We start from the raw sequence: 53,057 nt of genomic DNA, 5'->3' as shown, positions 1-53,057 counted from the left end.
GGCATCCCGCTGGCCATCGCCAACCTGAAGCTCATCCCGGTGAGCCTGATGCCGCTGGGCAAGCAGATTGTTCCCACCAGCACGCCGTTCATCACCGCCTACCGCCGGTAGCCATTCAGCCGGCGGCGGTCAGGCGCCGGGCCCCTCCACTCCGGGCACCAGCCCCTGCGCTTCCAGCTCCTCGGACTTCAGCGCACGCAACACACAGAACTCGTTGCCGTCAGGATCAGCCATGACCACCCAGGTCACCTCGGGCCTCTGGCCAACGTCTGCCCGGGTGGCACCCAAGGCCTCCAGCCGCTGGACTTCAGCGGCCTGATCGCCTGGCCGCAGATCCAGGTGCAGCCTGTTCTTGAGCTCTTTCCGCTCGGGAACCTTCAGGAACAGCAGGTCCGGGCTGACACCGTCGGCCGGGCTGCCAGCGGGCGGCTCCAGCACAATCTCGTCCGCCGCCTCGTACGTCCGCCGCCACCCCAAGGCTTTCTCCCAGAAATCGGCGGGCACCTTGGGGTCGGTCGAATCGATGCTGACAGCTTGGATGCGCAGGTTCATCCGTGCAGTCTTGCATCGGCCGATGCGGCCGTAAAGGGTCAGGCGAGCTCGCCCTGCAGGTTCCGGCGGGCAGCGTCGAGCCACAGCTCCCGGGCCCGCGCGCTGTGGAAGAGCGGGTCCAGTTCCAGTAATTGGCGTACGACGGCGGCGCGTCCGGCTGCGAAATCGGCGTCCCCGATGTGCGCGTAGTCTTCGCGGACGGCAGCCACGTACCTGGCGTAGGGCCCAGGTTCGCCGCCGAGGACCGAGAGGTCCGCGTCGCAGAGGAGGGCGCCGTCGTCGTCCCCTGGTTCCGGGCGGTGGTCCGACGTCAGCATGACCAGCCGCGCCACCTCCTCGACCTCGGCAGGCGGAAGCCCCGCCTCAGCCAGCCGGTCCTCTGCGAGCTGGGCGGACTGCTCCTCATCCTGGCCTGCGACCCCGCGGTACACGGCGTCGTGGAACCAGGCCGCCAGCAGCACGGTCCGCGGCGGCTCGGCGGGATCAGTGAGCATGTCCAAGGCCTCGAGCACGGCCAAGAGGTGGGTGCGGCCGTGGTACTTCCGGTGCTCCTCGCCCCACCGGTCCAGGAGGTCCAGGAAGAGGGCGTCGTGGCCGGGCATGATGCTTTCCCAGCGGTTCAGGAGCGGCACTTTCAGGGATTTGCTGCGCTGCCGGGCAGGGATGCGCAGCCCGCTGGCGATGAGCTTACGGACCAATATCCGGGCTTCCACCGGGATGGCGCCGGCGGCCACGAGGTCATCAAACCGGCGCTCCGGGACGTCGTAGTGGTCGCCGTCGAACGCCCGGTCCGGGATGCCGGCCGCGGCCGCAAAGGCGTGGAGTTCCGCCAGCGACGTGTCGGAGACCAGGTGTGAAAAGTGCGTGTCGTGGGCAGGCCACAGGGGCGGATCCAGGTAAATCGCCATGGGAAGAGTCTATTCCGGAACGCACAGGCCGCCCGGAGCCTGAACTCAGGAATCCGCCGGCAGGATGTTCTGGTTGCCCCGGAACACGTTCTGCGGATCGAAGTCCCCTTTGACCCTGGCCAGCCGCGCATAGTTCGCGTCGCCGAACGCGGCACGGATGCGGTCCTGCCCCTCGTTGCCGATGAAGTTCAGCCACACCCCGCCGGTGGCGTACGGCGCGATCCTCCCGCGGAAGTCCTTCACCCAGGTCTTGGCCCGCTGGCCCTCCTCGGGCGTGGGGGAAATCCCGTACGGGTGGCTCACCCAGGCAGCGTTGCGGTTGACCAGCGGTGTGGCCGCGCCCGCATTACCGCCGACGGCGCCGCCCCAGCGGGCGACCAGCAGCTGGGATGTGGCATCGGGGAGGTTCCGGGCCGAGTCCACAAACAGGTCCAGGGCGTCGTCAGGCAGTTCGTCATGATGGTCCGCGCTCCAGTAGTTGTAGTGGTCAGGCGGATCGTCCAGGGAGCCGTTGAACTCGGCGTACGGAGTGTCGCCCACCAGGTCTACGGCGGGCCCGAGTTCGCGGAAGGGCCGGGCGTGCTCGGAGCCCTCCTCGGTGTCGCCGGCGTAAACATAGCCGATGGCCACGACCATCTTCCCCACGAGGTGCTCGGGCACAAACGGCTCCGGCGGCGCGGTCAGGTAGAGCAGTGCCAGGCCGGCGCCGTCGGGGGCCGCGAGGGCCAGGTCCCGGAAGGCCCGCGTGACAGCTGTGGCCTCCTCGCCGGGCCACAGCCAGATCCCGGCCTGCACCACGGGCCCGAGCCGGTGTGCCTGGAACGTAAAGGACGTGGCCACGCCGAAGTTCCCGCCGCCGCCGTGCAAGGCCCAGAAGAGCTCGGGGTTTTCCGTGGCACTCGCGGTGACCCGATCGCCGTCGGCTGTTACCAGGTTCACCGAAACGAGGCTGTCGCAGGCGAACCCGAACGAGCGCTCCAGCCACCCGGATCCGCCGCCGAGGGTGAAGCCCGCGACGCCGGTGGTGGAGGCGCGTCCGCCGGTCACGGCCAGTGCGTGCTCCTGGGCGGCGTGGTCGAACTCGCCCCAGGTCACGCCTGCGCCGACCGTGACAATGCCGGATTCCGGATCCACGTCGATCGTCTTCATGGGCCGGACATCGACCACCAGGCCGCCGTCGTTCGTGGACATGCCGGCCACTGAGTGGCCGCCGGCCCGGACGGCAATGGCCAGGGAATTCTCGCGTCCGTAGCGGAGGGCCTCGGCAACCTCGGCATCATTTGAACACTGGGCAATGACGGCCGGGCGCCTGTCAATCATGGCATTGAAGACCTTGCGGGCCTGGTCAAAATCGGGGCTGTCAGGCTTGATCCACTTCATCACCGCGCTCCTCAGTGACCGCGGCCTCTCCCCTCCCCATAGCGTAGGACGCTGGGGCGGGATGTTCCACAGTCGGCCGCTGACCTGCGAATACTGTCGGCGGGGAGGGCGCCGGGGACCGTTGATATTCCACCGAGGAAGGCGGATGATCAGCAGGAACTGCCATCCGTCCGGGTCATGGGAGGTTTCGATGGAGATATCAGGCGGTGGCCCGCTACAAGGTGAACCCGAGTCCCTCTGGCTCGCCTCCGCCGGGGAGACCGGCTATCCGGCGCTGGACCGGGATATCGAGGCGGACGTGGCCGTCATCGGAGCTGGCGTCGCCGGACTGACAGCCGCGTTGGCCCTCAAACGAGCCGGGCACACTGTCGCGGTCATCGAGGCGGCACGGGTTGGAACCGGCGTCACGGGCCACACCACCGGCAAGGTCACCTCGCTCCACCGGCTTGCCTACACCGAACTCGCCCGCAACCACGGCACGGACACCGCGCGCATCTACGGCCAGGCCAACCAGGGCGCGATCGAACACATACAGCGTGTGGTGGCTGCGGAGAGCGTCGATTGCGACTTCCGCCTCGTCGCCAACCACACCTATGCCGAATCCGACGAAACCCTCGAACAAGTCCGCGCCGAAGCGGACCTCGCCGCGAGCCTCGGCCTGCCCGCGACTTTCACCGCGGAGGTGCCGCTGCCGTTCCCGGTCAAGGGCGCGGTCCGGTTCGACGGGCAGGCTCAGTTCCATGCGGTGAAGTACCTTCAGGGCCTGGCGCGTGCGGTCCACGGGGATGGCAGCTGCGTCTTCGAACAGACCCGGGCGCTGCGGGTCCACGACGGCACCCCAGGCGAAGTGGACGCCGAGGGCGGCACGGTCCGGGCCCGTGACATCATCGTCGCCACGAACGTGCCGTTCGCCGACGAGGGCAGTTTCGACGCCCGGTGCCAGGCGCATCGTTCGTACATCGTGGCCGGACGCGTGGACACTCCGCCGCTTGGTGCCACGTTCATCAGCGTCGACGAACCGATGCGTTCCATCCTGACGGTCAGCATCGAGGGCCAGACTTATGTGCTGACCGGTGGGGAAGGCCATCCCGCGTCCGAGGCCGGTGATAGCGCCGGGCGGTACCGCAGGCTGGCCGCCTTCGCCCGTGACAGGCTCGGTGTCCGTGAGGTCACCCACCGCTGGTCAACCCAGGACAATTTGCCGGCGGACGGGCTGCCCTACGTTGGACTCATGTCCGCGGACGCCAGGCACCTGTACGTCATCACCGGGCTGCGCAAGTGGGGCCTGACCAATGGAACAGCTGCCGCCCTCATCCTCACAGACATCATCAGCGGCCGGGAGAACCCCTGGGCCGCGGTGTTCAACAGCAACCGAACCACCCCGGCAGCCAATGCCGGCGGGTTGGCAGAGGAGAGCCGGGCCCCGGGCCTGCCCGGCAAGACCAGCCCGCAGCCAGGCCACGTCACGCTGACCCCCGGCGAAGGAACCGTCATCGACGTCGCCGGCGAGAGCACTGCCGTGTTCAAGGACGCCGACGGGCGCGTCCACTCCCTCTCTGCCATCTGCACGCATTTGGGCTGCACCGTCGAGTTCAACGCCGCAGAAACCACGTGGGACTGCCCCTGCCACGGTTCCCGGTTCGCCGCCGACGGCACCGTCATCCACGGACCCGCCACCGCCAACCTCCCGCCCGGACCGGAACACCTGCCGGAAAGCCTTAAATAGGCTCCGGAACCGCAAATGCGGACTATTATGGGCAAATGCCCACTATTCGCGTCTCCGAAGCAGCCCGGTTCCTCGGCGTCAGTGATGACACCATCAGGCGCTGGACGGACAACGGCACCCTCACCGCCCTAAAGGACGACGCCGGCAGGCTGGCAGTGGACGGGCTGGAACTGGCCCGGCACGCGCAGAAACTCGCCCAGCTTCCGGATGATCCGCACCGGAGCGGCAGCTCTGCGCGCAACCGGTTCGTCGGCCTGGTCACGGGCGTCACCGCGGACAAGGTGATGGCGCAGGTGGAGCTTCAGTGCGGCCCGTTCCGGGTGGTCTCGCTGATGAGCAGCGAAGCCGTCCGCGATCTAGGCCTGGAACTCGGCTCCGTGGCCACCGCCGTGGTCAAGGCCACCACCGTCATCATCGAAACGCCGCACGGCAAGGGTTCCGCATGAGGCGCGCATTCGCCGGGGTTCTCGTGGTCCTGGCGCTGGCGTTGGCGCTCGCCGGCTGTTCGCCGGCGGCTGACGGTGGGGCGGCGAAGCAGGGAACCGCGGTCGACGGCGGCGCGTCCGGCGCGGCGGGCAGCGTCACCGTTTTCGCCGCAGCCTCGCTCAAGACGGCCTTCACGGACATCGCAGGAAAGTTCGAGGCGGCCAACCCGGGCACAGACGTCACCCTCAGCTTCGCCGGCTCGGCGGACCTGGTCACGCAAATCACCCAGGGCGCGCCGGCCGACGTCTTCGCCTCCGCGGACACCCGGAACATGGACAAGCTCGAGGGCGAAAACCTGGTGGCCGGCGAACCCGGCAACTTCGCCACGAATACGCTGACCATCGTGGTCCCGCCCGGGAACCCGGCCCGCATCACCGGCTTCAGCGACCTCGCCCGGTCCGACATCAAGGTGGTGGCCTGCGCCAGCCAGGTGCCCTGCGGTGCTGCCGCCCAAGCCATCGAGCAGGAAACCGGCACCAGGCTCAGTCCCGTCAGCGAAGAGTCCTCGGTCACCGACGTCCTGGGCAAGGTCATCTCGGGGGAGGCCGACGCGGGGCTGGTCTATGTCACTGACGCCAGGAACGCGGGCACCAAGGTGGAAGAGGTCACGTTCCCCGAGGCAGCCACGGCCATCAACACCTATCCCATCGCCGCCGTGAAGGGTGCCCGGAACAAAGCTACGGCGGTCGCGTTTGTGGACTTCGTCCGGGGCCCTGAAGGCCAGGCTGCGCTGGCCGCCGCCGGCTTCGGCAAACCGTAGCTGGACCCGTGACCGCCCGCAAAGCCGCCACCTACACCGGCATTCCTGCCTGGGTCTACGCCGTGGCCGCCGCCGGGGCGCTGCTCGTGGTGCTCCCACTGGCAGCCATGGTGGCCAAGGTCAACTGGGCCAACTTCATCCCGCTGGTCACGTCCGAATCCTCGCTGACAGCCCTGGGACTGAGCCTGCGCACCTCGGCGGCGAGCACTGTCCTCTGCATCATCCTGGGGGTGCCGCTCGCCCTGGTCCTCGCCCGCGGCAGTTTCCCCGGCCAGCGTGTCCTTCGCTCGCTGGTCCTCCTGCCGCTGGTGCTGCCGCCGGTGGTGGGCGGCATTGCGCTGCTGTACACATTCGGCCGGCAGGGCCTGCTGGGCAGGACGCTGGAGGTGGCAGGCCTGCAGATCGCGTTCTCCACCACCGCCGTGGTACTGGCCCAGACCTTTGTTGCCCTGCCGTTCCTGGTGGTCAGCCTTGAGGGCGCCCTGCGCATCGCCGGGCCCAGATACGAAGCAGTGGCGGCCACCCTCGGCGCCAGCCCCAGCACCGTGCTGCGCCGGGTGACGCTCCCGCTGGTGCTGCCGGGCCTCGCGTCGGGCGCCGTCCTCTCCTTCGCGCGCAGCCTCGGCGAATTCGGCGCCACCCTCACGTTTGCGGGCAGCCTGCAGGGCGTGACCCGGACGTTGCCGCTGGAAATCTACCTGCAGCGCGAAACGGATGCGGACGCCGCCGTCGCACTTTCCCTGGTCCTGGTGGCCGTTGCCGTCGCCGTGGTGGCGCTCGCCTACCGGAGTCCCCGCGCGGGCAGGCCGGCCACCGTGGAGAGGACGACGACGGCGCCCGCCGCGAGCGGTGCAGTCCGGTGACGTTTGTGGTCCGGGCCGCCGTGGATCAGCGGGGTTTCGACTTGTCCCTCAGCGTCGGACCGGCCGAAACCGTGGCCGTGATGGGCCCCAACGGTGCGGGTAAATCCACGCTGCTCAACGTCATCGCGGGCCTCCTGCACCCGGACTCGGGCACGGCCGAACTGGACGGCAGGACGCTCTTTGATCTCACTGCCGGGCGTGGCTCATGGACCGCACCGCATCATCGCGGCACCGCCCTCCTGGCGCAGGAACCGCTGCTTTTCCCGCACCTGAGTGTGCTGGACAACGTCGCGTTCGGGCCCCGGAGCGCCGGCGCCTCGAACGCAGCAGCAAGGAAGTCCGCAGAGCATTGGCTGGCGGAGGTCGAGGCGACGGAACTGCGGGCCAGGCGTCCCGCGGAGCTGTCCGGCGGCCAGGCCCAGCGGGTGGCGGTGGCCCGGGCGCTCGCGGCTGACCCCGGACTGCTCCTCCTCGACGAGCCGATGGCAGCCCTGGACATCCATGCCGCGCCGCTGCTCCGCCGCCTGCTCAAACGCGTGCTGGCCGGCCGCCGCGCCATCATCATCACGCACGACGTCCTCGATGCCCTGATGCTCGCGGACCGCGTGGTGATCCTGGAAAACGGCCGGATCAGCGAGGACGGCCCCGCCCGCGAGGTCCTGCAGCGGCCGCGCAGCCGCTTCGCCGCCGGGCTCGCCGGGCTCAACTTCCTGGCCGGCGACATCACTGAACATGGTCTTCGGTCCGGCGGGCTGAACCTCTACGGACAGCACCACGACCTCCCCGGCCCGCTGGCCGCCGGACAGCCCGGCGTGGCTGTCTTCCCGCCGTCGGCCGTTTCCGTGTTCCTGTCCGAGGCGCACGGCAGCCCGCGCAATGCTTTCCCTGTCACCATCACGGACCTGGAGCCGCACGGCGACCAAATCCGCGTCCGTGCGGGCGAAAGCGGGCGGCTGAGCGCCGACATCACCCCGGCCGCCGCCGCCGATCTGGGGCTCGTGACGGGCACGCGGGTGTACTTCGTGATCAAGGCCGGCGCCGTGGCCATCTACCCCAGCTAACCCACCAACGCTCTCTCACTTAACGCGGGTTTTGGGCCGACGCTCTCTCACTTCCTGCGCCCCCGGCGCGGGTAGGCTGGTCAGCGTCGTCCGGACGCGGCGGCGCTATTGGGGGAGAACATGAAGAAAATTACGACGGCGGCTGCCGCACTGGCGCTGCTGGCCGGCCTGACCGGCTGCAGCCTGTTCCCGTCACCAACGCCGCTGCCGGACATCGCACCAGCCACTCCTGTGTCGGCACTGCCGCCGGAGTGCCCCTTTGTGGGCCAGAATGACCTGACGCCGGTCCGGATCCCGATCGGCACTCCGCGGGAGACGATCGGCAGCGTCCTGAACGCCTACAGCGGCTGGTTCAATGCCGGTTCCGAGCTGGTCGCCGGGTGGAGCCCCGGCAAGGCGGTCCCCGAAAACTGCGTTGAGCGGCTGGCAGCCCGGAACGCGGAGGCCTACTCGAGCACCCTGTTCACCTCGCACAGCGACGTGGCCTGGCAGGAATACTTTGGCTCCGTAAAGACGATGAACCAGCAGAACCTGGCAGCCGTCCGCGCTGCGGTGCCGGAGAGCAGCGGACGCGGGAAGTTTGAACTGCTGCAGGAGATCGATTCGAGCGCCACGGACAGCGGGACGTTCCTGAAGTTCGACGCCGTCTACCGGCCTGTCGTCGCCGGCCGGGGCAGCTGGGAGGACCTGGACAAGCCCACCCGCTGGTATGTGGAGCTGGTCCCCGCGGGGGAGTTCCTGGTGATCAACTACATCGAGACGAAACCCGCGGCAGGCTAATTCCTACATCCCCGGCAGGTCCAGGAATTCGTAGACCTGGATGCTGGCGCCGGGCATCATGAGGTGCGGGTGCCCGTCGAGGAGTGCCTGGGCGCCGGCGAGGTCCTCGGCCTGCAGGATGCCGTACCCGCCAACATGGCTGGCGCTGCTGATCTCCGCGGTGCCCGTGGCCGTGATTTCGCGGCCTTCACCCAGCGGGCTTCCCATGTCCACAATCCCGCTGCCCGCGCGGTCCGCCCACGACATCCAGGCCTTCATGCCTTCCTGCGCGGCCTCCGGCGAGCTCTCCGCCATCTGGGCCTGGGCTGACTGCGGTGCGACGTAAAGAACAGCAAACTTCTTCATGGTGAACCTCCGCTGGAGTGCGCCGGCGGAACAGTGGTCCCCGGTCACACATCGATCCTAGGTTGATCCGGCCGGCGGCGATACAGTGCAAGGGCACTACTTCGGGTCCGGATGATGCTGCCGAAAACCCGGTTCGCTGTGGGCAAAAATGCTCCCTGTCTTGCACGCATCAAAGTTGAGCGTAGTAGACTCAACTTAGCGAAAATGCTCATTCGGAAGGAGCTCTCTTTGGACGTCAAATTCACCACCAAGAGCCAGGAGGCTCTTTCGGCAGCAGCCATGAACGCCTCCACTGCGGGCAACCCGCAGGTCGAGCCGGCCCACCTGCTCAAGGCGCTCATGGATCAGCGGGAGGGTGTCGCGGTCGCGCTCCTCCGCGCCACCGGCGCTGATCCGGACACCGTCAGCGTCCAGGCGAGCAGTGCCATCAAGGCACTGCCGGCAACCTCGGGCGGCTCCACGCAACAGGCCCAGCTGTCCCGGCCCGCGCTGCAGGCCATCCAAAACGCCAAAAACGAGGCCGACCGCCTCGGTGACACCTTTGTGTCCACCGAAGTGCTGCTGCTGGGGCTCTCTGCCGGAAGTGACGCCGTCGGGCGGTTAATGCGCGACGCCGGCGCCTCCCATGAAGCGCTCCTCGCCGCCCTGCCGGGTGTCCGCGGTGACCGCAAAGTCACCAGCCCGGACCCCGAGAACACTTTCCAGTCCCTGGAGAAGTTCGGCACCGACCTCACCGCGATGGCGCGCTCGGGCAAGCTGGACCCGGTGATCGGCCGCGACATCGAGATCCGCCGCATCATCCAGGTGCTGAGCCGCCGCACCAAAAACAACCCCGTCATCATCGGCGAGCCCGGCGTGGGCAAGACGGCCGTCGTCGAAGGCCTCGCCCAGCGCATCGTGGCAGGCGACGTCCCCGAAAGCCTGCGCGGGAAGACGCTGATCGCTTTGGACCTCGCCTCCATGGTGGCGGGCGCCAAATACCGCGGCGAATTCGAGGAAAGGCTCAAGGCCGTTCTGGAGGAAATCAAAAACTCCGAGGGCCAGATCGTCACCTTCATTGACGAGATCCATACGGTGGTGGGTGCCGGGGCAACAGGAGAGTCGTCCATGGATGCCGGCAACATGCTCAAGCCCATGCTGGCCCGCGGCGAGCTGCGCCTGATCGGTGCCACCACGCTGGACGAGTACCGCGAGAACATCGAAAAGGACCCTGCCCTGGAGCGCCGGTTCCAGCAGGTTTACGTCGGCGAGCCGAGCGTGGAGGACACCATCGGCATCCTTCGCGGACTGAAGGAACGTTACGAGGCGCACCACAAGGTGACCATTGCTGACGCCGCCCTGGTAGCCGCCGCCACCTTGTCCAACCGCTACATCTCGGGCCGGCAGCTTCCGGATAAGGCCATCGACCTGGTGGATGAGGCCGCGTCCCGGCTGCGGATGGAGATCGACTCCGCCCCGGAGGAAATTGACCAGCTGCGCCGCGCCGTGGACCGATTGACCATGGAGGAGTTGGCCCTCGCGAACGAGAAGGACGCCGCCTCCGTGGAGCGCCTCGCCGCCCTACGCTCGGACAAGGCGGACAAAACCGAGGAGCTGGATGCGCTGAACGCGCGCTGGGAGGCCGAGAAGGCGGGGCTGAACCGCGTAGGCGACCTGAAGGCGAAGCTGGACGAACTCCGCTCCACCTACGACAAGGCAGCGCGTGAAGGTGACCTGGAGACGGCGTCGCGGATCCTTTACGGGGAGATCCCGGCGCTGGAACGCGAGCTGAACGCGGCCGCCGCAGCTGAAGAGGCTGTGACGGACAAGTCCGGCCAGATGGTGCCTGAGCAGGTTACCGCGGACGACATTGCCGAGGTCATTTCCGCTTGGACAGGCATTCCCGCCGGCCGCATGCTGCAGGGCGAAAGCCAGAAGCTCCTGCACATGGAGGAAGAGCTCGGCAAGCGCCTGATCGGCCAGTCCAAGGCCGTGACCGCGGTGTCCGATGCCGTGCGGCGTGCCCGGGCCGGCATCAGTGACCCCAACCGGCCCACGGGTTCGTTCCTTTTCCTCGGACCCACCGGCGTGGGCAAAACGGAACTCGCCAAGGCGCTCGCGGACTTCCTGTTCGACGACGAACGCGCCATGGTGCGGATCGACATGTCCGAGTACGGCGAGAAGCATTCGGTGGCCCGGCTTGTTGGTGCCCCTCCGGGCTATGTCGGCTACGAGGAGGGCGGCCAGCTGACTGAGGCCGTCCGCCGTCGGCCGTATTCAGTGATCCTGCTGGACGAAGTGGAGAAGGCCCACCCGGAGGTCTTCGACATCCTCCTGCAGGTACTCGACGACGGCCGTCTCACCGATGGCCAGGGCCGCACCGTGGACTTCCGCAACGCCATCCTGGTGCTGACGTCCAACCTCGGCAGCCAGTTCCTGGTGGACCAGTCGCTGGACGCCCAGGCCAAGCGGAATGCCGTGATGACCACCGTCAATGCCTCCTTCAAGCCGGAGTTCCTGAACCGGCTGGATGAGGTGGTGCTGTTTGATGCCCTGACCGTGGACGAGCTGTCCCACATCGTGGAACTGCAGGTGGCTGAGCTCGGAAAGCGGCTGCACGACCGCCGGCTCACGCTGGAAGTGTCCGACGGCGCCCGCGCCTGGCTGGCCATGTCCGGTTTTGATCCGGCATACGGCGCCCGGCCGCTCCGCCGGCTCGTACAGCGCGAGATCGGCGACCGTCTGGCGAAGGCCATCCTCGCCGGCGTCATCGCCGACGGCGACACCGTGCTGGTGGACACGGCGGCCGACCTCGATGAACTCACCATCGAGGGACTTGAGGCAGTGGCAGGGCCCGACGGCGGCGCTCCCGCCGGTACCGGCCTGGTGGTGCGGCGGAAGGAATAAAGCGGACCGTTGACGGAAAGCGCCCCCTCCGGTGGAGGGGGCGCTTTCGTGAGGTGCGGGCTTCGGCTAGACGGCCGTGTAGCCGCCGTCGATCGGAATGGTGGCGCCCGTGATGAACTTCGCCTTGTCGCTCGCCAGGAAGGTGATGAGGTCGGCAACTTCCTGCGCCTCACCGACGCGTCCGGCCGGGTGCAGGTTTGCATACTGCTCGAGGGTCTGTTCGTCGATGAGCGGGGTACGGATGACGCCCGGGGCCACCGCGTTCACACGGATGCCCTCCTTCGCGTACATCGTCCCGGCGGCGCGGGTCATGTTCACAACGCCGCCCTTCGAAGCCGAGTAAGCGATGTTGTTCGAGACGGCCACGAGGCCGAACATCGACGCGAGGTTAACCACCACGCCGCCGTTGCCCTGTTTGAGGAGCTGCTCGATGGCGTACTTGTTGGTGTAGAACACGCCTGAGTAGTCGATGCCGTTGGTGCGCTCCCAGTTTTCCACGGTCGAGGTGACAACGTCGCCCTCGCCGCCGACACCCGCCGAGGCGACGGCAATGTCGAGGCTGCCGAATTCCTCGACCGTCTTGGCGACGGCGGCCTCAACGCTTTCGGCCTTCGAGACATCGCCCTGGACGAACTTCGCGCCGATCTCGTCGGCCACTTCCTGCGACTTGGGGTTGTAGTCGAAGATCATGACCTTCGCGCCTTCGGCAAGGAAGGTCTTTGCGGTCGCGAGGCCGAGCCCCGATCCGCCGCCGGTGATGAATGCGACCTTGTTCTCGAGTTGCATGAGTCAGTCCAATCTCTAAGCGATTTCGCGGGCACGGTTGTGTCGATGTTCCGCGGTGCGCATCTATATGCGTATGCATCTATTCTGCCACTAATGGTTGAAAAGTCAACTTTCGCCGCCCTGGTGGCGCAGCAGGGCACGATGCTTGCCAGGGATGTTTAGGGCAGACTGGTGGCGTGAGCGGAATCCCGTGGGTGCTGCATGTCGATCTCGACCAATTCATCGCCGCGGTCGAAGTGCTCCGGCGGCCGGAGCTTGCGGGCAAACCGGTCATTGTCGGCGGCCGGGGCGACCCGACGGAACGGGCTGTGGTGTCGACCGCCTCCTATGAAGCCAGGGCGTTCGGCGTGGGTTCCGGAATGCCCTTGCGCATTGCGGTCCGGAAAGTGCCTGACGCCGTGGTCCTGCCCGTTGATCACGAGGCTTATCTCGCGGCCTCTGAAACGGTGATGGCTACCCTGCGCGCGCAGCCGGGCGCCACCGTGCAGGTGCTCGGCTGGGACGAAGCCTTTATCGGCACCGAGACAGAAAATCCGGAAGCCTATGCACGGCAGGTGCAGGCCGCTGTCCTGGAGCAAACACGGCTGCACTGCAGCGTGGGCATCGGCGACACCCTGGTCCGGGCCAAGGTCGCCACCGGCTTCGGCAAGCCGGCCGGCGTCTTCCGGCTCACTGCCGGGAACTGGCTGGAGGTCATGGGCCACCGCCCCACCAAGGACCTGTGGGGCGTCGGAACCAAAGTGTCGGGCCGGCTGGCCAAACTCGGCATCAGCACCGTCGCCCAGCTCGCTGCGGCAGACCCCCAGGACCTGGTCCCGGAATTTGGGCCCAGGATGGGTCCCTGGTACGCGGAATTGGGACGCGGGGATGGCGCCAGCGTCGTCGACGACACCCCGTGGGTGGCCCGCGGGCATAGCCGGGAAACCACCTTTCAGCAGGACCTGACCGAGCCCGCCCAGGTGGACGACGCCGTCAGGGACCTGACAGCGCGTGTCCTGGAGGATGTTGTGGCCGAAGGCCGGCCCGTGGTCGGGCTGACTCTCAAGATCCGGTACGCGCCATTCTCCACGACAACCCACGCCAGGAAGATCCCAGAGACCTTCGACCGGAACGAAATCCTCGCGCGGGCCCTGGACCTCGCAACCGCAATCGAACCGGACCGCCCTATCCGGCTCCTGGGGCTGCGGGCGGAAATGGCAATGCCCGACGATGCCCGAAAGGGACACACTCCCACGCGCGGAGGCTGGTAACGGCGTCGCCTGCCTTGAAGCAACGCCGGAGACGCGATCAGGCAGCGGGCGATCTGTCGGTCGGTCGCAAGTATTCAAAAATCACGGTGGTATTCGTCCCCGCCACTTCCGGCCTGAGGCTGAGGTTGGCTGCCACCAGGTCACGGAGCGCGGCCGAATCAGTCACAGCGACGTGAATGAGAAAATCCCGGTCTCCCGTGACGAAGAAGATGCTCTCGACGGCGGGCAGCCCGGCCAGATATTTTTCGAACTCCGTGAGGTTGGACCGCGCATGGGCATGCAGCCGGATGGCGATCAGGGCCTGCAGTCCCCGCCCTACTGCCGCCGGATCCACATCCGCGTGGAAGCCGCGGATGATGCCCCGCTCCTGAAGGGAGCGGATCCGGCCGTGGCAGGTGGAGGGGGCGATGCCCGCAGCAGCGGCGATGGCATTGTTCGGCATCCGCGCGTCGGCCTGCAGCATCTGGATGATGAGGTGGTCCGTTTCGTCCAGAACCGGGTGCCGACCGTTCTTCGGTTCCGGCGACAAACGTCCGATCTTTTCTGAATGAATTGGCATAATCACAGCTTTGCCCAGAATGATTGCCGAATCAATTGAGGTTCGTTTTTACATTCTTCAGACTGAAGCCAATGCCATGTGGCATGCGTCATGGTTGAGGGAGAGTGGAATGTATTCACGCGCACAGTCGCCGCGCACCGCCGTCGTTGTCGGTGCTGGAATGGTTGGCCTGGCTACGGCCTGGCATCTGCAGGAACGCGGCATCGAGGTGACAGTCCTCGAGCGCTCCGCCGTTGCCGCCGGCGCCTCGTGGGGCAACGCCGGCTGGCTCACGCCAGGCATGGCCATGCCGCTGGCTGATCCGACCCTGTGGTCCTACGCCCCGAAGGCACTGCTTGATGCTACTGCGCCGCTGCATATCCCGGCGCGGCTGGATCCGAAGCTGTGGGCGTTCCTGGCACGCTTCGGCCTGCACGCCACTGCCAGGGCCTGGGGCAAGGCCATGGCTGCGCTGACGCCGATCGACCGGATGGCCCTGGACGCCTTCGATGAGCTGACTTCCGGCGGCGTGGACGCGTGGACGCGGAAGGGACCCTTTGTCATCGGATTCGAGCGGGAAAAGGAAAGCCGGCCGTTCATCCACGAGATCCGGCAGGTGGAGAAGGCCGGGCAGAAGGTGCCGCTCACGCGCCTGGACAATCCGCAGCTCAAGGTGCCGCAGCTCTCCGCCGGCGTTTCAACGGTCTACGAAATGGAGGAGCAGCGCTTCATCGAACCCGGGCCGTTTGTTCAGGCCCTGGCCGATGCGGTGCAGGCCCGCGGCGGAAAAATCCTGACCGGCATGGAAGTGCGCTCATTGCGTCACGGCCCGCAGGGGATCTCCGTGGAGAGCTATGGGCAGGAGCCCGTTGACGCCGACGTCGTGGTGCTGGCCACCGGAGCCTGGCTGCCGGCGCTGGCCAAGCCGCTCGGCGTGAAGAGCCGGATCCAGGCCGGCCGCGGCTATTCCTTCAGTGTCGCCACGGACGATCCCGCCGAGTTCCCCATCTACTTCCCGGCCCGCCGGGTGGCGTGCACGCCATACCAGGGCCGGCTTCGGATTGCCGGCACCATGGAGTTCCGCGGTCCGGACGAGCCATTGCAGACGGGACGCATTGACGCCATCCTCGCCTCGGTGCGGCCGCTGTTCACCAACATGGATCTGGAGAACCTCGAGGACATTTGGGTGGGGGCCCGTCCGGTGACGCCTGACGGGCTGCCGGTGGTCGGCGCGACCCGTTCCCCCGGGGTCTACGTCGCCGGCGGGCACGGCATGTGGGGTGTTGTGCTTGGACCGGCCACCGGCAAACTGCTGGCCGAGCAGATCGCCACCGGGCACATTCCGGACGAGATCCGCGCCTTCGACCCCCTGCGGTGACCGGGAGCCGGCACACGCCCCGGCCTGATCAGGCCGGGGCGGTCGGCAGTACCAGCAGGTAGCCGGTTGGCAGATCGCTGCTCCAGCGTCGCGGCTCGCGGGCCACGAACTGCGTTGCCAACTGCTCGGGGGTAAGCAGGCTGTTCGGCGCGGGTGACGGTCCCCACTGCCCGCTGCCGTAAGGGTAGAGCGGATCCTGGACGCGGATGCCGGTGACCGTGAACTCGGGGAATTGGGCGGGATCGCCGAGCGACTCAAACCCGCTCATCACCCACGCGTGGCGGCCGCTCCACATGACCAGCCCAACCGGCCGGTCCGTGTCCGCGATGGCGCGCGCCGCGGTCCGCAGCGCGTCCCCATAGTCGGCGATGCTGACCACCTTGTATGGGCCCATCCCGACCTCGGTCAGCACCTGCGCCCAGCCGAACGGGTTGGCACCATTGAACGAGTTGGACGACCGTGCCCGGGCCATCTCCCACAGCTCGCCCTGGTGAGCGCTAGCGGTCCACGTGCCGCCGCCGGTGTCATCGATGAGGTTGTGCGCCATCTGGATGCTCGCCGCAACACACCAGTCGAAGGTGTACTGCGGCACGAAGTCCCCCTCCTGGTAGAGGTTGAGGGCGAACGCCTGAGGCGCCGGCGCTGGCGTGGGAACCGACGCGGGGCCGGGGGCTGGTGCGGGGAGCGTGGTCTGCTGCGGGGCCGCGGCGGTCCCATCCGCGGCTGACGGCACCGAGGAGATGGCGGAGGTAGGCTGACCGGTCGCGACGGCGTCGAGACGGATCGCGGGCGCGCAGGCACCGAGGAGAATCGCCAGGGCAACGAGCCAGGCCGGAAAACGGGCGCGGGCACCGATCATGATCCAGTCTAGCGCGGCGCCAAATACCTCAGAAGGCGTAGCGGATGCGGCAGTAGGGCGCGATCTCCGCAATAAGCGCGGTCAGCTGCCGCACATAACGGGCCTTGGTTCCCGAGCGGTAACGGACGTTGGTGAAGCCGTTGGAGGAGACCTTCGATTCCTGGAGGTCCGGACGCCACAGTACATTTTCGGCCTGCGGATGCCACCCCAGGTTGACCTCGTGGAGCCGCTCGTTGTGGGTCAGGAAGATGACTTCTGCCGCGAGTTGGGCCTTTGCGGCGGCGGTCAGGGTGGCATCGAGTTGGCGCAGCAGCTCCTCCCAATCCTTGAGCCAGGTGCCCGTGATGATGACAGGGGAGAAGTTCACGTGTACCTCGTACCCGGCATCGACGAAGTCGTTGATCGCCGCCATGCGTCCAGCCACCGGCGAGGTCCGGACGTCAATCGATTTCGCCAGGTCCGCGGGCATCAGCGAAAAGCGGATCCTGGTGTGACCGCCGTGGTCCCAGCCGAGCATGGCCTGGTTCACGTACTTGGTGGCAAAGGACAGTTTGGCGGTTGGCAGGTCCCGGAAGAGCGTGACGAGATCCTCCACGTTGTCACTGATCAGCGCGTCGACGGAGCAGTCGCTGTTTTCGCCGATGTCGTAGATCCACAGTGCAGGATCGCACTGGTTGGGCTCGAGCTTTATGCCCTGGCGCGTGGCATGCCGCTCGAGGGCCGCGGCAATCTGGTCGATGTTCGCGAACACCGTAACCGGGTTGCTGTACCCCTTGTGCCGGGGCACGTAGCAGTAGGCGCAGGCCATGGCGCAGCCGTTCGCGGTGGAGGGCGCAATGAAGTCCGCGGACCGGCCGTTCGGCTGGATGGTCAGCGCCTTCTTGACGCCAAGCACCAGCGCCTCGGTCTTGATCCGGGACCAGCGGGGCACGTTCGTCTCATCACCGTGCACCTCCGGGATGTTCCAGTGATTATCGACAAGCACGACGTCGGCATCCGGCCAGCGCTCGATGATCTCCTTGCCCCTGGGAAGCTCTAGAGCGGCTGGCTGTGCGTAGATGCGCCGGATCTGCAGCAGCCGGTTGAATTCCATGATCCCATTCTGCTGCCAAGTGCCATCCCGGGCGTTACGACGCCGGTCGGTTGTGCGCCGCAGGCGCTCCAGTGCGGATGATCCACCACCCCAGGACGGCCATGGCCAAGCCGATGGGGATCCCGTAGGGCGGCAGCCCGGCGTTGTAGCCTAGGAGGCCTGCGACAACGAACAGCAGGCCGATCCACGCCGGGAACATGTGTGAACGCCAGCCGGCGATGCCAAAGACGATCCAGCCCGCGGCGAAAAGCACGTAGCTGGACAGCCCGCCCACCGCCAGCATTCCCGAGCCGCCGGCCAGGATGGCACCGGGCGCGACGTCGGCGATCCAGGGGCCGGCAAAGCCGTCAAACCACATGTTGCCCGCCATGTCCAGGGTGCCCACCAGTGCGAAACAGAATGCAACTGCCCCCAGTCCCCCCGCCCGGCCGCCGAGCCTGAAGTAGACGGCCACCAGGGCCAGGACAAGCCCGATGAACACCACCCAGTACAGGGCGTTGGCTGCTATGAAAGGCGTCTGCCGCATCATGTCGATCCGTTCGCGGCTCCGGTCGGCGGCGAGCAGGCGGGCCACGTCAACAGCGGCGAAAACGACGCCGGACACCACTGCGATAGGTCCGGCAGCTTTAGCGAGTGGTGATGTCATTGCTCCCTCCTCAGGGAGAAGCGCCCGACGGCGGTGGCAGGGCGGGGTGCCTTGCGCCAGGCCCTGCGGTCCAGCGTCATGGTGGCCAGAACCGCGAGAACGACCACCGCGAAGTAGATCAGCTCCGCGCGTCCGGCGTCGGCGGCGGCAAAGCCGACGGAACCCACCGTGAAAGTGCCTTGGCTGTTGTGGAACAGGTACGTCAACAGGACGCTGCCGCCTGTGCGGTTGAAGAGCCACACGTAGAGGAACGTGATGGCGAACGTCGTCGGCAAGCCGATCAGGCTCAGCCCGCCAAAGAGGACCAGCGGCACGTGCCAGAGGGCAACCAGGACGCCGAGGATGGCTGCGGACAGCAGCGGAGGACGGGCAGCCTGCAGCAGCGGGAGCGCGTAGCCGCGGAAACCGGGCTCCTCGCCCAACGGCCCGTCCAGCGGGTTGACCAGCCGGACGGCGAAGACGGTCAGCAGCCCGCTCCATGTCAGCTGCCCGAGGCCCGGGGCAGAGGCCCCGAGCGCCATCGTGATGAGCCCCGTGATCAGGACAAAGGCGGCCGGGAACAGCAGTGCAACGGCGTACCAGACCCACCCGACGCGCCAGCGGAGGAGCCGCCGTCCCCAGGTGCGGAAACCGGCGCGGCCTTCGGCGAGAGCGATGACGATAATGGCCGCAGCAAGCGGGCCGACGGGCAAAAATTCCATGCGGGGAATCAGCCCTGACGCGTATGCGGGCCACGATGCCCAGGAAATTGCGTAGGTCAGGACAAAGAAGGCCGGAAGCCTGTGTTTTTTTAGCCAGCCTGATGAACTGCGCATGACGGCTCCGAACGGACACTGCAGAGTGCTCCAATTGTCCGCCCCCTGCCCGCGTACGCGCTAGTGCCGGCACCCCTCCGTGGTGCTCCCTTGGAGGCTCAGGGGAGCACGCTGGCGTTGATGACGTTCCCGCCGTCGGCCGTCACGTAGCAGTCCACCCTGCGGTCACCGGAATCCCAGCTGGTGCCGCTGGGATAAGCGCGCTGGAAGTTCAGCGTGTAGGCGTCGGCTGCCGGCGCCAGCTTGACCGCCCGGCAGGCTTCCAAGGCCTTGGCGGCGAGGGCTTCCCGGCCCGGGTAGGAATCTTTGGCCGGGTAGCGGAACACGGCCACCAACTGGGCGGAGTGGCCGGTATCGCAGGCCACCACCGTTGACCGGAGGGCCGCGGGGTCAAAATCCTTATAGCAGTCCCCCAAGCGGTAGTCGGGCGGCGTCACACCCTCCCGCGGCAACGCGAGCGGGGTCGGCAGGGGTGTGGGGGAGATCTCCACGACAACGGAACCGGGGTCGCCGGGCGGGGCGGCTGGTTCGGAACCCAGCCGGTCGGCGAGCCACACCAGGGCCACCACAACTCCAATCAGAACCAATGCGAACACAGCCTTCAGCAGGATGGACGCGGCCCGACGGTGCTTCTGCGGGGAAGGTTCTGCCGGAGCCGGCTGGGCCGCCACCTGCGCCAAACCGGCTGCGGGCGGGGCAGCAGGTTTGGGTGGGATGGGACGTTGTTCCTGGTTGTCCATCCGGATACCCTCCTGGATTTCACCTCGTCGGGGTGCCGTTCCGTGCACCCCGGACCGGCAGCTCTTGAAGAGACTCTATCCAACAAAAATGCCGGGAACCCGCGGTTCGTCGCGGAAAGGGTACCGGATAGGGCGCTCCGACGCACAGGCTGGCAAGCACCTGCCGCCGAAAGCATGTAATCTAGGTGTACGACAAATTGACCAAACATTCCGGGGCCTCACCGATAGCCAAGGTGACCACCTCCGGTCCGAGTACAAAAGGGGGTCACGCCATGGGGCGCGGCCGTCAAAAGGCAAAAGCTACCAAGCAGGCTCGGGACATTAAGTACTACTCCCCGAACACTGATTATTCGGCCCTTCAGCGTGAGCTCAAGGGTCGTGAAGGTCTTGCCACGAGCCATTTCGCGAATGACCCGGTTGAACCGGACTATTCGGCTTACGTGGATAAGTACGCGGAAGATTTGGAAGAAGACGACGACGAGGTGCACACCCGTCGGATCGGCTAGCTGTCGCAGCAGGTTTGCCGCAGGCGGCCTGCCCCGTGACGCCGCAGTACAACCGGACGACCCATCTGTTCGCTAGTACAGCGCTTCTTTTTCAGCACCTTGGTTCCACTCGGACCCCTCGGGTGTTGGCCTCAGTTATCAGGCCCGTTGCCTGTACCGGAATCCGGTGCAGGTGGCGGGCTTTTTGGTGTTGACTGGTGTCTGGATGCGATGTGCCGCCCGCGAAAGGACCCCCAATGCCAGAGAATGCTCCCTCACCGCGCTACCGTCACGGCGAACCGTGCTGGGCTGACGTCCAGACCCGGGACGTCGAAGCGGCCAAGGCGTTCTATGCCGCGGTGTTCGGCTGGACGTTCACGGACCTGCCCACGCCCGACGGCCGCAGCTACGCCCAGGCCTTCGTGGGGGAGGACCTGGTGGCAACCGTTGCGCCGCAGAATCCGCACCAGGAATCACTGGGTACGGCCGCCCAGTGGAACATCTACTTCGCGGCCGAGGACGCCGGCGCGCTGGCCGAGGAAGTTCCGCATGCCGGCGGTGCCGTGCAGTTCGGCCCCGAGGAGATCGGGGACACCGGGGTCATGGTGTTTGTGGATCCGCCCGGCGGCGGGACCACCGGCGTGTGGCAGCCCGGAACGCACACCGGCACCGGCCGGTACAACGAACCGGGCGCCCTCTCCTGGACGGAACTGCTGACGCCCGAGCCGCAGGCCGCCGTCGGATTTTTCCAGCAGCTGTTCGGCCACGAGGTGACCGAGTACCCGCAGGACGACGGCGGGACCTACACAACGCTGATGGTGAACGGAGCAGAGGTGGCCGGGATTGTCGCGGCCGAGGCGCCTGCGCGGTGGCAGATCTACTTCGGGGTCGCTGACGTGGCGGACGCTGTCCGGAAGGCTGTGGCAGCCGGTGCCGAGGTGCTGGTCGCACCCGAGGCTGACGACGACGAGACACCCGGCGCCACGGCAACCCTCAAGGATCCGCAAGGCGGCGAGTTCAGCCTGCTGGAGGTTTAAGACCAAGCCTTCAAAAGCAATCGACTGCTCCGTAAACGCCGTTTTGATGACTCAAAACGGCCGTTACGGAGCAATCGATGAGACGCGATGGGGTCTAGGCGTAGCCGTTGACCAAACGGACGGCGCCGCCGTCCACTCCCTTGGCGCCCTGGACGTAGTCCGGGCCGGACTTGAGGATCGAATCTGAATCCTCGGTGACGGTGCCCATGACCCAGGACGGCAGGCCGCGGTCGTTGAGGCGCGCCACCGCGGCATCGGCAGCTTCGGCGGACACGATGGCCACCATGCCCACACCGAGGTTCAGGGTGCGCTCCAGGTCGGCCAGCGGGACGTTGCCGAGCTCGGAGACCAGCTTGAAGATGGCCGGCAGTTCCCAGGTGGCGCGGTCAACGGTGGCCACGAGGCCCTGCGGCAGGACCCGGGCCAGGTTGGCGGCCAGGCCGCCGCCGGTGACGTGGCTGAAGCCGTGTACAGCGTTGGCCGAGTTGACCGGGAAGGCGCGGGCCAGGTCCAGGCAGTCGGCGGCATAGACGCGGGTGGGTTCCAGCAGTTCCTCGCCCAGCGTGCGGCCGAGTTCGGAGACCTGTCGGTCCAGGGCCCAGCCGGCGTGGTTGATGACGCGGCGGACCAGGGAGTAGCCGTTGGAGTGCAGGCCCGAGGAAGCCATGCCGATCACGACGTCGCCGGCGCGGACACGTTCCGGGCCGAGGAGTTCGGAGGCTTCGACAACGCCGGTGGCGGCACCTGCGACGTCGTATTCCTGCTCACCCAGCAGGCCGGGGTGCTCGGCGGTTTCGCCGCCCACCAGGGCAGTGCCGGCCACGGAACAGGCGGCCGCGATGCCGCGGACGATGTCCGCGATGCGCTCCGGGACAACCTTGCCGCAGGCAATGTAGTCGGTCATGAAGAGCGGCTCGGCACCCACCACCACGATGTCGTCCACCACCATGCCCACCAGGTCAAAGCCGATGGTGTCGTGGATGTCCATGGCCTGGGCGATGGCAACCTTGGTGCCCACACCGTCGGTGGACGTGGCCAGCAGCGGGCGCTTGTAGGTCAGCAGCTTCGAGACGTCGTATAGTCCGGCGAAGCCGCCCACACCGCCAAGGACGGAGGAATTGTGGGTGGCCTTCACGGCACCCTTCATCAGCTCAACGGCGCGGTCGCCGGCCTCAACGTCAACACCGGCAGCGGCGTACGTGATGCCTGCGGCGTTCCCGGAGGTGCTGCCGGCGGCGGGGGATGCGGAAGTCATACGGACTCTTTCTTGTCGGCGCCGGGGGTGATGGCTTCGTGGTGGATCTCAGGCACAAGGTCAGCTTCGGTGAGCAGATTCTCGAACTCCGCGTCCGGTCCCGGGTCGCAGCCCGTGGCTCCGGCCTTCTCCGCCGGATCCTCGCGGTCGTCGACGGCGGGCGTGGACAGGGCGGCCGTGGCGCCGGGCAGGGCAGAGGCCGACGGCGTGAGGCCGCCGAGGTCGGTCCGCTCCAGCAGGTTCTTGCCCAGTTTGTCCGAGCTGGGGAGCTCGATGGGGTACTTGCCGGTGAAGCAGGCGGTGCAGAGGCGTTCGCGGGGCTGCCGGGTGGCGTCGATCATGCCGTCTTCGGAAATGTAGGCGAGCGAATCGGCGCCGATGGCCTGGGAGATTTCCTCGATGGTGGCGCCGTTGGCGATCAGTTCCGCCCGGGAGGCGAAGTCGATGCCGTAGAAGCACGGCCACTTGACCGGCGGCGAGGAAATTTTGATGTGGACGGACGCGGCGCCGGCTTCCCGGAGCATACGGACGATGGCGCGCTGGGTGTTTCCGCGGACGATCGAATCGTCCACCACCACAACGCGCTTGCCGCGGATCACGGATTCAAGGGCGTTCAGCTTAAGCCGGATACCCAGCTGGCGGAGCGTCTGTGAGGGCTGGATGAACGTCCGGCCCACGTAGGAGTTCTTGACGAAGCCGTGCGCGAACGGAATGCCCGATTCCTCGGCATAGCCCACGGCGGCAGGGGTGCCGGACTCCGGCACGGGGATGACGATGTCCGCTTCCTGGGTATTTTCGCGGGCCAGCTGGCGGCCCATTTCCACGCGGGACTCGTACACGGAGCGGCCGGAGATCGAGGCGTCCGGGCGCGCAAGGTAGACGTATTCGAAAACGCAACCCGCCGGCGTCGGCTCCGCGAAACGCTTGGAACGCACGCCGTCCTCGTCGATGGCGATGAATTCGCCGGGTTCGATTTCACGAATGAAGCTGGCGCCCACGGTGGCCAGGGCGGACTGTTCGGAGGCGACAACCCAGCCGCGCTCCAGCCGGCCGAGGACCAGCGGGCGGATGCCGTAGGTGTCTCGTGCTGCGTAGAGGGTGCCTTCGTCCATAAAGACGAAGCAGAAGCCGCCCTTGATCTTGGGCAGGAGCTCGGTGGCAGTCTGTTCGAGGGTCTTGCCCTCTTCGCCTTCCAGAAGCGCGGTCACCAGGGCGGTGTCCGAGGTGTTGCCTTGCTTCATTTCGCCGCTGAGCTGGCCGCCGTTGCGTTCCTGGATCATGGCATTGAGCTCGGCCGTGTTGGTCAGGTTGCCGTTGTGCGCGAGGGCCACGGTGCCGGTGCTGGTGGCGCCAAGGGTGGGCTGGGCGTTGGCCCAGTGGCTGGCTCCGGTGGTGGAGTAGCGGCAGTGTCCCACCGCCAGGTGCCCGGTCAGGGTGTTCAGCGTGGTCTCATCGAACACCTGGGAAACGAGGCCCATGTCCTTGTAGACGTTGATCCGCTTACCGTCACTGGTGGCTATGCCAGCCGACTCCTGACCGCGGTGCTGCAATGCATACAGCCCGTAATAGGTTAGTTTTGCTACTTCTTCACCTGGTGCCCAGACCCCGAAAACGCCACAAGCGTCCTGAGGGCCTTTTTCGCCAGGGAGAAGATCATGAGAAAGTTTTCCATCGCCGCGTGCCACTGGTCGATTATCTCACGAGATGGGGTAAGACTTGGCCGCGCCAGCTTTTGTGACTCCCTGCCCCGAACCTACTGGCCGGTACCGTCGTCGGGCTCGGAATCGGGGACGGCCTCAACGACGGCGCGTTCCTGGCGCTTGACGCTCCGCCGGTCCAGGACGAGGGCAGCCACCGCGCCCAGGATGGCGCCGCCGGCGCCGAACATGACCAGGAAAAAACCGAACACCGCCCCGCGGTCGAAGCTTTCGTCACCGGGGAGGGCGTACGCCACGACGGCGGCGACGGCGACGCCCACGAGTGCGCCGAGGATGAGGAACGGCACATATTTGGGTGCCCGGCGGACGGTGACCTCGCGGCGCTCGGCAGGTGTTTCTTCGGAAGACATGCCTTCTAGCCTACTCATTCCCCCGAATGCCCCAGTTCCCCCCGATGCTCCATCACGTCTGGTTGCTAAAAAAGCGCGGCCGGATGGGGACCAGGAGTGATAGGGCAACCGGGAGGACTTTGTCTTGTGGGAATACTTGCCCCGCCTTGATGGGGCCTTGAGCGTCACTGGCCACACTCGAAGCAGGAGCTTCAACGGAGAGCTTCGAGGAACGCGCGGCTTGCCTGAGGACGGTGCAGGGTTATGGAAAAAGCTGAACCCGATAGCGGGCTGCGGGGCAGGCTGACGGGCTCGTGGCGGCTTCTGAAGCAGGGCCACCGCCCCCGGAGCACTGTTCATTACCTGAGCCATGCCTGGCAGCTTCGGTCCCTTTCCCGGTCCTTGGCCAACGCACTGGGTGAGTCGTGGGAGGCATCGAGCTGGCCGGGGGACCGGCTGGCGGTGGGCGCTGAACTTTCTGAAAAAGTGGAAAAACTCACCCTGCTCCTTAACCGGGAAACCGAAATCCACGGCCGCCTGACGGCACTCCTGAAGTAGCCGTTCCCTCCTGACCTGATCCATGCCAGACTTACCACCATCGAGTGGCTGGGGGTTACCGAGTCAGGAGATGCCGTGCATTGGTATACAGGTTGGGCTTACCTCTTAGCTGGGCTAATGACAATAGACGCGCTCCTGCTGGCCTTATGGGCGATCGACTCTGACTGGCCCAATAACTGGCGCAAGAAGCCCTGACTTCAGCGCCTGACCTCGCTCAGCGCAGGTCCAGCCGCATCAGCACCCGCGGGAATCCGTTGAGCACCGAATCGGTGTCGGCCGCCTTGACAAAGCCTGCCCGCTCGAAGAGGCTGCGCGTGCCCACGTAGGCCATGGTGAGGTCCACTTTCCTGCCCTGGTTGTCCACCGGGTAGCCCTCGACGGCAGGGGCGCCGTAGCTGCGGGCCAGGTCAACGGCACCCCCCAGCAGATGGTGCGAGATGCCGTTGCCCCGAAAACCGGGCCGGACCCTGATGCACCAGATTGACCACACAGCCAGGTCGTCCACATGCGGAATCCTGCGGTTGCGGGCAAAGCTGGTATCGGCGCGCGGGTGGACGGCTGCCCACCCCACGACGTCGTCGCCGTCGTACGCAAGCACCCCTGGCGGCGGATCCTGCCGCACCAGTTCCCGCATCAAGTCCCCGCGGGCCGTTCCGCGCAGTTCCAAATTTTGCTTGGACGGGATCCGGTAGCTGAGGCACCAGCACACGGTGGCATCCGGCCGCTTGGGCCCCACCACTGTCCGCACATCGTCAAAAAGCGTGGCGGGGCGAACCTCGATCGCCATGGTTGCCTCCGATCCGCGGCTGCCTGTAACCGGCCGGGCTAGACCCCGAGCGTCTCCCGAAGGGCCGCGACGTGCCCCTGTGCCTTGACCTGGTACTGGGCCAGCGCAACGTTGCCTTGGGGGTCCACCACTACGGTGGACCGGACGAGGCCTTCGACGATCTCGCCGTTCACCAGCTTTTCACCCCAGGCGCCATAGGCGAGGGCCACGGCGTGGTCCTCGTCGGACAGGAGCGGGAAGGTCAGGCTGAAGTCGCCGGTGAAGGCGGCCAGCTTCCCGGGGGCATCCGGGGAGATGCCCAGCACTTCGTAGCCGGAACCCTGAAGGGAGGCGAGGCTATCGCGGAAATCGCAGGCCTCGGTGGTGCAGCCCGGTGTTGCCGCGGCCGGGTAGAAGTACACAACGACGTTCTTGCCGCGGTAGTCGGACAGTGAGATTGCCTTGCCGGCGGCGTCCTGGAGGGTGAATTCCGGGGCCTGCGTACCTGGCTGAAGCTTGATGGTCAGTTGGTTGCTCATGGCGTTCCTTCGGGAGACTCTGGCGGCTAAAAGGCAAAACCAGTGAAGCGGGCTTTCCGCTCTACAGACAACTCGGGCGTCATGTGGAGTATTCCGCAGGTCATGCATTTTCCATTGACTTCGGCGGCGGCAAGGATACGGTTAAAGATACTCAGAAATGGTCTCTGCAGTACGTCGCCGCCCGCACTTAGCCACCCTTGACGGTGTGGTTCCTGCCCCAATTCGCCCGCGAACCATTCCTAGGCTGTGTCCTAATGACCGCAAATTTCATCAGAGCCCTGGCTGTTAAGTCCCTGGACATCCCGGACAAGAAGCGCTGCCCGGACAAGGCCGAGTTCGATCTTGTCACCGTGGACGATTACTCGGTGGCCCGGCTGATCCTTGCGCCCGGCTGGCGTTGGTCCGAGTTCGCCAAGCCCACAGAGCTGACGGACTTCTGTGAACACAACCATCTGGGCTACTGCGTCTCCGGTTCGCTGGAGATTCAAACGTCCGACGGCGTGAGGTCCACTATCAGGGCCCATGACACGTACGCGCTGCCTCCCGGGCACGACGAATGGGTCATCGGCTCCGAGCCGTTCGTCGCCATCGAGTTCCTGGGGGCGGCGTCCTTCGGCCGGCCGCGCAGCCGGGGCATGCACGCGCTGATTTGAGCCTGCGCGGGTTGAAACGGGCTCCGGCCTCAGACGGCCGCGGCGGCTTCCGCACCCACGACGTGCTCCAGCGAGTCCACCACGTCCGCCGGCGGTTGGCTGGCGTCGACGCGGCGGAAGTACTGGTACTCAGGCAGGGCGCGGTACGCGTCGCGGAGGGCGGCCAGGTCAGCGAGGGTCTCGGTATCAGTGCCGCGCGCCGTGATGCGGTGGCGGGCCGACGCCGGCTCGATGTCCAGGTGCACCACGGCGTCCGGTGCCGGCAGCCGGGACAGCAGCCAGGGCAGCACCCGGCCTCGCGGCAGACCCTTCGCGGTGCGCAGCGCGAGCTGGCAGTACAGGTGGCGGTCCATCACCACCAGCCCGTCGAAGCGGCTGGCCCGTACGTGGGACACGAGCACGTTGGCGACGCGGATTGTTGTCTCGACGGCGTCCGCAAGGCGGAGCGGCCACCGCAGGCCCAGCCGTTCGCCCAGCACGGACATGCTGCGCCTGCCGGCGTGGTTGTTGAGCAGCAGGGCTTTCTTGCCGTCGGCGCGGGTCTTGGACACCAGGGCGCGGGCGGCCGTGGACTTCCCCGAACCGTCAATCCCAGTCAGGACAATAAGCAAGTGGCCTCCTTCCGCCACCGGTTTAAACGGCAGGGGGGCCTGGATCGTGCCGTAGCGAGGCGCACCTCACATCGTCAAGGGCGCGGTTCGAGGGCCAGCTTCAGTCCGAAACCGACCAGGACAGTGCCCGTGATCCGGTCAATGATCCCGACGCTGCGCCGGTCCTTCAGCCATCTTGAGGCGAAGCCGGTGCCGGCGATCAGGGCGGACAGCCACACCAGGCCCAGGACGCAATGCACCCCGGCGAGCAGGACGCCCATCAGCAGCGGGGACGTCCCGGGCGGGCTGAACTGGGGGATGGTGGCGATGTAGAAAACGCCCACCTTGGGTTGAGGAGGTTGGTGCCGGTGCCGGTGAGCCAGCCCCGGAGGAACTGGTGGCCGGAGGGCGGGGGGAGCCCGACGGCGGCCGGACCCTCCGCCGAGCCCGGTCCTCTGCTGCGGCTCTTCCAGAGCAGGGAGGCGCCCAGCCAGACCATGTAGGCTGCCCCGGCCATCGTCAGGATCCGGTAGGCGAGTTCCGAGGCGGCCAGGAGCGCGGATACGCCTACTGCCGCGGCGATTCCCCATGCCATCAGTCCTGTGGTGATCCCCAGGGCGGTGGCGAAGGCGAACGGGCCGGACCGGGCAATGGCGGACCGGAGCACCAGGGCGGTATCGACACCCGGGACCAGCGTCAGCAGGCCGGCGGACGACGGCGGCCGGGCGGCCGCCGTCGGGCGTTCAGATGGGAGCCTAGCGGCAGAAGTTGGACAGCGCCGTGTTGGCTGCCTGGTTGTTAGCCTGCATCTCCGCGATCTTTGCCGTGTCCGGGTTCTCCTTGGAAGCCTCATCGGCATACTCGATCAGGGACCCAAGCGCAGGCTTGAGGTCGTCGGACGCGACAGCCTCAATGGGCCGGATCTGGTTGGCGAGGCGCACAAGGCCGGTCTTGGTCTGGCCGCCGCCGTTCGACGGGTTGGACAGGACAACCTGGACGCGCTCGCAGGTTTGGGTGGTGGAGAGTTTGGTGGGCGCAGTGCACGCGGAGGCGGAAAGCACGAGGCCGGCGGCGATCAGGGCGGTGGCGAGTTTCTTCATGGGTCCCTCAGTAGGCGGTTGAGGTTTCGATTGTAAGCAGAGTGCACGCTCCGGTGCCCTTCGGGGTGCTCCGGAGGGCGGAGTGTGACCGGGCAGGGAGGGGGCTTCGGGCTCTGGCGGGACCCACCGCAGGTTGCTTAAACTGGCAGGACAACCGTGCGGGCCTGCCGCATGTTGGCCTGTGCGGATCAGCCGAATCAAGGAAAACAAAATGGCCCGCACAACCCGGAATTCAGGAAAAGTACAGCGCCGTACCGCCATGGTGTTCTTCGCGGTGATGGGGTTGCTGGCCCCTGTCGGCCCTGCGACAGCTACCCCTCCGGAAGACTCAGTCATTGTGCTCGACGGCGCCACGTCGGCCGAAGGGATCGCGGCCGGCGAGGGCACCACTTTCTACGCAGGCGACCTGCAGCTCGGCGACATCTACCGCGGTGACATCCGCAGCGGCAAGGCGGAACTGTTCATTGATGTCTCCCAATTTGATATGACCCAACGGGCAGCCGTCGGCATGAAAGCCGACGTCCGCAATGACCTGCTGTTTGTGGCAGGCGGCACCACCGGCAAGGCCTACGTATATGACACTGCGTCCGGCGAACCCGTCAAGGACTACACCCTGGCCCCCGGCTTCATCAACGATGTCACGCTCACCGGCGAGGGTGCCTGGTTCACCAACTCGGCAGCCGCCGAGCTCTACTTCGTTCCCGTAGGCTCGCACGGCAAACTGGGCAAGGTCCGGACGCTGAAGCTGACGGGTCCGGCCGCCGAACTGGCCGGCTCCTTCAACCTCAACGGCATCGCTGCCGCGGATGACGGCCGGGTGCTGATCGTTGGTCACTCCGGCTTCGGAAAGCTTTACACCGTTGACCCGGAGTCCGGGGAAACCGCTGTCATTGCCGGCGTGGACGTGCCCAACGTTGACGGCATCCTGGTCCGGGGCCACCAGCTCTGGGCAGTGCAGAACTTCTCGAACCAGATCAGCCGCTTCAGGCTCGCCGACGATCTGGCCTCCGGTGAAATCAGGAAGGTCATCACCAGCCTCGACTTCAAAGTCCCCACCACCGTGGCCTTCTTCGGCAACACCCGGTTCGGGAGCACGCTGGCCGCTGTAAACGCCAAGTTCAACGACACCATGGCCACGCAGTACGAGGTGGTGCTGGTACCGGCCTGGGACTAGCGGCCGCGGCTTGGTACCGGCCTGGGGCTAGCGGTCGCCCAGGCTGCCACCGAGGGGTGGCAGGGTGCCGTCGGCACGCCTGACGCCCCTTCGGTCGGCCCGGCTGTGGGCCTCGCCCTCTGCCGATCCGTCGGACTCGCCCATGAGATCCACCAGGCCGCCGGTCTGGTCGAACGGGTGTGCGAACCGGTTGTACTCCTGGGGCAGGTTGCCCGTCCGGCTTTCAGCGGTGCCCTGCGTTGCTCCGGGGACCGCCTTCCGCCACTCGCCGGTGGCGTGGCCCTCGTGTTCAATAAACTTCTTGAATTTCTTGAGGTCGTGGTCCGCCTGGCGGCCCACCACGTGGAGCAGTTCGCCAACCCTTTCCAGCATTCCCTCGGGCAGGTATTCGAGGGTGAGGGCAACCTCGGTCCTGTTCCCGCCGGCGTCGGAGAATTCAACGGCGCCGGCGTTCGTGGCACCTCCGGTGGAAGCCCACGCCAACCTGCGGTCCGGCACCCGCTCAAGGATGGTTGCCTCCCACTCGCGGCGGACGCCGGCGATGCGTGCCACCCATTTCAGCCGGTTATCGCTGAGCTGGGTCACGCTCTCCACACCGTCCATGAAGTGCGGGAAGTCCTCGAACTGCGTCCACTGGTTGTAGGCCGTGCTTACGGGCACGTCCACCACAATCCGTTTCTCCACTTTGTTGCTCATGGTGTTACTCCTCGTCGGGGTCGAGGCCTTCCGCTGGTTCCTGCGAGTGCACCCGGATGTCAGCTGAATCGGCTGCCTCGGCGCCCGCGGCTTCGTCGCCTTCGGCCGGGGCCTCGCTGTGGATCCGCTGCGCTGCTGCTGGTTTGTCCTTCATGGCAGATGCTCCCTGAGTGCATGGTGGATGGCGCCGTCCTCATCATTCAGCGCCTCCGGCTGCGGGGTGTCAATAACCCCGGAACGGGCTATGGCTGTGGCCGGGGTTTTGTGCTGGACTGGTGGGGCACGTGCCCCATCCAAACTCTTTGGCCAGCCGGCCCGCCGGCTGTTGGGAAGGAACAATCGCATGGCATCGTTTAGGATCGGATACTTTGTGGGGAGCCTGGCAACAGGGTCCATCAACCGCACGCTTGCCCGGGCGCTCGTCAAACTGGCGCCGGAAGAGCTGGAATTCACCGAGATCCCCATCAAGGACCTGCCGCTCTACAGCTACGATTACGACGCCGATTTCCCGCCGGAAGGACGTGCCCTCAAGGAAGCCATTGAGGCCTCCGACGGCATCCTCTTTGTGTCCCCCGAATACAACCGTTCCATCCCCGGGGCCCTCAAGAATGCCATCGACTGGGCATCGCGGCCCTGGGGCACCAACTCTTTTGCACGCAAGCCCACCGGCATCATCGGCGCCTCGCCGGGCAGCATCGGCACGGCCGTGATGCAGTCCTCCATGCGCAGCGTGCTGAGCTTCCTGGATGCGCCCCAACTCAACGCCCCTGAGGTCTACATCCAGTTCAAGCCCGAGGTCTTCGGGGAAGACGGCGGGATCCGGGATGAATCAACGGCCAAGTTCCTGCGGCACTACATGGAGGAATACAGCGCGTTCGTCCAGCGCGTGCTGGCCGCCAATGCGCCGGGCCACATCGGCGATCAGGAACCGGACCCGGACAAGCTTTCACGGTAAGTCACCCGTCCCATTCCGCAGTTCAGTCCAGGGGCAGGGTTACCGTGACAGTGGTGCCCTGCCCCGGTGTCGAAGCGACCTGAACGGTGCCGCCGGCCTCGTGAACTGCCACGGACATCAGCCGCAGCCCGTACCCGTGGTGTCGCCCGCTGAGGGCCAGCTGGCTGTCAAAGCCCGCGCCGTCGTCGGACACGACCAGGCGCACGCCGTGACCCACGGCGGCGAGTTGGACAGTGAGTTCGGAGGCCTCTGAGTACTTGAGCGCGTTGCTCAGCGCTTCGCGGGCTGACTGGTACAGGAGGGACGCGCAGTCCGCCGGGATCTCAATCCCCCAGTGCGGAGTATCCCAGCGGACTGCTGTCCCCTGCTGGCGGAGAGGGCCGGTGAGCCGGTCAATGCAACCGGCCAGCCCCAAGCTGTAGAAATCGATCGGGTGGTGATCGGTGATCACTCCTTCGACCGCGACTACCTCGTCAAGAGCTAATTCGTTCGCCATTGAACTCTCCTGCTTCCCCGCATTTTTGTGTTGATAAGTCCAGAGTGAACCGCCAACTGCATGGGTTGCGAAGGGTTGGCTCAAGATCTGATCAAATTTTTCGAAATCCATTGTGGCGCGGCTTTTTGCGGCGGGGGTTCTGTCTGACGCGTCTGCTTGATACCGTAATTTCCCCACATCCAGGAGGAGCTATGAGCATCAACTCACCCGAATCCCTGCCCGACGATGAGCCGCAGGAGGACGCCGCGGCTGGAGCCGTCAACAAGAAGGACGACGGCGGGGTCCCGACAGGGGCGGACGGTGTCGGCCTGGGATTCACGCACGAGGCCAACACCTTCGAACCCGAGGAGGACACTGAGGCCGAGTAGCGGCGGCTCACTGCCTCTTTTCGTTACCCTCGCAACGTTTCAGCGCCAAAGCAACGGACGGGCGGTCTTTTCGCGCCCTGCGCCCGGACAATTTAAGGACCAAATTCGGCCGAGGAGGGTGTGATGGGCGGTCCGTCCGCGAGAGGCGCTGCAATTCCAACAGTCGTTCTGATGGCTCTGCTGTTGGCGGGCTGCGGCCCGCAGGCGGGGCCGCCGGCGACGTCCGGCAGCCCCGGCTCCACGGCCACATCCGCGACGGCGGCCCCAACAATGGCTGAGACGGCGTCCGGCTCCCCGAGTGCCACAGCCAGCGCACCGGCGTCGGCCGCCTGGACGAGCTTTACCACGGCGGACGGCCAGCTGATCTTCGACCTGCCCGCGGCGTGGAGCGTCAGGGACCCTGCCGGGGAACTGCCGGAAGGCGGCGGCGCCTTCGCGGAGGTAACCAACCAGGCCGGCAAGCCGCTGGCCACCCTGCGGACCAACATGGCCACCGGCTCCACGTGCATGGAGCGCTTCCCGTATCAGGTGCTGGAGTCACAGGACCTGCCGGCACTCACGCAAAACGGCACAGCGCCCCGGTACATCTTCGAGACCCGCGGGAACAACGCGACGCCCGGCCCGGCGGACACCCCGGCGGCGGCCTACGGCATCCAGACCAGTCCGCTGCCCACCGGTGACTCGGCCTGCGCCATCTTCCACTTCTTCACCTGGCCACCCACCGCTGCGATGTTCGGGGCGTTCTACAGCCCGGAGAACAACGTGACGCCGGGCGCCGAGTCCTTGCCTTACCTGGAACAGGCGAAGAAGTACGCCCAGACGGACGAGTACCGGGACATCAAGCGGATGATCACGTCACTGCGGCCGGCCGGGTAGGGCCGGCGGGCTAAGGCAGGCGGCTCAGGACCAGTCGAAGAAGCCCTTGCCGGTCTTGCGGCCCAGCTCGCCGCGGGCCACCTTGTCCTTGAGGATCTGCGGCGGGGCGAACCGCTCCCCGAGCGTGGACTGCAGGTATTCGGCGATGCCCAGCCGCACGTCCAGGCCCACGATGTCCGTGGTCCTCAGCGGCCCGGTGGGGTGCTTGTAGCCCAGGACCATGGCGGCGTCGATGTCCTCCGCGGACGCCACACCCTCCTCCACCATGCGCATCGCCTCGAGCGCGATGGCCACGCCAAGCCGTGAGGAGGCAAAGCCAGGCGCGTCGTTCACGACGACGGCGGTCTTGCCGAGTGCCTCGACCCAGCCTTTTGCCGCCGCGGCCACGGCCGGGGAGGTTTGCTCGCCGAGCACCACTTCAATGAGCGTGGACGCGGGAACCGGGTTGAAGAAGTGCAGGCCGAGGAAGTTCTGCGGCCGCTTCAGCTCCCGGGCCAAACCGTTCACGGACAGGGACGATGTGTTGGACGCCAGGAACGCGTCCTCGGCCAGTCGCGCTTCGATGCCCCGGAGCGCCGTGACTTTCAGGTCCCAGTCCTCGGGGACGGCCTCGACAACCAGCTGGCGGTCCTTGAAGTCGTCGTAGTCCACCGTGACGGCGAGCCGGGACACCATCTCATCCAGGTTCACGTCGGTGGCTCCGCGTTCGATGCTTTTGGCGGCAGCGGATTCCACGCGTTCCCGGGCGGCTTCGGCGGACTCTTCGTCACGCTCCACCACCAGGACGTTGGCTCCGTTGAGCAGGAAGGCGTGGGCGATGCCCGCGCCCATGCGGCCCCCGCCGAGGACGCCGACGGTGGAGGGGAGGTTCGGGTTGGTCATGGCTTCTTTGCCTTTTCGTCGTCGGCTTTTTTGGCTGTTTTCTTGTCCAGGAACGCCTGCATGCGGTCGAACTTGGCCTGGGATTCGAAAAGGATTCCCTGCGCCAGCTGGTCAATCAGCGGATGGGCCTCCGCGGGGGCATGGAACACGGACTTCGTAATGCGCACGGCCAGCGGGTCCTGGCGGCCGATCCTGTCCGCGAGGTTGTGTGCGGCGTCCATCAGTTCCGGTGCCTCGTGAATTTCCGTGATGAGGTTCGCCGCCAGGGCGTCCTCCGCCCGGAGAATCAGGCCGGCCAGCAGGATCTGCTTGGCCAGCGGTTCGCCCACGAGTTCCTTCAGCCGCCAGCTTGCACCTGCGGCAGCAAGAATGCCCAGCCCGGTCTCGGGGTTGCCGATCCGCACGCTGGGCGTTCCGATCCGGAAGTCCGCGGCGTAGGCGAGCTCGGCGCCGCCGCCCAGGCAGTAGCCGTCGAGTGCGGCAATGACCGGCATCGGCAGCTTGGCGATCCGCACGAAGATGGTGGAGTTGATGCCCTGCAGCGCGTCGTCGCGGCGGCGCTCGCGGAGCTGGGCAATGTCCGCCCCGGAGGCGAAGACGCCGTCCACGCCGGCGATGATCAGGACTTTGGGGTTCTGCTCCAGCGCGGCGCAGACCACGTGCAGCTCGTCCACCATTTGCTGGTCGATGGCGTTCCGGACTTCCGGCCGGTTAAGGAGGACCACCACGCGATCTTCGCGCTCCTCCACCAGGAGCGTGCTGAAGTGTTCGTTCGCGAGGTCCGGGGCGGCCACTAGACGCGCTCCAGCAGCATCGCGGTGCCCTGCCCCACGCCGATGCACATTGTGGCGAGGCCGATTTTGGCGTCCTCACGTTCCATCCGCCCCAGCAGGGTGATGGCGATCCGTGATCCGCTGGAACCGAGCGGATGCCCCAGGCTGATGGCGCCGCCGTCGTTATTCACGATCTCCGGATCCAGGCCCAACCTGCGCATGCACGCCAGGGATTGCGTGGCGAAGGCTTCATTCAGTTCGACGGCGCCGAGGTCACCGACGCTGAGGCCGCTCCGCTTGAGCACCTTCTGGGTGGCGGGGACGGGGCCGATGCCCATTATCTCCGGCTCGCAGCCGGCCGAGGCGCCGTCAACGATGCGGGCACGGGGAGCCAGGCCCAGCCGTTTGATGGCGGACTCGGACGCCACGATGATGGCGGAGGCGCCGTCGTTCAGCGTGGAGGAGTTGCCGGCCGTGACCACCGAACCGCCCGAAACAACGGGGCGCAGGCCGGCGAGGACGTCCAGGGTGGTGCCGGCGCGGGGGCCCTCATCGGTGTCCACCACGGTTTCGGACTTCCGGGTTTTGACAGTCACGGGGACGATCTCGTCAGTGAAACGTCCGGCCGCGATGGCCGCGAGGGAACGTTCATGGGACCGGACTGCAAAGGCATCGGCGTCCTCGCGGGAGATGCCGTCCACCCGGGCCAGTTCCTCGGCCGTCTCCGGCATGGAGTACGTCATCTTGCCGTCCCTGGACAGCTCGCCCTTATGGAACTTCGGGTTGGCGAACCGCCAGCCGATGGAGGTATCGAAGATCTGGCCGGGCTTGGCGAAGGCCGTGGCGGGCTTTTCCTGGACCCACGGTGCGCGGCTCATGGATTCCACGCCGCCGGCGATCACAATGTCAGCGGCGCCGGACTTGACCATGTGGCTGGCCATGATGATGGCGCTGAGTCCGGAGGCGCAGAGCCGGTTCACGGTGATGCCGGGGATATGCAGGGGAAGTCCTGCCAACAGGGTGGCCATCCGGGCCACGTTGCGGTTTTCCTCGCCGGCACCGTTGGCGTTGCCGAGGATGACTTCCTCAATGCTGTCCGGATCGAGCCCGGCGCGGGAGACTGCCTCGCGGACCACCAGCGCGGCCAGGTCATCGGGACGGACCGCCGAGAGTGCTCCGCCGTAACGGCCTACAGGCGTCCGGACGCCACCAACAAGAAATGCCTCAACCATCAGAACAAGTCCTTTTCGCCAGTGAAATGGGCCGGGCTGGATTTAGTGACCGACCGTTCGTTCTATAAAGATTGTATGCCCTGCCGGGATGACAGCTGTTTAGCGGGCCGCGTGTAGGCCGTCGAACGCCATGGTGATGACATCGTCCGCCAGTCTTTCGGGGGATAGGGATCCACCCGGTTTGTACCATTCCACGATCGAGTTGATGGTGCCGAACAACAGGCGCGTCACAGTGCGCGGGTCGATGTCCTGCCGCAGCGAGCCTTCGTCGCGGGCCGCGGAGATGAGCTCCGCCACCTCGTGGTCAAAGGCGCGGCGGCGTTCCAGCGCATTGCGTTCAATTTCGGTGTTGCCGCGCAGGCGCAGCAGCAGCGTGACAAACGGCAGCCGCTCCACCAGTACGGCCACGGTCTGCCGCAGCACAAATTCCAGCCGGGCGTCAGCCGCGCCGGATTTGGCCTGCGGCTGTTCCAGGATGGCCTCAAGACCGCCGAGCGCATGGTCCAGCGCCAGCTTGAGAAGGTCGCCCTTGGACGGCACATGATGATAAATGGCCGACTTGGAGATGCCCAGGTTCTCGGCCAGGATGCCCATGGAAGTGGCGTCGTAGCCGTGCCGGTTGAAGACGTCGACGGCGATGAGCAGCACGGACTGCTGGTCATAACCGGGACGGCCGCGCTTCGTGGCGGCCGTGCTGGCGGTATCAGTGATGCTGGGCATGGTGCCTAGTTTCTCATGAACGGTGATTCTCCTGACCGGTCGGTCAGGCGGCGTGGGTCAGGCGGCGCGGCCGGTAGGCTGCGCCGCCCGGGGTCCCTACTGCTTCGGACGCAGGTCGTAGATGCGGCGCAGCTTGCCGTTTGACCGCTCCAGCGAGCCCGGGTTTACCACGTCCACGGTGCACGAAGAACCCACGTGGATCTTGATTTGCTCCTGCAGGGTGCGGGCCGCCGTCGTGCTCTGCTCAGGAGTGACGGTTTCGCGGCGTTCAATCCGGACCGTCAGCCGGTCCATCCGCTGGCCCTCGGGGCGGGTGAGTTCCAGCTGGAAGTGGGGGCTCAGTTCGGGGATCCGCAGCGCGATTTCCTCGATCTGGGACGGGAAAACGTTCACGCCGCGCAGGATGATCATGTCGTCGCTGCGGCCGGTGATGCGTCCCATCCGGCGGTGCGCGGGCCGGGCAGTGCCGGGGAGCAGCCGCGTGAGGTCCTTGGTGCGGTAACGGATGACCGGCAGGGCTTCCTTGGTAAGGGAGGTGAAGACGAGCTCGCCGTGTTCGCCGTCGCGCAGGACGTTCTCCTTGCCCACCTCGGGCTTGAAGGGATCGATGATTTCCGGACGGAAATGGTCCTCCCAGATGTGGCAGCCGTCCTGCGTCTCCACCGCTTCGCCGGCGACGCCCGGGCCCATCACCTCGGACAGGCCGTAGATGTCGCAGGCCTTGATGTTCATGGTGACTTCGAGTTCGTGCCGCATCTCCTCGGTCCAGGGTTCGGCGCCCAGGACGGCGAACTTCAGGGAAGTGGAGGCGGGATCAATGCCCATGTGCGCCATGGCGTCGGCGATGGTCAGGAGATAGGTGGGTGTGGCCAGAATGGCGTCCGGCTTAAAGTCCTGGATGAGCTGGATCTGGCGTTCGGTCTGCCCGCCGGAGATGGGGATGACCGTGCAGCCCAGCGCCTCGGCGCCGGCGTGCGCGCCCATGCCGCCGGTGAACAGGCCGTAACCGTACGCGTTGTGTACCTTCATACCGGGGCGGATGCCGGACGCGCGGAAGCTGCGGGCCACCAGTTTGGCCCAGTCGGCGAGGTCCTGTTTGGTGTATCCCACGACGGTTGGCCGGCCCGTCGTGCCGGAGCTGGCGTGCACGCGGGCTACTTCGGACTGCGGCACGGCGAACATGCCGAACGGGTATTCCTCGCGCAGGTCGTCCTTGGTGGTGAACGGGAAGTTGCCCAGGTCGCTGAGTTCGCGCAGGTCGTTGGGGTGGATGCCGGCGTCGTCGAACTTGCGCTTGTACAGCGGGACACGGTCGTAGGCGTAGGCAACGGTGTGCTGCAGGCGGCTCAGCTGGAGTGCTTCGAGCTCGTCGCGGGAGATGGTCTCTTCGTAGTCCAGGACGGCGTCGCTGCCCGCTGCGGTTGCCTGGGGGGTGGGGGATTCGGGGGCATGGAGGGTCATGGTTTCCTACTTCTTGGGGATGGTTCGGCTGCGGCCGCGGAACTCGGCTATGAGTTCGCCGGGCTGGCCGGGACCCTGCGGGGAGTCGGGCCGGGAGTCAGGCTGCGCGGGGTCGGCGGCGAAAATCTGGATGTCATACAGTCCGCTGCGGCCTGCACTGGAGCGGCGGTCCGCGACGGCGGTGACCACCTGGCCGCGGTAGGCCGGCTTGAGGAAGTTGATGTCCACGCCGGCGGCCACGGTGATGCTGTCCGCGTCGCCGGGGCCCGGGTTGACCGGGTTGCAGGCCAGGGCGAAAGCGGTATCGGCGAAGGCGAAGATCATTCCGCCGTGGGCCATGCCGAAGCCGTTGAGCATTTCCTGCCGGAGGGTCATGCGGATGGTGGCGTGGCCGTCGGTGAGGGCGAGGACTTCGATGCCCATCCATTCGGAGGCGTAGTCATTTTCCAGGATGGGGTGGGTTGCCCCGGAGAGAGCTGCTTCAGTCATGCGTCATTGCCTCCAGCTTTATTTACCGAATGTTCATTAGGTAATCCCAAAAGGGGTGCCGGTGTCAAGGGTGCGGCGGACCCGCTAGTGTTTCCGCTTCATCAGCAGGTTGGTGATGCGGAGGGTGCAGAGCCGCTGGCCTGCCTCGTTGGTAATCAGCACTTCGTGGGTGGTCAGCGTGCCGCCGAGGTGGATGGGGGTGGCCGTGATGGTGATCAGGCCTTCACGGGCGGAGCGGTGGTGGGTTGCGGACACGTCCACGCCCACCGCGGTCTTGCCCAGCGTGCTGGCGTGGATGACGGCAGCCCAGGAGCCTACGGCCTCACCGACGGCCAAGGAGGCGCCACCGTGGAGCAGCCCGAACGACTGCCGGTTTCCCTCCACGGGCATCGTGGCCACAACCCGCTCCACGGATTCCTCCACGATCTTCACGCCCATCTTCTCGTCGAGCTCGCCCAAAGTGATTTTCCAGAGTTCAGGCTCCGCGAGCTCCGGGGCCAGGTGGGGACTGTTCTGGGCTGGGGCGTTCATGGGCTCTCCTTGGTTGGGGCATTGATCTTTCAGTGTGCAGCACAGATCATTCATGTACTGTAGTTATATTACCGAACGGACGGTCAGTAATGATCTGGCCGGTTACCGTTTGTCCCCCTTTTGGAAGGACCCGTCAACGATGACCACCACCGCAACTGCTGAAGCCCCCGCGAATACCGTCGAGACAGTTCCCAGTTTTGTGCGGGACTCATGGTGGACGCCCGACGCCGATTCGGCCGCTTCCGCTGTCCCCGTGCGGGATGCCAGCACCGGCGAAGTGCTGGCCAGGGTGAGCGCGGACGGCCTGGACCTGGCCGCCGTCGTGGATTACGGCCGCACCACCGGCCAAACGGAACTGGGCAAGCTGACTTTCCACCAGCGTGCCCTCAAGCTCAAGGAACTGGCCCAGTACCTGAACGCCCGTCGTGAGCACTTCTACACGTTCTCGGCGCAGTCCGGTGCCACCAAGATCGATTCGATGATCGACATCGACGGCGGCATCGGCGTGCTGTTCACGTTCGGCTCCAAGGGCCGGCGCGAACTGCCCAACTCGCAGGTGGTGGTGGACGGGCCCATGGAGGTGCTGTCCAAGGACGGCTCATTTGCGGGCGAGCACATCTACACCCGCATTCCCGGCGTGGCCGTGCAGATCAACGCGTTCAACTTCCCGGTCTGGGGCATGCTGGAGAAGCTCGCCCCCGCCTTCATCGCCGGCGTGCCCACCATCGTCAAGCCCGCCACCCCCACCGGCTACGTGGCCGCGGCCGTGGTGAAGGCGATCATCGAATCCAACATCCTGCCCGCTGGCTCGCTGCAGCTCATTTCCGGCTCGGTCCGGGGCCTGTTGGATGTGCTGGACTACCGCGACCTGGTGGCCTTTACCGGTTCCGCCTCCACCGCCCTAGCTTTGAAGTCGCACCCCAACGTGGTGGAGGGCGGGGTCCGGTTCACCTCGGAGACGGACTCCCTGAACGCCGCCATCCTGGGACCGGATGCGGTGGAGGGCACGCCGGAGTTCGACGCCTTCGTTAAGTCCGTGGTCACCGAGATGACCGTCAAGGCGGGCCAGAAGTGCACGTCCATCCGCCGCGCCATCGTCCCGCAAGAGCTGGTTTCTGCGGTGACTGCCGCCGTTGGAAAGCGCATCCAGGAGCGCGTTGTCCTCGGTGACCCGCGCGCCGAGGGCGTCACCATGGGTGCCCTCGCGTCCCTGGAGCAGCTCGCCGACGTCCGCGCCGCCGTCCAGTCCATGCTCGACGCCGGCGGTGAGCTTACGTACGGAACCCTTGATTCGCCGTCGGTCACCTCCGCGGACGGGACCACCGGCGTGGTGGAAGGCGGCGCGTTTATGTCACCGGTGCTGCTGGGCTGGGACGACGCCGAGGCCGAGGCGCTGCATTCGCTGGAGGCTTTCGGCCCGGTTGCCTCCGTGGTGGGGTACAAGGACCTGCCCGACGCCGTCCGCCTCGCCGCCCGGGGTGGCGGCTCCCTGGTGGCCACGGTCTGCACGAACGATCCGTCCGTGGCGCAGGAACTCGTCACCGGCATCGCCGCCCACCACGGCCGTGTCCTGATGCTCAACCGAGAGGACGCCCGCAGCTCCACCGGCCACGGCTCCCCGGTCCCGCACCTGGTCCACGGCGGCCCCGGCCGGGCCGGCGGCGGCGAGGAACTGGGTGGCATTCGCTCGGTCATGCACCACATGCAGCGCACAGCCATCCAGGGCTCACCCAACATGCTCACCGCGGTCACCGGGGTGTGGCACACCGGCGCGGACCGCAATTTCACCCTCGACACCGAGGGCCAGCACCCGTTCCGGAAGCCGCTGGCCACGCTGCACATCGGCGATGCCATCCGCTCCGGCCTGCGCGAGGTCTCCCTGGAGGAGATCACCAAATTCGCCAACTCCACCGGCGATACCTTCTACGCCCACACCAACCAGGAAGCGGCCGAAGCGAATCCGTTCTTCCCGGGCATTGTGGCCCACGGCTACCTGCTGCTGGCATGGGGCGCGGGGCTGTTCGTGGAGCCGGCGCCGGGACCGGTCCTGGCCAACTACGGGCTCGAGAACCTCAGGTTCATTACGCCCGTGGCCGCCGGCGATTCCATCCGGGTGACCCTGACGGCCAAGAAGATCACCCCGCGCGAAACCGACGAGTACGGCGAGGTGGCCTGGGATGCGGTGCTGACCAACCAGAACGACGAGATCGTGGCCACCTACGATGTTCTCACCCTCGTGGAAAAGGGCTGAACAAAAAAGCCCGCGTCACTTGCCTCCATCCCTGATCGGCCCATATACTGAACGAACGGTCGGTAAATAATTGAGCGCCTTTGAAAGGCCTTTTGCTAGAGGAGCAACCATGGCAGTGCAGAATCTGCAGTCAGTGACCGCTGAACTGTCCCCGGAAGAACTGGATGCCGCTGCCCGGCGCGATGCCGAGGGCCAGGCAAACTTTGACCGCGTGATGGCCGACGACTCCCGGATCGAACCGAAGGACTGGATGCCGGCCGCGTACCGCAAGACCCTCCTGCGCCAGATCTCCCAGCACGCGCATTCGGAGATCATCGGAATGCAGCCGGAAGCCAACTGGATTTCCCGCGCCCCGAGCCTCAAGCGGAAGGCCATCCTGATGGCCAAGGTCCAGGACGAGGCCGGCCATGGGCTGTACCTCTACTCAGCCGCGGAGACGCTGGGCCAGTCCCGCGACGAGATGATGGACGCGCTGATCGCCGGCAAGGCCCGCTACTCGTCCATCTTTAACTACCCGGCACGGACCTGGGCGGACATGGGTGCCATCGGCTGGATGGTGGACGGCGCCGCCATCTGCAACCAGGTCCCGCTGTGCCGCGCCTCCTACGGGCCCTACGGCCGCGCCATGGTCCGGGTCTGCAAGGAAGAATCCTTCCACCAGCGGCAGGGTTTCGAAATCCTGCTGGAACTCTCGCACGGCACGCCCGAGCAGAAGCAGATGGCCCAGGACGCCGTGAACCGCTGGTACGCCCCGGCCCTGATGATGTTCGGCCCGCCGGATGACGATTCGCCCAACTCCAAGCAGTCCATGGCCTGGAACATCAAGCGCTTCAGCAATGACGAGCTCCGCAACCGCTTCGTCGGCATGATGATGGAGCAGGTCAAAGTCCTGGAACTCACCCTGCCGGACAAGGACATCCGCTTCAACGAGGAAACGAAGAAGTGGGAGCATGGACCGCTCGACTGGGACGAGTTCCACGAGGTCCTGGCCGGCCGCGGGCCCTGCAACTCCCAGCGGCTTGAGCGCCGCAGGGAGGCGCACGACGACGGCGCCTGGGTCCGTGAGGCAGCGGCCGCCTACGCGGCGAAACAGCAGGCAAAACAGTCAATGAAGACGAAGGAATACGCAGCATGACCCCCCACGGCAACCCGGAAGTCCCGGCCTCCTCGGCCACCGAAATCAACCGCAGCGCGGAAAAAGTCAGCCCCGCCGTCGAGCCGGTCGAAACCCGCAACGCCTGGGGCCTATGGGAGGTCTTCGTCCGGTCGAGCCGCGGCCTGAGCCACGTCCACGCAGGCTCCCTGCACGCGCCGGACGCCGCCATGGCCCTGCGGAACGCCCGCGACCTCTACACCCGCCGCAACGAGGGTGTGTCCATCTGGGTGGTTCCCGCAGATGCGATTGCCGCCAGCGATCCGGACTCCAAGGGCTCGTTCTTCGAGTCCCCGCAGGGCAAGGACTACCGGCACGCCACGTACTACACCAAGAGTGAAGGGGTGAAGCACCTGTGAGCACCCCCGCAACGAACACCGAAGCAAGCGAGACGCACGGCCACGGTGACATCTCCACCGGTGTGGCCGGCGGCGACAGCAACGCCAGCGCCACCCGGATCACCCCCGGCAATGCCCTCCGCCCGGAGGACATCGCCCTGGAAGTCCGCACCGGCCTGGCCAAGCCGAGCGGGGACGTGGCCGAGTACGCGCTTCGCCTCGGCGACGACGCCCTGATCCTGGCCCAGCGCCTGGGCCACTGGATCTCCCGCGCCCCCGAGCTGGAGGAAGATGTGGCCCTGGGCAACATCGCCCTGGACCAGCTGGGCCATGCCCGCAGCTTCCTGACCTACGCCGGCGGTGCTCTGGGAGAAAACGGCACGCCCCAGTCAGAGGACGATCTCGCCTACTTCCGCCGGGAGCACGAGTTCCGCTCCGCCCACCTCTTTGAGCAGCCCAACGGCGACTTCGCGGCCACCATCGCGCGCCAGTTCGTGGTGAGCTACTACCAGTTCGAGCTTTACCGCCGGCTCACCGGGTCCACGGATGCCACCCTGGCCGCCATCGCCGCCAAGGCCGTCAAGGAAGTGGATTACCACCGGGATCACAGCGCCCAGTGGGTCCTCCGCCTGGCGGGCGGCACGGACGAGTCGCGGAAAAGGATGATCCACGGCCTGAAGCTGATGTGGCCCTACGTCGGTGAACTCTTCGAGGATGACGCCCTGGTGACCCGCCTCGCAGAGGCAGGCGCCGCCGTCGTGCCTTCCTCCATCCGGGAGGACTTTGACCGGCTCACCGGTGAAGTCTTTGCCGAAGCGGAGCTGGAGGTGCCGGACGTTCCGTCGGCCCCCGGCGGGGGCAGGCAGGGCAAGCATTCCGAGCACCTGGGCTACATCCTCGCGGAGATGCAGGTGCTGGCCCGCGAGCATCCCGGAGCGAACTGGTGACTGCCGTGATCACCGAAGAGGTCACCGCGCAGCAGAAGGCCTGGGACATCGCCGCCACGGTGTGCGATCCCGAAATTCCAGTGCTCACCATCGCGGACCTGGGCATCCTCCGGGACGTCGAGGTGGGGGAGGATGACCAGCAGGTCCGCGTCACCATTACCCCGACGTACTCGGGCTGCCCGGCCATGGACGCCATCCGCGACGACCTGAAAACCGCGTTCGCCAAGGAAGGCTACGCCGGCGTCCACGTGGACCTGGTGCTCGCCCCGGCCTGGACCACCGACTGGATGACCGAGGCCGGCAAGGCCAAGCTGCAGGAGTACGGCATCGCGCCGCCGTCGGGCATGTCGAATGCCGCCCGGCACGCGGGCCCCATCCGCCTGACCATGGCCGTGAAATGCCCCCAGTGCTCCAGCCTGAACACCAAGGAACTGACCCGCTTCGGTTCCACCTCCTGCAAGGCGCTCTACGTCTGCCAGGACTGCAAGGAACCGTTCGACTACTTCAAAGTCCTGTAAGGAAACCCCATGCCTGTTGTCCGCCAGACCGCCGCCGAATCGGCGCAGGCCACCGGCCGCCGTCGTCCGTCCTTCCACACGCTCGCCGTCAAGGAGGTGCGCCGGCTCACCGAGGACGCCATTGAAGTCTCCTTCCATGTTCCGGCCGAACTCGCCGGCCAGTTCGACTACCTGCCCGGCCAGTACGTGGCCCTCCGCACCAAGCTGCCGGACGAGACCGGTGAGCTGCATGAAGTGCGCCGCAGCTACTCCATCTGCGCCGAGCCGCGCAGCTTCGCGGACGGCAGCAGCGAGATCCGCGTTGCCGTGAAGAAGGACCTTGGCGGGCTGTTCTCCACCTGGGCCAACGCCGAGCTGAAGGCGGGGGACACCCTGGACGTCATGAGCCCCATGGGCGCGTTTGTGTCCAAGCACGGCCGGGACGGCAAGGCTGTGGAGCAGAACCGGATGAACTCCATGAACCATCCGGAGGAACTGGCCGGGGAAATCGCTTCGACCGGCGAGGCCAGCTTCGTGGCCATCGCCGCGGGCTCCGGCATTACGCCGGTAATCGCCATCGCCCGCACGCTGTTGGCAGCCAACCCGGCGAGCAGGTTCGACCTGATCTACGCCAACAAGGCCGCCATGGACGTGATGTTCCTGGAAGAGCTCGCGGACCTGAAGGACAAATACCCGCAGCGCCTCGCCATCCACCACGTGCTGTCCCGCGAACAGCGGATCGCGCCGCTGCTCAGCGGCCGGATCGACGCCGAAAAGCTCCGGCAGCTGCTGGGCACCGCCATCCACGCCGACGATGTGGACGAGTGGTTCCTGTGCGGGCCGTTCGAACTGGTGCAGCTGTGCCGGGACACCCTGGCCGAGCGGGGTGTCAGCCCGGACAACGTCCGGTTTGAGCTGTTTTCCTCGGGCAAACCGGACCGTCCGGAAGGCCACGCAGGCCGGCCGGTGCTGGTGGACGAGTCCAAGGAAACGTACAAGATCACGTTCAAGCTGGACGGCCTGCAGGGCGAGGTGGCCAGCCCCACGCACGCCCGTGAATCCATCCTCAACGCCGCACTGCGGGTCCGCCCCGACGTGCCGTTCGCGTGCGCCGGGGGAGTCTGCGGCACCTGCCGTGCCAAGGTGGTCACCGGCAGCGTGACCATGGACGAGAACTACGCCCTGGAGCAGGATGAACTGGATAAAGGCTACGTCCTGACCTGCCAGAGCCACCCCACCAGCAAGGAAGTCATGGTCGACTTCGACGTCTAAGCATTACCAATTTTAGGAGCCCCATGATCTCCCTTTCCATCGCCAACAACATCGCCGAAGTGGTCCTGGACGCGCCGCACAAGCTGAACTCGCTCGACGAGCAGGCGCTCGCAGAGTTGTCCCGGGCGTACGACGACGCCGCTGCCGCCGCCGCACGCGGTAAGGTGCGGGCGCTGCTGCTCAGGGGAGAGGGCCGCGCCTTCTGCGCGGGCCGCGACATCCAGAACGTGACGCCGGAAAGCGACGACGCCGAGGCGTACCTGGCGGGTCTGGTGCAGCCACTGCTGAAGAAGATGAGTGCGTTCCCGGCGCCGACGTTCGCCGCGGCTCAGGGCGCCTGTCTCGGCGTGGGGCTGGGCCTGCTGCTGGCCACCGACGTGGTCTACGTGGCGGAAAATGCGAAGTTTGGCTCGCCCTTTGCAAAGCTCGGGGCCACGCTGGATTCGGGCGGGCACTGGTACTTCACGGAGCGGCTGGGCATGCACCGGACGCTGGACCTGATCTACACAGCCGAGCTGATGTCCGGTGCCGAGGCCGTGGCGCAGGGGATGTTCAGCCGCGCCATGCCCGCTGATGAACTACTGCCGAGCACGCGGGAAATTGTCACGCGAGTCGCCGCCGGTGCCACGGGTGCGTTCACCGCGAGCAAGGAGCTCGTGGCGCACATCCGCGACCAGCGGCTGGGCCTCTGGGACGCCCTGGCCGAAGAGAACGCCGAGCAGGCGCGGCTGTGCAAGAGCGAGGACTACGCCGAAGGTTTCAGGGCCTTCCAGGAAAAACGGTCACCGGTGTTCAACGGAACCCTCGCGCGCTAGCGGCCACTGGCGCGGCTTCATGCCTGGGGGCGCTTTACGCTGGCGCTTCGTTCGGGAACCGCGCCGCTAAAAAATTTAGCTGTGGTCCAGGCCACATCGATGTACTATCTAGGGTAACTGAACGTTCGATCAGTAAATCTCGCGACACCTATACGTGGCAGCATCGCTGCCCCCAGCCATGGAGTTCCAATGACAGCAACTTCACACGTCGATTCAGAGTCGGGTCCCAGCAGCAAGCACGAGGAACGAAAAGTCCTCGCCGGAACCCTCGTGGGCACCACCATTGAGTGGTACGACTTCTTCATCTTTGCCCAGCTGACAGGGACGCTGCTGTCCCCGCTGTTCCTGGCCCCGCTGAACGACTCCAACCCGGGACTGGCGCAGATCCTGTCCTTCGCATTGATTGGCATCAGCTTCCTCTTCCGGCCGCTCGGCGCCATCGTCGCCGGCCACTTGGGTGACCGCCTCGGCCGCAAGGCCATGCTGGTGTTCACGCTCATCATGATGGGTGCCGCCACGGCACTGATCGGCATGCTGCCCACCTACGCCCAGATCGGTTTCTGGGCTCCGGTCCTGCTGATCCTGCTGCGCATTATCCAAGGCTTCTCCGCCGGGGGTGAATGGGGCGGCGCGGCCCTGATGGCCGTGGAGCACGCGCCCAGGAGCAAGCGCGGCATCTTCGGTGCGTACCCGCAGATTGGCGTGCCGGTAGGCATGATCCTCGCCACGGGCCTGCTCTTTGTGCTCAACTCGAACATGTCCAAGGAGGACTTCGCCTCCTGGGGCTGGCGGGTGCCGTTCCTGCTGTCCATCGTGCTGATCGTTGTCGGCTACCTGATCCGCCGGGCCGTCGCCGAGAGCCCGGTCTTCAAGGAGATGGCCGCTCGCAAGGAAGAAAGCAAGGCGCCGCTCGGTGAGTTGATCCGGAACCACAAGCTGCCCGTCCTGTACTCCACCCTGATCTTCATCGGCAACAATGCTGCCGGGTACCTGCTGATTGCCTTCTTCATCTCCTACGCCACCAGGACGCTGAAGATGGCGGTCCCGGAAATCCTGCTCGCCACCACGCTCGCTTCCTTCGGCTGGCTGATCTTCACCCTCGTCGGCGGCTGGCTCTCTGACAAGATCGGCAGGGTCAAGACCTTCCTGATCGGCTACGCAATCGTCTTTGTGTGGATGATCCCGATGTTCGCCCTGATCGACACCAAAAACATCACCCTCTACGGCGTGGCCCTGTTTGTCCTGACCATCGGGCTGGGCCTCTCCTACGGCCCCATGTCGGCCATGTACGCCGAAATGTTCCCCGCCAACGTGCGCTACTCCGGGATCTCCATCGGGTACGCGTTCGGCGCCATCCTCGGCGGGGCCTTCGCGGCAACCATTGCCGAGTCCCTGCTGCAGAGCACCAAATGGACCGGATCCATTGGCATCTACATCATGATCCTTTGTGTCATTTCGTCCATTGGCGTCCTGCTCGCCAAGGAGACAAAAGGCCGTCCGCTGGGCGTGAGCCACCACTGATTCCTTGCGGCCAGCAGGGTTTGGCGCCACTTGGTACCTACCCCTGCTGGCCGGCTCAAGGTTCAGTCAAGATTCCGGCAGGCCGGCCTGTGCCAGCCTTGGTGCAGGCCCGCGGCCGGTAGATTGGTTGCGGCTTCGATACCCCCCAACGAAGCCCGTGGAAGCCCCCGCGCTCGAGTTCATCTCGCGTGGGGGCTTCCAGTCAATGAGCGTCCGACGGCCCCAGGGGATACGCCCCAGGGGATACGGCGGCGTGAGAAACCGCGGCATGGGATAGTTTCGGTCCATGAACCTTATCCGGTGGCGGGAGGGGCTGTGGGCACTGCTGGTGCTCGTCGCGGCGGCGCTCATGGCATGCGGACTGGCCGACGTCTTCTCTTTCCTCATCGAACCCCCCACCTATCCGGTGGGGCACCGGCTGGTGCTGCTCGGGTCCCTCGCCTTCGCCGGTGCGGCTGTGTGGTCCTGGCTGCGGCAGGGACCGCGATGGGTGTCGGTGTTGACGGGACTGCCCGCGGTGGTGGTTGGCGGGCTTGCCCTGCAGTTCGAGGATGGCGGCTGGGGTGTTCTGACCGGGTATTTCCTTATTCCTGCGGCGCTGATCGCCATGCTTGTCGAGCTGCTGAACCCCTACGACGCCGGCCAACGGCTTTAACAGAGCGGCCCCGTTCCCGCACTGGCAGTGCGGGAGCGGGGCCATGCGCGCAGACAGAGCCGCGTGGATTGTCAGCGCTAAACGTTGCCGCCCAGCGGAGGAATCGTTCGGGGCTCGTGCTTCTCGCGCCGCTCGGCCGCGCTGCGGAGCTCACCTTCAGCAGTTTCGTCGGACTCACCCTCGAGGTCCACCAGGCCGTTGGTCTGGTCGAACGGCTGCCCGGGCGAGCGATCTGTGCCGACGGCGGCGGAGCCCGACATGACTCCAGTGCCTGTCTCGACGCCGGCCGCCGCCGTCGTGCTGGCGACTGAATCGGCCGGCACATGCTGTATCGGGGTGGGCTCGACCGTAACCGGTTGAACCGGAGGGATCACCGTGACGTCGTGGGTCTCGGCTGTGTCCTTGTCCTTGCCCGCGTTCATCGCCGCGGCGGCGCCGGCGACAGCTGCGACGCCCAACCCTGCCGCCATCTTGCCGGAGATGCCGGCCTTGCCCGAGTCTCCGCGTGAGGCTCCGGCATCCTCGACGCCGGGGGTGCCTACGGCAGCGCCCTCATTGACTGACTGACGCCAGGCGCCGCTGGCGTAGCCTGCATCCTCAATGAATTCCTTGAAGCGCTGCAGGTCAGCTTCCGCCTGGCGGTCAACGACGTGCAGCTTGTCGCCGATCTTTTCGACGATGCCCTCAGGGTCGTATTCGAGTGTGAGCCGCAGCGAGGTCTGTCCGCCTCCCACGTCTTCGAACTCCACTGCACCGGCGTTGGTGGCACCTTCGGTGGCGGCCCAGGCAACCTTCCTGTCGGGGATCTGTTCCAGGACCTTTGCGGTCCACTGCCTGCGGACTCCGGCGATTTCCGCTACCCATTCCAGCCGGTCATCGCTGGTCTGTTTCACGCTTTTTACCCCACCCATGAAGTGGGGGAATTCTTCAAACTGCGTCCACTGGTTGTAAGCGGTGCTCACCGGCACGTTTACCAGAATGCGCTTTTCCACCTTCGTGCTCATCACATCTCCTTCGAGAGTAGAACCGGAACCGATGAAGGACGTAATCAATTCATCAGTATGCTTAGCATATCGTCCGGGTCCATCCCGCAGTCAACCCTGAAGGCGCGGCCCGGGCTCAGGCCCGATTCCGCAAAGCCGCCTCCGCGACGGTCACGCCAGCGGGCCGGGATCGAAGTCCTCATCGACTCCGGCGCTACAACAGGTGTGGGGAAAGCTTGTGCCGGAAGGATTCGTGCCTGGCAGGCCTGCTGCCCGTTTGGTCCGCGCGAATCCTGCGGCTATCAGAAGATCACGTAAAGCTTGCGCAACGTCTCGTGAAGCTCTCAGTTGCCACTCCAGCCCCTGGGGATGAAGATGGTGTCGCCGGGACCAACGAACCGGGATTCCCCGTCGTCGGGGGTAATTGTCATAGAGCCCGTGAGGACGTGCACGAACTCATGAGTTTCGAGGACCCAGCGAGAGGGCCCTTCCGTGCATTCCCAGATGCCGGATTCGGCGCCATCCTCGTTCTTCCACAAGTAGTGCCCGCGCGTGTTCATCTGCTTTCCGGTTGCTTCGGGACACGGACCCCAATCATCAAGTTCCGTTACATTCTTCGCATCGCGAATAAGAGTTGCTGAGATGGAGGCTGTCTTTTGTGTCATTGGTCTGCCTTTCAAGAGGGCTATGGATCGGTTACGCCGATAGGGGCGTTGGTTTCAATGCTGATTGACAACCGGCAGGCGTGAATATTTCCTCTGAGCTGGAGTTTGGTTGGCGCTCAGACTTCGTAGTAGCGGAAGGAGTGCGATTCCGCGCCTTGAGGATTGGGTCCGTATACGGTGACCATGCGCGCATAGACGGGAGCCCGGTATCGCCCTATTTGTCCGGGATTCACGCGCGCTGAATCGCCCGGCTTGAGAATGACGGTCTCCCCTCCGCTCTCAATGTGGAGCTCGCCTTCCAGCACGTAGTTCGTTTCGCTGTGGGGGTGGAAATCCTCCCACGCGCAGGCCTCCAGCTCCCACTCCGAGAGTATGAAGTCGTCCCAAGGGCCTACTGGATGAGCATTTATGAACCTGCAACGCAGGCCATGCCACTGATCCTTCATGGGGGCCATGGACTGCGCCGGCCAGAAATCTATCGCGTCCGTCGTCGTCATTGACGGGGGCTGAGGGCTGGTTGTGACCATTGTCTTTCACCGTTTCTTCTGCGGGGGAAGTCTGCATTACGACATGCTCTGATGAAGCCAGTGACAACGCATCATCGTGATGCAGGTCACTGTGGTGTAAATACTTTTACATGGACAGATGTTCAAGTCAATCGTTCCAGAAGGGGACGTTGAATCTTTTTTCTGTCTTCAAGCCATAGTGTTAAGGAGGTGTCCCTACCAGGCCGAAACGGGACACAGGAGAGTGAGCCATGAGAGTATCCGCGGAAGATCGAAAAGAACAGCTGATTTCAGCGACAGTGAAACTGATGCGTCGTGAGGGTGTTCAGTCCGTGACCATTCGGGCAATAGCCAAGGAAGCGAATGCCCCGTTGGCGACGGCTCATTATTGTTTCAGCAATAAAGAAGAGCTGATGGAGGCGGCGGCTGAGGCTTGGTTTAAGAACTTGAGTCGCTTCTCCAGCGGCGTCCCGGTCCATTTGGGACTTCGTAAGGCTGTGGAGCAAGTCGCTGAAGGCTACTGGCGCGCACTGGAGGAAGAGCCGGAAAGCATACTTTCTGAGATCGAACTCATTCTATGGGCGACACGCAATGCCGGCGTAAGTCCGTTGGCCGCAAAAATCTATCCCGCTTATGAAGTGGAGCTGGGAAATTTATTCTCTTCCGCTGCACAAAGCACCGGTGACCAGTGCCGTCTGGAATTCGGCGCATTGGTGAGGATCTTTCTGATGATTTACGACGGAGCGGCCATTCAGTACATGACCGACCCGAAGGCCATCGACCACCGCACCCAGTTTTTCATGATGATTGACGCCCTTCTGCTAAAGGCCGGCGTATGAGTGCGGACTATCCGCGCCATCAGCGCCCTGTCACACCAGGAGACTGGCGAGTCCAAGCCATTTGGAGCGGCGGCTAGGCCAGCTCCCCGTCCAGTCCATCCGGCGGCCTTGGCCCTGCGGACGGTTGAAGAGTTCCTGGTGATGGCCTTTCTCAGCGTGGTGTAACGCCCGATATGTTGGTGCCGGGGCCTCCCGCGGTGGGAAACGGAAGGCCCCGGAGTCTGCTGCGCTCAGTCGGTCTGTCACTGGAGGACGATCAATTGCCAGGGTCATGAGGACATCGTGGCAAACATCATGGCCATGGCGGCGGCCCCGAGAGCTTCCAGCCCATGTCCTGCACGGTTGGAACGTCGCGAAGCGTCGTGGCGAGTGGTTTTCCTCGTGCCGGTAAGGACTACCAGAAGAATGAAAACCGCCGCTGCGGCGCCGAATATCGCTGTCAGCAGGATTGCCAGGCCCGGTGAGTGGTCAAAGGTTGCCGCGGCCGTGCTTGGGGTTGCCGCGGCCATGGAGTGATGGGCGTTCGGCATTGACATCGCGGGTGACGGCGCGTGGCCGCCAGTGACCTGACCCATCATGGCAATCATGACTGCAGCGCCGCCCATGCTCACGCTGTGGTAAACGCATTTCAGGCGGCCTTGGCTGCCTGCACAGAGGATTTTGAATTCGGGCCGGGCGACGGCCTGGATGACGAACCAGAGGGCTGCGCCCGTGAGCACGGCGATTTGGGCGAGCATGGTGGAAGGTGCGAAGTTCCAGAGCATGGCGGCCATCAGGATGTTCATGAGGGCGTGGAGGGTGTTGTTGACCCGGTCGGTGAGCTGGTGTGGTTTGGCGGCCTGCAGGAGGTGGTAGCTGCCACTGAGCAGCAGGATTATTGTGAGGGTCCAGGTAATTGCGGGGATATTGAACACGCGGATCACACTCTCGCTACAGGTTCGGGGTTAGGTGCAGGCGGTCCCCGGTGCTTTTTGTTACAGCACCGGGGACCGCCCGTTTGAGGATGTTCGTTTCCAGCTTCAGTTCATGTCCGTGGTTCTTGGTTTTCCTGAAGCTGGGCCCGGATTATTTATCGGTGGC

Annotated in this window: 60 protein-coding genes and 1 pseudogene (1 of these 61 running past the window's edge); 28 read left to right on the top strand and 33 right to left on the bottom strand. The window is 65.9% G+C overall.

Going from position 1 to position 53,057, the window contains the following annotated elements:
• Positions 1 to 111, top strand: partial view of a YccF domain-containing protein gene (locus tag IAQ70_RS19160; protein ID WP_190991202.1) — the 3' portion only. 294 nt of this gene lie to the left of the window's left edge; 111 of the gene's 405 nt are visible here — the last part of the coding sequence; the start codon falls outside the window, past its left edge; the stop codon is at positions 109 to 111.
• An 18-nt stretch (positions 112 to 129) separates the two neighbouring features.
• Here IAQ70_RS19160 and IAQ70_RS19155 read toward each other — a convergent pair whose 3' ends face one another.
• From IAQ70_RS19155 to IAQ70_RS19145, 3 genes are read right to left on the bottom strand one after another with little or no spacing between them, the layout of a single operon-like run.
• On the bottom strand, positions 130 to 552 hold the full coding sequence (locus IAQ70_RS19155; RefSeq protein WP_190991200.1) for a VOC family protein: 423 nt from the start codon (positions 550 to 552) through the stop codon (positions 130 to 132).
• Between the two features lie 38 nt (positions 553 to 590).
• Entirely contained in the window at positions 591 to 1,460 is an 870-nt protein-coding gene (locus IAQ70_RS19150) for a DUF4031 domain-containing protein (protein WP_190991198.1), read from the bottom strand.
• Between the two features lie 45 nt (positions 1,461 to 1,505).
• The gene (locus IAQ70_RS19145; protein ID WP_190991196.1) at positions 1,506 to 2,840 is read right to left on the bottom strand and encodes an FAD-binding oxidoreductase; all 1,335 of its coding nucleotides are present in this window, start codon (positions 2,838 to 2,840) and stop codon (positions 1,506 to 1,508) included.
• Between the two features lie 190 nt (positions 2,841 to 3,030).
• Between IAQ70_RS19145 and IAQ70_RS19140 the strand changes: the two genes are divergently transcribed.
• The 6 genes from IAQ70_RS19140 (at position 3,031) to IAQ70_RS19115 (ending at position 8,516) form a co-directional block, all read left to right on the top strand.
• Positions 3,031 to 4,566 carry an FAD-dependent oxidoreductase gene (locus tag IAQ70_RS19140; protein ID WP_190991194.1) on the top strand — a complete coding sequence of 512 codons (1,536 nt, stop codon included), beginning with the start codon at positions 3,031 to 3,033 and terminating at the stop codon, positions 4,564 to 4,566.
• Positions 4,567 to 4,601: 35 nt separating this feature from the next.
• Entirely contained in the window at positions 4,602 to 5,012 is a 411-nt protein-coding gene (locus IAQ70_RS19135; protein ID WP_190991192.1) for a TOBE domain-containing protein, read from the top strand.
• On the top strand, positions 5,009 to 5,812 hold the full coding sequence (gene modA / locus IAQ70_RS19130) for a molybdate ABC transporter substrate-binding protein (RefSeq protein WP_190991190.1): 804 nt from the start codon (positions 5,009 to 5,011) through the stop codon (positions 5,810 to 5,812). The genes IAQ70_RS19135 and modA overlap by 4 nt, the downstream gene beginning before the upstream one ends.
• Positions 5,813 to 5,820: 8 nt before the next feature.
• Positions 5,821 to 6,675 carry an ABC transporter permease gene (locus IAQ70_RS19125; RefSeq protein ID WP_190991187.1) on the top strand — a complete coding sequence of 285 codons (855 nt, stop codon included), beginning with the start codon at positions 5,821 to 5,823 and terminating at the stop codon, positions 6,673 to 6,675.
• Positions 6,672 to 7,736: a sulfate/molybdate ABC transporter ATP-binding protein gene (locus IAQ70_RS19120; protein ID WP_190991185.1), complete on the top strand. Its 1,065-nt coding sequence runs from the start codon at positions 6,672 to 6,674 to the stop codon at positions 7,734 to 7,736. The genes IAQ70_RS19125 and IAQ70_RS19120 overlap by 4 nt, the downstream gene beginning before the upstream one ends.
• A gap of 120 nt (positions 7,737 to 7,856) precedes the next feature.
• A complete protein-coding gene (locus IAQ70_RS19115; RefSeq protein ID WP_190991183.1) occupies positions 7,857 to 8,516 on the top strand; it encodes a hypothetical protein in 660 nt (219 codons plus the stop codon).
• Positions 8,517 to 8,519: 3 nt separating this feature from the next.
• On the opposite strand, the gene IAQ70_RS19110 is transcribed toward IAQ70_RS19115, so the two are convergent.
• A complete protein-coding gene (locus IAQ70_RS19110) occupies positions 8,520 to 8,909 on the bottom strand; it encodes a hypothetical protein (RefSeq protein WP_190991181.1) in 390 nt (129 codons plus the stop codon).
• A gap of 180 nt (positions 8,910 to 9,089) precedes the next feature.
• On the opposite strand from IAQ70_RS19110, the gene clpB reads away from it, so the two are divergent.
• Positions 9,090 to 11,747 carry an ATP-dependent chaperone ClpB gene (gene clpB / locus IAQ70_RS19105; protein WP_190991180.1) on the top strand — a complete coding sequence of 886 codons (2,658 nt, stop codon included), beginning with the start codon at positions 9,090 to 9,092 and terminating at the stop codon, positions 11,745 to 11,747.
• A 66-nt stretch (positions 11,748 to 11,813) separates the two neighbouring features.
• Here the strand turns inward: clpB and IAQ70_RS19100 are convergent, their stop codons facing one another.
• Entirely contained in the window at positions 11,814 to 12,533 is a 720-nt protein-coding gene (locus tag IAQ70_RS19100; protein WP_190991178.1) for an SDR family NAD(P)-dependent oxidoreductase, read from the bottom strand.
• A gap of 176 nt (positions 12,534 to 12,709) precedes the next feature.
• On the opposite strand from IAQ70_RS19100, the gene IAQ70_RS19095 reads away from it, so the two are divergent.
• Positions 12,710 to 13,783, top strand: a complete 1,074-nt coding sequence (locus IAQ70_RS19095; protein ID WP_456154049.1) for a DNA polymerase IV — start codon at positions 12,710 to 12,712, stop codon at positions 13,781 to 13,783.
• A gap of 37 nt (positions 13,784 to 13,820) precedes the next feature.
• On the opposite strand, the gene IAQ70_RS19090 is transcribed toward IAQ70_RS19095, so the two are convergent.
• On the bottom strand, positions 13,821 to 14,342 hold the full coding sequence (locus IAQ70_RS19090; RefSeq protein WP_190991176.1) for an Lrp/AsnC family transcriptional regulator: 522 nt from the start codon (positions 14,340 to 14,342) through the stop codon (positions 13,821 to 13,823).
• A 109-nt stretch (positions 14,343 to 14,451) separates the two neighbouring features.
• Between IAQ70_RS19090 and IAQ70_RS19085 the strand changes: the two genes are divergently transcribed.
• Positions 14,452 to 15,699, top strand: coding sequence for an NAD(P)/FAD-dependent oxidoreductase (locus IAQ70_RS19085; RefSeq protein WP_190991174.1), 1,248 nt, complete (start codon positions 14,452 to 14,454; stop codon positions 15,697 to 15,699).
• 28 nt (positions 15,700 to 15,727) lie between these two features.
• Here the strand turns inward: IAQ70_RS19085 and IAQ70_RS22900 are convergent, their stop codons facing one another.
• The 5 genes from IAQ70_RS22900 to IAQ70_RS19060 all read right to left on the bottom strand — a co-directional run bounded on the left by IAQ70_RS22900 (position 15,728) and on the right by IAQ70_RS19060 (position 19,852).
• Positions 15,728 to 16,291 carry a hypothetical protein gene (locus tag IAQ70_RS22900; protein WP_317983711.1) on the bottom strand — a complete coding sequence of 188 codons (564 nt, stop codon included), beginning with the start codon at positions 16,289 to 16,291 and terminating at the stop codon, positions 15,728 to 15,730.
• 295 nt (positions 16,292 to 16,586) lie between these two features.
• Positions 16,587 to 17,651: a spore photoproduct lyase family protein gene (locus tag IAQ70_RS19075; protein ID WP_190991172.1), complete on the bottom strand. Its 1,065-nt coding sequence runs from the start codon at positions 17,649 to 17,651 to the stop codon at positions 16,587 to 16,589.
• 34 nt (positions 17,652 to 17,685) lie between these two features.
• Positions 17,686 to 18,297 (bottom strand): hypothetical protein, encoded by a 612-nt coding sequence (locus IAQ70_RS19070; RefSeq protein WP_190991169.1) that lies wholly within the window; start codon positions 18,295 to 18,297, stop codon positions 17,686 to 17,688.
• Positions 18,294 to 18,998 carry a CPBP family intramembrane glutamic endopeptidase gene (locus IAQ70_RS19065; protein ID WP_190991168.1) on the bottom strand — a complete coding sequence of 235 codons (705 nt, stop codon included), beginning with the start codon at positions 18,996 to 18,998 and terminating at the stop codon, positions 18,294 to 18,296. The genes IAQ70_RS19070 and IAQ70_RS19065 overlap by 4 nt, the downstream gene beginning before the upstream one ends.
• A gap of 212 nt (positions 18,999 to 19,210) precedes the next feature.
• Positions 19,211 to 19,852, bottom strand: coding sequence for a septum formation family protein (locus tag IAQ70_RS19060; protein ID WP_190991166.1), 642 nt, complete (start codon positions 19,850 to 19,852; stop codon positions 19,211 to 19,213).
• Positions 19,853 to 20,124: 272 nt separating this feature from the next.
• Between IAQ70_RS19060 and IAQ70_RS19055 the strand changes: the two genes are divergently transcribed.
• Complete coding sequence (locus tag IAQ70_RS19055; protein ID WP_190991276.1) at positions 20,125 to 20,358, top strand: DUF3073 domain-containing protein; 234 nt, start codon at positions 20,125 to 20,127, stop codon at positions 20,356 to 20,358.
• 236 nt (positions 20,359 to 20,594) lie between these two features.
• Entirely contained in the window at positions 20,595 to 21,374 is a 780-nt protein-coding gene (locus IAQ70_RS19050) for a VOC family protein (protein WP_190991164.1), read from the top strand.
• Positions 21,375 to 21,468: 94 nt separating this feature from the next.
• Here IAQ70_RS19050 and purM read toward each other — a convergent pair whose 3' ends face one another.
• The 3 genes from purM to IAQ70_RS19035 form a co-directional block, all read right to left on the bottom strand.
• Positions 21,469 to 22,629 carry a phosphoribosylformylglycinamidine cyclo-ligase gene (gene purM / locus IAQ70_RS19045; RefSeq protein ID WP_190991161.1) on the bottom strand — a complete coding sequence of 387 codons (1,161 nt, stop codon included), beginning with the start codon at positions 22,627 to 22,629 and terminating at the stop codon, positions 21,469 to 21,471.
• Positions 22,626 to 24,314: an amidophosphoribosyltransferase gene (purF, locus tag IAQ70_RS19040; RefSeq protein ID WP_190991159.1), complete on the bottom strand. Its 1,689-nt coding sequence runs from the start codon at positions 24,312 to 24,314 to the stop codon at positions 22,626 to 22,628. Before purF ends, purM begins: the two co-directional genes overlap by 4 nt.
• 68 nt (positions 24,315 to 24,382) lie before the next feature.
• Positions 24,383 to 24,697 (bottom strand): hypothetical protein, encoded by a 315-nt coding sequence (locus IAQ70_RS19035; protein ID WP_190991157.1) that lies wholly within the window; start codon positions 24,695 to 24,697, stop codon positions 24,383 to 24,385.
• A 243-nt stretch (positions 24,698 to 24,940) separates the two neighbouring features.
• Between IAQ70_RS19035 and IAQ70_RS19030 the strand changes: the two genes are divergently transcribed.
• Positions 24,941 to 25,234: a hypothetical protein gene (locus IAQ70_RS19030; RefSeq protein WP_190991155.1), complete on the top strand. Its 294-nt coding sequence runs from the start codon at positions 24,941 to 24,943 to the stop codon at positions 25,232 to 25,234.
• A 214-nt stretch (positions 25,235 to 25,448) separates the two neighbouring features.
• On the opposite strand, the gene IAQ70_RS19025 is transcribed toward IAQ70_RS19030, so the two are convergent.
• Both IAQ70_RS19025 and bcp read right to left on the bottom strand, forming a co-directional pair.
• Positions 25,449 to 26,021, bottom strand: coding sequence for a GNAT family N-acetyltransferase (locus tag IAQ70_RS19025; RefSeq protein ID WP_190991153.1), 573 nt, complete (start codon positions 26,019 to 26,021; stop codon positions 25,449 to 25,451).
• Between the two features lie 38 nt (positions 26,022 to 26,059).
• The gene (gene bcp / locus IAQ70_RS19020; protein WP_190991151.1) at positions 26,060 to 26,539 is read right to left on the bottom strand and encodes a thioredoxin-dependent thiol peroxidase; all 480 of its coding nucleotides are present in this window, start codon (positions 26,537 to 26,539) and stop codon (positions 26,060 to 26,062) included.
• A gap of 254 nt (positions 26,540 to 26,793) precedes the next feature.
• Between bcp and IAQ70_RS19015 the strand changes: the two genes are divergently transcribed.
• Complete coding sequence (locus tag IAQ70_RS19015; RefSeq protein ID WP_190991148.1) at positions 26,794 to 27,192, top strand: cupin domain-containing protein; 399 nt, start codon at positions 26,794 to 26,796, stop codon at positions 27,190 to 27,192.
• 29 nt (positions 27,193 to 27,221) lie between these two features.
• Here the strand turns inward: IAQ70_RS19015 and IAQ70_RS19010 are convergent, their stop codons facing one another.
• The 3 genes and pseudogenes from IAQ70_RS19010 to IAQ70_RS19000 form a co-directional block, all read right to left on the bottom strand.
• A complete protein-coding gene (locus IAQ70_RS19010) occupies positions 27,222 to 27,803 on the bottom strand; it encodes an AAA family ATPase (protein ID WP_190991147.1) in 582 nt (193 codons plus the stop codon).
• A gap of 74 nt (positions 27,804 to 27,877) precedes the next feature.
• Positions 27,878 to 28,635, bottom strand: a pseudogene (locus IAQ70_RS19005) (LysE family translocator).
• A complete protein-coding gene (locus IAQ70_RS19000; protein WP_190991145.1) occupies positions 28,538 to 28,882 on the bottom strand; it encodes a hypothetical protein in 345 nt (114 codons plus the stop codon). Before IAQ70_RS19000 ends, IAQ70_RS19005 begins: the two are co-directional and overlap by 98 nt.
• A 211-nt stretch (positions 28,883 to 29,093) precedes the next feature.
• On the opposite strand from IAQ70_RS19000, the gene IAQ70_RS18995 reads away from it, so the two are divergent.
• A complete protein-coding gene (locus IAQ70_RS18995; RefSeq protein WP_223860369.1) occupies positions 29,094 to 30,056 on the top strand; it encodes an SMP-30/gluconolactonase/LRE family protein in 963 nt (320 codons plus the stop codon).
• A gap of 27 nt (positions 30,057 to 30,083) precedes the next feature.
• Here IAQ70_RS18995 and IAQ70_RS18990 read toward each other — a convergent pair whose 3' ends face one another.
• Together IAQ70_RS18990 and IAQ70_RS18985 are read right to left on the bottom strand one after the other, a co-directional pair.
• On the bottom strand, positions 30,084 to 30,752 hold the full coding sequence (locus IAQ70_RS18990; protein ID WP_190991143.1) for an SRPBCC family protein: 669 nt from the start codon (positions 30,750 to 30,752) through the stop codon (positions 30,084 to 30,086).
• Positions 30,753 to 30,756: 4 nt separating this feature from the next.
• Positions 30,757 to 30,906 carry a hypothetical protein gene (locus IAQ70_RS18985; RefSeq protein ID WP_190991141.1) on the bottom strand — a complete coding sequence of 50 codons (150 nt, stop codon included), beginning with the start codon at positions 30,904 to 30,906 and terminating at the stop codon, positions 30,757 to 30,759.
• A 189-nt stretch (positions 30,907 to 31,095) separates the two neighbouring features.
• Here IAQ70_RS18985 and IAQ70_RS18980 point away from each other — a divergent pair, with 189 nt between their 5' ends.
• Entirely contained in the window at positions 31,096 to 31,707 is a 612-nt protein-coding gene (locus tag IAQ70_RS18980) for an NADPH-dependent FMN reductase (RefSeq protein ID WP_190991140.1), read from the top strand.
• Positions 31,708 to 31,729: 22 nt separating this feature from the next.
• Here the strand turns inward: IAQ70_RS18980 and IAQ70_RS18975 are convergent, their stop codons facing one another.
• Complete coding sequence (locus IAQ70_RS18975) at positions 31,730 to 32,203, bottom strand: sensor histidine kinase (RefSeq protein ID WP_190991138.1); 474 nt, start codon at positions 32,201 to 32,203, stop codon at positions 31,730 to 31,732.
• A 191-nt stretch (positions 32,204 to 32,394) separates the two neighbouring features.
• Here IAQ70_RS18975 and IAQ70_RS18970 point away from each other — a divergent pair, with 191 nt between their 5' ends.
• A complete protein-coding gene (locus IAQ70_RS18970) occupies positions 32,395 to 32,571 on the top strand; it encodes a hypothetical protein (protein WP_190991136.1) in 177 nt (58 codons plus the stop codon).
• A gap of 171 nt (positions 32,572 to 32,742) precedes the next feature.
• A complete protein-coding gene (locus tag IAQ70_RS18965) occupies positions 32,743 to 33,447 on the top strand; it encodes a hypothetical protein (protein ID WP_223860367.1) in 705 nt (234 codons plus the stop codon).
• A gap of 24 nt (positions 33,448 to 33,471) precedes the next feature.
• Here IAQ70_RS18965 and IAQ70_RS18960 read toward each other — a convergent pair whose 3' ends face one another.
• The 7 genes from IAQ70_RS18960 to IAQ70_RS18930 form a co-directional block, all read right to left on the bottom strand.
• Positions 33,472 to 34,329 (bottom strand): 3-hydroxyacyl-CoA dehydrogenase family protein, encoded by an 858-nt coding sequence (locus IAQ70_RS18960; protein ID WP_190991132.1) that lies wholly within the window; start codon positions 34,327 to 34,329, stop codon positions 33,472 to 33,474.
• Positions 34,326 to 35,123 carry an enoyl-CoA hydratase/isomerase family protein gene (locus IAQ70_RS18955; RefSeq protein WP_190991130.1) on the bottom strand — a complete coding sequence of 266 codons (798 nt, stop codon included), beginning with the start codon at positions 35,121 to 35,123 and terminating at the stop codon, positions 34,326 to 34,328. Before IAQ70_RS18955 ends, IAQ70_RS18960 begins: the two co-directional genes overlap by 4 nt.
• Positions 35,123 to 36,334 carry a thiolase family protein gene (locus IAQ70_RS18950; RefSeq protein ID WP_190991128.1) on the bottom strand — a complete coding sequence of 404 codons (1,212 nt, stop codon included), beginning with the start codon at positions 36,332 to 36,334 and terminating at the stop codon, positions 35,123 to 35,125. The genes IAQ70_RS18955 and IAQ70_RS18950 overlap by 1 nt, the downstream gene beginning before the upstream one ends.
• Positions 36,335 to 36,433: 99 nt before the next feature.
• Positions 36,434 to 37,054 (bottom strand): TetR/AcrR family transcriptional regulator, encoded by a 621-nt coding sequence (locus IAQ70_RS18945; RefSeq protein ID WP_190991126.1) that lies wholly within the window; start codon positions 37,052 to 37,054, stop codon positions 36,434 to 36,436.
• A 96-nt stretch (positions 37,055 to 37,150) separates the two neighbouring features.
• A complete protein-coding gene (paaK, locus tag IAQ70_RS18940) occupies positions 37,151 to 38,515 on the bottom strand; it encodes a phenylacetate--CoA ligase PaaK (RefSeq protein ID WP_190991124.1) in 1,365 nt (454 codons plus the stop codon).
• A 6-nt stretch (positions 38,516 to 38,521) separates the two neighbouring features.
• Entirely contained in the window at positions 38,522 to 39,004 is a 483-nt protein-coding gene (locus IAQ70_RS18935) for a hotdog fold thioesterase (RefSeq protein WP_190991123.1), read from the bottom strand.
• An 84-nt stretch (positions 39,005 to 39,088) separates the two neighbouring features.
• Positions 39,089 to 39,535: a PaaI family thioesterase gene (locus tag IAQ70_RS18930; RefSeq protein WP_190991120.1), complete on the bottom strand. Its 447-nt coding sequence runs from the start codon at positions 39,533 to 39,535 to the stop codon at positions 39,089 to 39,091.
• Between the two features lie 139 nt (positions 39,536 to 39,674).
• On the opposite strand from IAQ70_RS18930, the gene paaZ reads away from it, so the two are divergent.
• From paaZ to IAQ70_RS18885, 9 genes are all read left to right on the top strand, one after another.
• Entirely contained in the window at positions 39,675 to 41,786 is a 2,112-nt protein-coding gene (gene paaZ / locus IAQ70_RS18925) for a phenylacetic acid degradation bifunctional protein PaaZ (protein ID WP_190991118.1), read from the top strand.
• Between the two features lie 109 nt (positions 41,787 to 41,895).
• Entirely contained in the window at positions 41,896 to 42,921 is a 1,026-nt protein-coding gene (paaA, locus tag IAQ70_RS18920) for a 1,2-phenylacetyl-CoA epoxidase subunit PaaA (RefSeq protein WP_190991116.1), read from the top strand.
• Positions 42,918 to 43,298 (top strand): 1,2-phenylacetyl-CoA epoxidase subunit PaaB, encoded by a 381-nt coding sequence (gene paaB / locus IAQ70_RS18915; protein ID WP_190991114.1) that lies wholly within the window; start codon positions 42,918 to 42,920, stop codon positions 43,296 to 43,298. The genes paaA and paaB overlap by 4 nt, the downstream gene beginning before the upstream one ends.
• Positions 43,295 to 44,224: a 1,2-phenylacetyl-CoA epoxidase subunit PaaC gene (gene paaC, locus IAQ70_RS18910; RefSeq protein ID WP_190991112.1), complete on the top strand. Its 930-nt coding sequence runs from the start codon at positions 43,295 to 43,297 to the stop codon at positions 44,222 to 44,224. Before paaB ends, paaC begins: the two co-directional genes overlap by 4 nt.
• Positions 44,221 to 44,742 carry a 1,2-phenylacetyl-CoA epoxidase subunit PaaD gene (gene paaD / locus IAQ70_RS18905; protein ID WP_190991110.1) on the top strand — a complete coding sequence of 174 codons (522 nt, stop codon included), beginning with the start codon at positions 44,221 to 44,223 and terminating at the stop codon, positions 44,740 to 44,742. Before paaC ends, paaD begins: the two co-directional genes overlap by 4 nt.
• A gap of 9 nt (positions 44,743 to 44,751) precedes the next feature.
• Positions 44,752 to 45,993, top strand: coding sequence for a 1,2-phenylacetyl-CoA epoxidase subunit PaaE (gene paaE, locus IAQ70_RS18900; protein WP_190991108.1), 1,242 nt, complete (start codon positions 44,752 to 44,754; stop codon positions 45,991 to 45,993).
• 23 nt (positions 45,994 to 46,016) lie between these two features.
• Positions 46,017 to 46,808 carry an enoyl-CoA hydratase/isomerase family protein gene (locus IAQ70_RS18895; protein ID WP_190991107.1) on the top strand — a complete coding sequence of 264 codons (792 nt, stop codon included), beginning with the start codon at positions 46,017 to 46,019 and terminating at the stop codon, positions 46,806 to 46,808.
• Positions 46,809 to 46,997: 189 nt separating this feature from the next.
• Positions 46,998 to 48,329, top strand: coding sequence for an MFS transporter (locus IAQ70_RS18890; RefSeq protein WP_190991105.1), 1,332 nt, complete (start codon positions 46,998 to 47,000; stop codon positions 48,327 to 48,329).
• A 286-nt stretch (positions 48,330 to 48,615) separates the two neighbouring features.
• Positions 48,616 to 48,984: a hypothetical protein gene (locus tag IAQ70_RS18885; protein ID WP_190991103.1), complete on the top strand. Its 369-nt coding sequence runs from the start codon at positions 48,616 to 48,618 to the stop codon at positions 48,982 to 48,984.
• A 77-nt stretch (positions 48,985 to 49,061) separates the two neighbouring features.
• On the opposite strand, the gene IAQ70_RS18880 is transcribed toward IAQ70_RS18885, so the two are convergent.
• From IAQ70_RS18880 to IAQ70_RS18870, 3 genes are all read right to left on the bottom strand, one after another.
• A complete protein-coding gene (locus IAQ70_RS18880; RefSeq protein WP_190991101.1) occupies positions 49,062 to 49,988 on the bottom strand; it encodes an SRPBCC family protein in 927 nt (308 codons plus the stop codon).
• A gap of 323 nt (positions 49,989 to 50,311) precedes the next feature.
• A complete protein-coding gene (locus IAQ70_RS18875) occupies positions 50,312 to 50,632 on the bottom strand; it encodes a cupin domain-containing protein (RefSeq protein ID WP_190991099.1) in 321 nt (106 codons plus the stop codon).
• Between the two features lie 116 nt (positions 50,633 to 50,748).
• Positions 50,749 to 51,078 (bottom strand): cupin domain-containing protein, encoded by a 330-nt coding sequence (locus IAQ70_RS18870; RefSeq protein WP_223860373.1) that lies wholly within the window; start codon positions 51,076 to 51,078, stop codon positions 50,749 to 50,751.
• A gap of 311 nt (positions 51,079 to 51,389) precedes the next feature.
• Between IAQ70_RS18870 and IAQ70_RS18865 the strand changes: the two genes are divergently transcribed.
• Entirely contained in the window at positions 51,390 to 51,977 is a 588-nt protein-coding gene (locus tag IAQ70_RS18865) for a TetR/AcrR family transcriptional regulator (protein ID WP_190991097.1), read from the top strand.
• A gap of 269 nt (positions 51,978 to 52,246) precedes the next feature.
• Here the strand turns inward: IAQ70_RS18865 and IAQ70_RS18860 are convergent, their stop codons facing one another.
• On the bottom strand, positions 52,247 to 52,891 hold the full coding sequence (locus IAQ70_RS18860) for a DUF5134 domain-containing protein (RefSeq protein WP_190991095.1): 645 nt from the start codon (positions 52,889 to 52,891) through the stop codon (positions 52,247 to 52,249).
• Positions 52,892 to 53,057 lie beyond the last annotated feature (166 nt).

Source organism: Pseudarthrobacter sulfonivorans, from assembly GCF_014712225.1.
Taxonomy (GTDB): Bacteria; Actinomycetota; Actinomycetes; order Actinomycetales; family Micrococcaceae; genus Arthrobacter; species Arthrobacter sulfonivorans.
The sequence above is the reverse complement of the archived record's forward strand: the minus strand, read 5'-3'. Positions and strand labels throughout refer to the sequence as shown.

What these genes read in the sequence shown, in the direction of transcription:
- IAQ70_RS19155 (WP_190991200.1), bottom strand. Translation starts at nt 552, where the DNA reads ATGAACCTGCGCATCCAAGCTGTCAGCATCGATTCGACCGACCCCAAG.
- IAQ70_RS19150 (WP_190991198.1), bottom strand. Translation starts at nt 1,460, where the DNA reads ATGGCGATTTACCTGGATCCGCCCCTGTGGCCTGCCCACGACACGCAC.
- IAQ70_RS19145 (WP_190991196.1), bottom strand. Translation starts at nt 2,840, where the DNA reads ATGAAGTGGATCAAGCCTGACAGCCCCGATTTTGACCAGGCCCGCAAG.
- IAQ70_RS19140 (WP_190991194.1), top strand. Translation starts at nt 3,031, where the DNA reads ATGGAGATATCAGGCGGTGGCCCGCTACAAGGTGAACCCGAGTCCCTC.
- IAQ70_RS19135 (WP_190991192.1), top strand. Translation starts at nt 4,602, where the DNA reads ATGCCCACTATTCGCGTCTCCGAAGCAGCCCGGTTCCTCGGCGTCAGT.
- modA (WP_190991190.1), top strand. Translation starts at nt 5,009, where the DNA reads ATGAGGCGCGCATTCGCCGGGGTTCTCGTGGTCCTGGCGCTGGCGTTG.
- IAQ70_RS19115 (WP_190991183.1), top strand. Translation starts at nt 7,857, where the DNA reads ATGAAGAAAATTACGACGGCGGCTGCCGCACTGGCGCTGCTGGCCGGC.
- IAQ70_RS19100 (WP_190991178.1), bottom strand. Translation starts at nt 12,533, where the DNA reads ATGCAACTCGAGAACAAGGTCGCATTCATCACCGGCGGCGGATCGGGG.
- IAQ70_RS19090 (WP_190991176.1), bottom strand. Translation starts at nt 14,342, where the DNA reads ATGCCAATTCATTCAGAAAAGATCGGACGTTTGTCGCCGGAACCGAAG.
- IAQ70_RS19085 (WP_190991174.1), top strand. Translation starts at nt 14,452, where the DNA reads ATGTATTCACGCGCACAGTCGCCGCGCACCGCCGTCGTTGTCGGTGCT.
- IAQ70_RS19075 (WP_190991172.1), bottom strand. Translation starts at nt 17,651, where the DNA reads ATGGAATTCAACCGGCTGCTGCAGATCCGGCGCATCTACGCACAGCCA.
- IAQ70_RS19070 (WP_190991169.1), bottom strand. Translation starts at nt 18,297, where the DNA reads ATGACATCACCACTCGCTAAAGCTGCCGGACCTATCGCAGTGGTGTCC.
- IAQ70_RS19065 (WP_190991168.1), bottom strand. Translation starts at nt 18,998, where the DNA reads ATGGAATTTTTGCCCGTCGGCCCGCTTGCTGCGGCCATTATCGTCATC.
- IAQ70_RS19060 (WP_190991166.1), bottom strand. Translation starts at nt 19,852, where the DNA reads ATGGACAACCAGGAACAACGTCCCATCCCACCCAAACCTGCTGCCCCG.
- IAQ70_RS19055 (WP_190991276.1), top strand. Translation starts at nt 20,125, where the DNA reads ATGGGGCGCGGCCGTCAAAAGGCAAAAGCTACCAAGCAGGCTCGGGAC.
- IAQ70_RS19050 (WP_190991164.1), top strand. Translation starts at nt 20,595, where the DNA reads ATGCCAGAGAATGCTCCCTCACCGCGCTACCGTCACGGCGAACCGTGC.
- purM (WP_190991161.1), bottom strand. Translation starts at nt 22,629, where the DNA reads ATGACTTCCGCATCCCCCGCCGCCGGCAGCACCTCCGGGAACGCCGCA.
- IAQ70_RS19035 (WP_190991157.1), bottom strand. Translation starts at nt 24,697, where the DNA reads ATGTCTTCCGAAGAAACACCTGCCGAGCGCCGCGAGGTCACCGTCCGC.
- IAQ70_RS19030 (WP_190991155.1), top strand. Translation starts at nt 24,941, where the DNA reads ATGGAAAAAGCTGAACCCGATAGCGGGCTGCGGGGCAGGCTGACGGGC.
- IAQ70_RS19025 (WP_190991153.1), bottom strand. Translation starts at nt 26,021, where the DNA reads ATGGCGATCGAGGTTCGCCCCGCCACGCTTTTTGACGATGTGCGGACA.
- bcp (WP_190991151.1), bottom strand. Translation starts at nt 26,539, where the DNA reads ATGAGCAACCAACTGACCATCAAGCTTCAGCCAGGTACGCAGGCCCCG.
- IAQ70_RS19015 (WP_190991148.1), top strand. Translation starts at nt 26,794, where the DNA reads ATGACCGCAAATTTCATCAGAGCCCTGGCTGTTAAGTCCCTGGACATC.
- IAQ70_RS19000 (WP_190991145.1), bottom strand. Translation starts at nt 28,882, where the DNA reads ATGAAGAAACTCGCCACCGCCCTGATCGCCGCCGGCCTCGTGCTTTCC.
- IAQ70_RS18995 (WP_223860369.1), top strand. Translation starts at nt 29,094, where the DNA reads ATGGCCCGCACAACCCGGAATTCAGGAAAAGTACAGCGCCGTACCGCC.
- IAQ70_RS18990 (WP_190991143.1), bottom strand. Translation starts at nt 30,752, where the DNA reads ATGAGCAACAAAGTGGAGAAACGGATTGTGGTGGACGTGCCCGTAAGC.
- IAQ70_RS18985 (WP_190991141.1), bottom strand. Translation starts at nt 30,906, where the DNA reads ATGAAGGACAAACCAGCAGCAGCGCAGCGGATCCACAGCGAGGCCCCG.
- IAQ70_RS18980 (WP_190991140.1), top strand. Translation starts at nt 31,096, where the DNA reads ATGGCATCGTTTAGGATCGGATACTTTGTGGGGAGCCTGGCAACAGGG.
- IAQ70_RS18975 (WP_190991138.1), bottom strand. Translation starts at nt 32,203, where the DNA reads ATGGCGAACGAATTAGCTCTTGACGAGGTAGTCGCGGTCGAAGGAGTG.
- IAQ70_RS18970 (WP_190991136.1), top strand. Translation starts at nt 32,395, where the DNA reads ATGAGCATCAACTCACCCGAATCCCTGCCCGACGATGAGCCGCAGGAG.
- IAQ70_RS18965 (WP_223860367.1), top strand. Translation starts at nt 32,743, where the DNA reads ATGGCTCTGCTGTTGGCGGGCTGCGGCCCGCAGGCGGGGCCGCCGGCG.
- IAQ70_RS18960 (WP_190991132.1), bottom strand. Translation starts at nt 34,329, where the DNA reads ATGACCAACCCGAACCTCCCCTCCACCGTCGGCGTCCTCGGCGGGGGC.
- IAQ70_RS18950 (WP_190991128.1), bottom strand. Translation starts at nt 36,334, where the DNA reads ATGGTTGAGGCATTTCTTGTTGGTGGCGTCCGGACGCCTGTAGGCCGT.
- IAQ70_RS18945 (WP_190991126.1), bottom strand. Translation starts at nt 37,054, where the DNA reads ATGCCCAGCATCACTGATACCGCCAGCACGGCCGCCACGAAGCGCGGC.
- paaK (WP_190991124.1), bottom strand. Translation starts at nt 38,515, where the DNA reads ATGACCCTCCATGCCCCCGAATCCCCCACCCCCCAGGCAACCGCAGCG.
- IAQ70_RS18935 (WP_190991123.1), bottom strand. Translation starts at nt 39,004, where the DNA reads ATGACTGAAGCAGCTCTCTCCGGGGCAACCCACCCCATCCTGGAAAAT.
- IAQ70_RS18930 (WP_190991120.1), bottom strand. Translation starts at nt 39,535, where the DNA reads ATGAACGCCCCAGCCCAGAACAGTCCCCACCTGGCCCCGGAGCTCGCG.
- paaZ (WP_190991118.1), top strand. Translation starts at nt 39,675, where the DNA reads ATGACCACCACCGCAACTGCTGAAGCCCCCGCGAATACCGTCGAGACA.
- paaA (WP_190991116.1), top strand. Translation starts at nt 41,896, where the DNA reads ATGGCAGTGCAGAATCTGCAGTCAGTGACCGCTGAACTGTCCCCGGAA.
- paaB (WP_190991114.1), top strand. Translation starts at nt 42,918, where the DNA reads ATGACCCCCCACGGCAACCCGGAAGTCCCGGCCTCCTCGGCCACCGAA.
- paaE (WP_190991108.1), top strand. Translation starts at nt 44,752, where the DNA reads ATGCCTGTTGTCCGCCAGACCGCCGCCGAATCGGCGCAGGCCACCGGC.
- IAQ70_RS18895 (WP_190991107.1), top strand. Translation starts at nt 46,017, where the DNA reads ATGATCTCCCTTTCCATCGCCAACAACATCGCCGAAGTGGTCCTGGAC.
- IAQ70_RS18890 (WP_190991105.1), top strand. Translation starts at nt 46,998, where the DNA reads ATGACAGCAACTTCACACGTCGATTCAGAGTCGGGTCCCAGCAGCAAG.
- IAQ70_RS18885 (WP_190991103.1), top strand. Translation starts at nt 48,616, where the DNA reads ATGAACCTTATCCGGTGGCGGGAGGGGCTGTGGGCACTGCTGGTGCTC.
- IAQ70_RS18880 (WP_190991101.1), bottom strand. Translation starts at nt 49,988, where the DNA reads ATGAGCACGAAGGTGGAAAAGCGCATTCTGGTAAACGTGCCGGTGAGC.
- IAQ70_RS18875 (WP_190991099.1), bottom strand. Translation starts at nt 50,632, where the DNA reads ATGACACAAAAGACAGCCTCCATCTCAGCAACTCTTATTCGCGATGCG.
- IAQ70_RS18870 (WP_223860373.1), bottom strand. Translation starts at nt 51,078, where the DNA reads ATGAAGGATCAGTGGCATGGCCTGCGTTGCAGGTTCATAAATGCTCAT.
- IAQ70_RS18865 (WP_190991097.1), top strand. Translation starts at nt 51,390, where the DNA reads ATGAGAGTATCCGCGGAAGATCGAAAAGAACAGCTGATTTCAGCGACA.